The organism is Levilactobacillus enshiensis (assembly GCF_007115095.1).
Classification (GTDB): Bacteria; Bacillota; Bacilli; order Lactobacillales; family Lactobacillaceae; genus Levilactobacillus; species Levilactobacillus enshiensis.
This window is the reverse complement of record NZ_SULH01000002.1, coordinates 197,550-255,220: the sequence shown is the minus strand read 5'-3', so window position 1 is coordinate 255,220 and position 57,671 is coordinate 197,550. Positions and strand designations below refer to the sequence as shown.

Below are 57,671 nucleotides of genomic sequence, written 5' to 3'. Positions count from 1 at the left end.
TCACACTGAGGGTGGCTTCTGGAGTGGCAATTTGAAACTGGGTCTGACCTGATTTCTCAGCCAGGTAACGGCTGACGGTCCGGAGACCATTGCCACACATCTTGGCTTCGCTACCATCGGCGTTGATAACGCGCATGGCACCCAGACACGTTGGATTAGCTGACGGCGCGATTACAAGTAAACCATCGGCTCCTCCTAGAGGCCCCGTTTGCGGGTGGCAAAGCTGACGAGCAATCCAGGACAATTCAGTGGTGGTCAGTGGTTGCGTGAGTTGGGTTTGATCAAGTAGGAAAAATTGGTTCTCTGAGCCGTGAGCTTTAATCAGGGTCAACATGGGCTATACCTCGCTTTTTACAAAAAATGTGTCGTAGATGTGGCGGACGGCGGCGGGCGCATCCTTGCGTTGGGTGCCAATCATGATTGAAATGCGAGAGGCCCCTTGATTGATCATGTGAATCGCAATGTTATTTTGGGTGAGTGAGTCAATAATTTTCCCCATTGTATCAATCGTGTGGGCAATCCCTTCGCCAACGACCATGATAATGGCATAATCGTCGATCCACTCCAGGTAATCCGGGTGGAGAGTGGTACGAATATCGCGGCAAAGATGGTGAATAGTTGGTGGGTCTAATTTACGCTGGTCGAAAATAATGGTGAGGTCGTCGATTCCGGATGGCATATGTTCATAGGAGAGGCCGTATTTCTGAAAGATTTCAAGCAATTTGAGCGTGAAGCCGACCTCCTTATTCAGCAGGTAACGGTGGAGGTAGAGCGCCGAGAAACGGTCCGAACACGCGATGCCCGTGATGGGATTAGCCGGGTTAAAGAGAAATTGTTCCGGAACGATCAGGGTTCCCGGAGCGGTCGGATTGTTGGTATTTTTCACATTCACCGGGATCTGACCCTGAATAGCGGGGATGATGGCTTCGTCTTGGAAGACCGAAAAACCAGCATAGGAGAGTTCCCGCATTTCACGGTAAGACATCTTCGCAATCATGGCTGGATGGGACACAATGCGGGTGTCGACCGTGAAGATGGCGTCAACGTCGGTAAAGTTCTCGTAAAGGTCGGCTCGAAGCCCCCGACTGAGAATGGCACCGGTAATGTCTGACCCACCGCGGGCAAAGGTGGAAATATCGCCGGTCTGACTGTAACCAAAGAATCCGGGGAAAACGATGCGGACGTTTGCGGGAAGTTGCCAGCTCGCCAGATTGGCATAGGTGGCAGGCAGCACACTGGCATCATTAGGGGTCCCGCTGACGAGAAAGCCAACCGTCTGGGGATCCACAAATTTTGCGGGAATCCCTTGCTGATTCAAAATGGCGGTCAATAAAATAGCGTTTAACAATTCGCCCTGAGCTTTAAAGGCGGCCAGCAGGTAGTCCTGGTCCGTGAACGACTTGGTCGTGAGCGCACAGAGACGGTTGGTGAGGGCCGTCATAACGGCAGTGTTCAGTTCAAAGTAGTCGCTGATGGCTTGATAGCGGGTGAGAATTTGCATGACGATTTTATCCGTTTCATGATGGGCGATGACTTGTTGTGCGTATTGAATCAGTAGGTCCGTGACTTTAACGTCCGTGGGAGTTCGCTTTCCCGGTGCGGATGTGACGATCACACGGCGTTCCACATCCGCGTTGATAATTGAAACGGCCTTAGCTACTTGGACACCAGTGGCCAGGGAACTACCGCCAAACTTAATGACTTTCACAGGAATCACCTCGAAAATAGGTTTAGAAGCTACAGTTATTTTTAAGGGCAACTTTAACAGCTGTCAAAATTAAAGCAAGCGATGAAAGTTGGATTCAGTTCGTAAAGTTAGAAAACAGCGCGAATTCGCGACCGATGTCTTGACGCTCTAAGTGAATTGCTTTACCCTGATGTCAATATCTAAGAGGTTGCAACCAACAACAGTACGTCAGGGAGTCTCTGAGTGGACCATGAACTGGCGGAAAGGGGCGGTTGCCGAAGCACCAGTTGACTCAGCGGCTGGTAGTTGGGCCGTCGATCCAATAGATCACGGACTGTCGTAGCAAGATGTCTGCTACGGGGAGCTTACGACGAATTCGATTCGGACTGCGAAGTTCTAGAATCTCCTTGTTTGTAAGCAAAGAGATTCTTTTTTTATCCGTACGATGGGAAAAAACAAGCTTAGATTAAGCAAGCCTGCTAGAAAGCAGGTCTTGGTCAGACAGAAACGAAAGGAAAGGTGAGGCGAATGACGACCCAGGGATTACAAGCGAACGAGCAGGGCCACTTGGTTTTGGGTGGTGTTGACACCACATGGTTGACACGGGAATACGGAACCCCCTTAGTGGTCTATGATGTGACGACGATTCGACGCCAGATTCAGGAGTTTCGAACCGCTTTTGAACGGAGTGGGTTGCGGTATCAGATTAGCTATGCCAGTAAGGCTTTCGCAGCGATTGCCATGTATCAGGTCGTTGACGAAGAGGGCCTACACGCCGATGTCGTTTCTGGTGGTGAGCTCTATACCGCACTGCAGGCAGGCTTTCCGGTCCGTGACCTTAGTTTTCACGGCAACAACAAGTCACTAGCTGAGCTCGAAATGGCCGTTGAGAACCACGTTGGTGTGATCGTGCTCGATAATTTTCACGAGATCGACCTGTTGCAGCGGGTGCTACTGGCACAACAGACTAGTTGTGATGTCATGTTACGGTTGACGCCGGGAATCACCGCGCATACGCACCGCTACACGCAGACGGGACAGATCGATAGCAAGTTTGGTTTCGATGTGGCATCCGGTCAAGCCACCCGGGCGCTACAAAAAGTCTTGGCCATTCCCCAAATGAATATGATTGGAATTCACGCGCACATTGGGTCACAAATCTTTGGGGTGACTGGTTTTGAACTGTTAGTACGAAAGTTAATGGCGATTTCCGCCCAGTGGCGCGATCAATTGGGCGTTATACCTGACATTTTAAATCTGGGCGGTGGGTTTGGCATCGCCTATACAGCGACAGACAATCCGCTGAGTCCCGCCGATTTTGTCCAACAGATCACCTCAACACTACGGGAACTAGCGAATCAATATCAGTTGCCGTTACCGGAAGTGTGGATCGAACCGGGTCGGGCGATCGTCGGGCCGGCCGGTTACAACTTGTACACGGTAGGGTCGCGGAAGGACCTTCCCGATTTGACAGCTTATCTCAGCGTTGATGGGGGGATGGGTGACAATATCCGACCGGCCCTGTATCAGGCCCAATACAGCGCCGTTTTGGCGAATAAAATGAACGAACCGCTGCACGAGACGGTTCATTTAGCCGGTAAGTATTGTGAGTCGGGTGACATTTTAATCGATCAGCTGGGATTACCACGGAGTGAGCCAGGTGATCTGGTTGCCGTCTTGGATACGGGGGCCTACGGTTACAGCATGGCGTCCAACTACAACCGCAATCCCCGTCCCGCCATCGTCTTCGTTGAGGAGGGACGCACAAAGCTGGTGGTACGCCGAGAAACATATGCGGACCTCGTTCGATTGGATAGGCACTATGAGTGATTGAGGGGGAAAACGAACATGCAGAAAATGACAGCAACGGAAATCATTCAGTACATTGGTACCGCTAAGAAAGAAACCCCAGTCAAAGTCTACCTGCAGGGCACGCTGAAGCCAGCGGTCGTTCCAGCCGGCGTGAAATGCTTCGCCACACCCGGATTAACGATTCTGATTGGCGACTATCAGGCGATTGCACCGTTACTGGCCGATCGACCAGCGGCAACCTATGACCTGGAAATTAGCGCACGTCATTCAGCCGTCCCACTACTTGATACGAAAGATATTAATGCACGGATCGAACCGGGGGCTGTGATTCGAGATCAGGTTGAGATTGGGGATAATGCCATCATCATGATGGGAGCCATCATTAACATTGGGGCAGTTATTGGCGCCGGTACCATGATCGATATGGGGGCCGTCTTGGGTGGCAGAGCCACGGTAGGTCGCGATTCTCACATTGGTGCCAATGCTGTTTTGGCAGGGGTTATTGAGCCCGCTTCAGCCATGCCGGTGCGGATCGGCGACCGGGTCACAGTCGGTGCCAATGCAGTCGTCCTTGAGGGGGTTCAAGTCGGGAATGATGCGGTCGTTGGTGCGGGGGCCGTGGTGACGAAGGACGTGGCACCTGGAACTGTCGTGGCGGGTGTTCCGGCACGGATTGTCAAGGTCAAGGACCACCAGACCACAGCGAAGACGCATATTGAAGCGCAATTAAGGGAGTTGTGAGCCATGTTGACTGAAGCCCAATTGATTCAGATTCGGCGGCACTTACACCAGATTCCGGAGCTGGCTTTGCAGGAAACGGCCACCCACGCCTATTTACAACGGGTAATCGAGACACTGCCCCAGACCTATCTGACCGTGACAACGGCGTCCAACCTACCGACAGCGTTATTGGTTCGAGTCCAAGGGCGTCAGCCCCAACGAACGATTGGCTATCGAACCGATATCGACGCCTTACCGGTTACGGAGACAAATGACCTGCCTTTTAAATCGCAACATCCGGGGATAATGCACGCTTGCGGCCATGATATTCACATGACGGTGGCCTTGGGCCTGCTCAGTTATTTTGCTGAGCAACAGCCCCGCGACAACCTCGTCTTCTTTTTCCAGCCTGCGGAAGAAAGCGAGAGTGGTGGCAAATTGGCTTATGATCGGGGATTGCTGACGGGGGACTTTCACCCTGATGAGTTTTATGGGCTCCACGACAATCCGGATTTGCCGACAGGCACCATTGGTTGTCGATTAGGAACGCTTTTTGCTGGGACCAGTGAGGTCAACGTGACCATTCACGGGACGAGTGGGCATGCGGCGTTTCCACAGAAGGCCAATGATGCTATCGTGATTGCGGCCAGCCTGATTATGCAGCTCCAGACCATTGTGGCTCGTAATGTGGACCCAACCGCTTGTGGGGTGTTGACCATTGGTAAACTTACGGCGGGGACGATTCGTAATGTGATTGCTGGGGAGGCCCAGCTAGCGGGCACGATTCGCGGCCTGACGCAGGACATGATCAGCTTTATTCAGCGGCGAGTGCGGGAAATTGTCGCTGGCGTTGCTGTGACGTATCACGCGCAGATCGACGTGACGTTTAATCAGGGTGGTTATTATCCAGTTGAAAATAACGCGCCGTTGACGACTAATTTTATTCAATATATGCAAGCGACCCCAGACGTTGACTTCCAGACGACTCCGCCAGCAATGACGGGGGAGGACTTTGGCTACCTGTTATCCAAGATTCCGGGGACCATGTTTTGGTTAGGCGTTGCTAGCCCAGGTGGACTACACGCCGCTAATTTTCAGCCGAACGAAGCCGCGATTTTTCAAGGTGTGACCGCGATTCGTGGATTTTTATATAATCGTATGACCCAATAAAGGAGTGAGCAATGATGTTTACGAACGTTGATTTGATGACGGCGATTATTACGCCATTTACAAATGATGGCCGAGCCATTAACTATAAGGCACTTGAAAAATTGACCAACCATCTGCTGGACACTGGGACGAAAGGGTTTGTTATCGGTGGGACGACTGGCGAGACGCCCACATTGAGTGAGACGGAAAAATTGACGCTCTATCTGCGCTTTGCTCAAATTGTGGCTGGCCGAGTGCCAATCATTGCTGGGGCTGGGAGCAATAATACGGCCGGAACGATAGATTTTGTGCAAAAGCTGAGTCAGATCGATGGCATCGACATGGCGTTAGTCGTGGTGCCATACTACAACAAGCCAAATCAACGGGGCATGCAGGCTCATTTTAAGGCGGTCGCTGATGCGTCATCGCTTCCCATCATGATGTATAACATTCCTGGCCGTACCGGTGTCTTGATGACTAAGGAGACCATTGTGGCATTGGCACAGTACCCGAATATTGTGGGTGTGAAGCAGTGTCATACGATGGCTGACTTTGAATATATTGTGGAACACGTTCCCGATGACTTCGTGGTGTATACCGGAGAAGACGCTCAGACCCTGTTTGCGAAGGTCGTTGGGGGTAACGGTGTCATCTCCGTGGCTGCCCACATCTACGGTGCCGAGATCAGACGGATGCTTGATATGTTGGACAGGGGCGATTACCGGACTGCTGGGGCCTTGCAGCGGGAACTGACCCCTAAGATGGCCGCACTCTTCATGTACCCGTCACCATCACCGGTCAAGGCGCTACTCAATGATCTGGGGTACGATGTGGGGACGTGTCGCTTACCAGTGCTACCATTAAACGCTGCGGAAAAGGCAGCCTTGTATCATGCATTGGCACTAAAGGGGGCGATGGCGTGATTTCAGTTATCATTGCAGGATTCAATGGCGCAATGGGGCAAAAAGCAGTGCAACTGGTCACGACAACGCCGACTTTTCAGTTGGTAGGGGTCTTTAATCCCCACGTGACGAGTCGTCGCGCTACGGACTATGGCTTGGATGGTGCGGTCACTGTTTATAATGATTTTCAGCAGATTATGACGCCGGCTGATGTGTGGCTCGACTTCAGTACACCTAGTGGCGTTGCAAGGAATGCACAATTTGCAATTGCACGGGGGATGCGCCCAGTGATTGGAACCAGTGGGCTGACAGAAGGCCAGCAGCAAGCCCTACAGGAAGCGGCCAATGCGCGACAGTTAGGCGGCATCATCGCGCCTAACTTTGGGGTGACAGCGGTACTGATGATGAAATTTGCACAGCAGGCTGCTACCTATCTGCAGCGAGCTGAAATCATAGAGTATCACCATGAAGACAAACGCGATGCACCATCCGGAACGGCCCTGAATACGGCGCGGCTGATTCATGAGGCACAGCAGATCGATGAGCCACAGCCAGCGACAGAGCAAGATTCATTAGGCGCACGAGGGGGCGATTACCATGGTATTAAGATTCATGCCGTGCGGTTGCCAGGCTTCGTTGCCGATGAGGAGGTCATCTTCGGTGGTCCTGGTGAGACACTGACGATCAAGCAAAGTACGACCGATCGGCAGTCCTTTATGACGGGGGTGCGGTTAGCGATAACGGCGGTCATGCAGCGACAGGATCTGGTGATTGGATTGGAGAAAATTTTATAGGACAAAAAATTAAGGGGGGATTCAGTTGCCAGAATTAGATGCTAGGCTTAAAACAATCGTTAATCAAAAGATTCAGGCAATGGGGGCGTCTCAAATTCGTGCGTTTGCGCAAAAGTTTGACCAAATTCCGGGAATCATCAAATTAACCTTGGGTGAGCCGGACTTTAATGTCCCGGAACACGTCAAGGCTGCTGCCATTCGGAGTATTCAGGACAATCGGTCGCATTATACTGATCAGCGGGGAATTCTAGAACTGCGGCAAGCCATCAGTCACTATCTGCAGCAACGTTTTCAACTCACTTATGATGCCAACACGGAAATTGTGGCGACGGTGGGGGCTTCGGAAGCCATTTTTAGTGTATTGGGTAGTCTGATCAATCCCGGCGACAAGGTCTTGGTGGCAACGCCGACCTTTGCGCTGTACTGGCCGGTAATCTCAATCTTTGGTGGCATTCCGATTCAGGTCGATACGACGGCAGATGGTTTTCGATTGACGGGTAACCATCTCCAGAAAGTGCTCGACCGTGAAGGTGCAGCCACGGTTAAGGCGGTTATTCTGAACTTTCCAGGGAACCCAACGGGCGTGACCTATGACCGGGCACAGTTACAAGATGTGGCCGCTGTTGTGAAACGTCAGGGAATATACGTGATTACGGATGAAATATACGCGGAGCTGACGTACGATCAACCGCACGTGTCCATGGCCAAACTACTGCCAGAACAGACGATTCTGATCAATGGCTTATCCAAGTCACATGCCATGACGGGGTATCGCATTGGTTATTTTGCCGGACCAGCCGAATTGATTAAGACTGTCAGCAAGTTGCACGGCTTCGTGGTGACCTGTCCATCGAACCCAGCCCAGTATGCAGCGTTGGCAGCCTTGACCCATGGCTTGGATGATTCGCTACGGATGCGGCAGACGTACCAGCATCGCCGTGACTACGTGGTTCCTGAGCTCAATAGGTTAGGGTACGCAACAACGATGCCGAGTGGGGCCTTCTATGCGTTCGCCAAGATTCCACCGGAGTTTGGTCTGGATTCTGTGACATTTGCGACCAAGCTGGCGGAGGAGGCCCTGGTGGGGGTCACTCCCGGTAGTTGTTTTGGTGCCGGGGGCGAAGGTTATGTCCGATTGTCCTACGCGTCTTCTATGACGGATCTGAAGGAGGCCATGCGGCGACTGGCGGTCTTTACGGCGAACCTACGGGAACACGTTTTGAACTGAAAATTTGGGGGATGATGGGATGCAGGAAGGATTTACGATTGCTATTTTGGGGGCAACGGGGGCTGTGGGAACCCGGATGTTGGCTCAATTGGCCCAATCGACGATTCCAATCAAAGCGGTTAAACTGTTAGCCTCGCCCCGCTCTGCGGGAAAACAAGTCACGTTTAGGGGCCACGTCTTGACAGTTGCGGCAACGACAGCCGATGCATTTACGGATGTTGATCTGGTGTTGGCCTCCGCTGGAAGTGCGGTGTCGAAGCAATTTCTACCACTTGCGGTTGCACGGGGGGCGGTCTGTGTCGACAATACCAGTGCCTTTCGAATGGTACCGACCGTACCGTTGGTTGTTCCGGAAGTCAATGAAGAAGCGCTTCGCCAACATCATGGCCTCATTGCCAATCCGAACTGTTCAACGATTCAAATGATGGTAGCACTGAATCCGATTCGTCAGGCGGTGGGCTTGAAGCAAATCATCGTGTCAACCTATCAAGCGGCTTCTGGAGCGGGTCAGTCGGGGTTGAATGAATTTTATCAAGAGGCTAAAGACTATCTGGCTGAGCAACCAATGACAGCCACAATTTTCCCAACTAAGGGTGCACAGCAACACTACCCACTGGCCTTTAACCTGTTACCGCAGATTGATGTGCTAGAAGATGATCTGTATTCGCACGAAGAGTGGAAAATGATCCATGAGACCAAGAAAATCATGTTAGGTGCCATGAATGCCAGTGAGATTAAGGTTACGGCGACTTGTGTGCGCGTGCCAGTACCATTTAGTCATGGCGAATCAATTTGGATCGATACGGGTGATCCCAACGCGACCGTTAGTCAATTGCGACAGGCGTTAGCTGCAGCGCCAGGGGTGGTCCTACAAGATGAGCCACAGCAGCAACTTTACCCGCAACCTCTAAACGCGACGGGGACGCGAGCTACCTATGTGGGCCGGATTCGGCCCGATTTGGAGAATCCCGGTGCGTTCAATCTGTGGGTCGTCGCCGATAATTTGTTGAAAGGTGCCGCGTGGAATACCGTTCAAATTGCAGAATGTTTGGTGGCTGATGGGCTGGTACATGCACTGGCAGAGTAGATTGATTTGACGGCTATATGTATATAGCAATTAGTTAAATTCAATGTGTTTGGTCCTCTTTTTCGGAAAGTGGTTTACTTGCTGCTAAGAACTGCTCAGGATAAGCTTATTGATAAAACGATTGTTAGCCACAAACAGGAAGTTTTCCAATTCAAAAGTGATATTTGTATTATGCAAATTAAACGCTTGTTTAAGACGCAAATACCGATATTTATTAAACGGTACGTCATATCAGAGTTAGCAGAATAAAAAAGACACGGCCAAATCCAATTGCTGGACCTAGCCGTGTCTTTAAATTTATCGCCGTTCAATTGCCAGTAAAAACGGTGGCGTGTGAATTTGATTAATGAAGCCATAACGGAGAACTTGATACTCTTTTTGCGGAAGTCGCTGACAAAAGTCAATGACGGCATCGCGTTCGGTCGGTCCCCCAGGATGACCGGCATAGACGACCAAAATAAGGCGGCCGCCGCGCGGAAGATGGGGAAGCAATGTCTTAATCGCAGTTAAGGTCGTTTCTGGGCGCGTGATAATGGTTTTGTCACCGCCGGGCAGGTAACCGAGATTGAAAATAGCCGCTGTGACGCGTTCATTCGCTTCCAGAAAATCATCGACATTTTCATGACCAGTTGCGTGTAAATCGACTTGTGCACCCAATCCCGTCAAGGTGAGCTGTTGCTGCGTTTCGTCGAGTGCTGCTTGTTGGATGTCAAACCCAATGACGTGACCGGTCTTGCCAACCAAGTTTGCTAGAAAAATCGTGTCGTATCCCTGACCAACGGTGGCATCAACCACCGTATCACCGGGCGCCACACATTCTGTGAGTAGCGTATGACTATAAGTTAAAGCATTTGGTAAATTCATTTATAGTGCATCTCCATAACGGGTGAGAAACCATTGACTGATAGTTAAAAGAAAAAATCCTAGCGACCAGCCCGCAACCACGTCACTGGGGTAATGAACCCCCACGTAGACCCGGGAGAGGCCGATGCAGACAATCCAGAGACTGAGAACCAACGTGCCGACCCTGCGCCAGTTGTGATGTTGGCGCAGTGACCACCCTAAAAGAACAATTAGGGAACCCCACAGTAACATGGCAGTGATGGAATGACCACTGGGAAAGCCGTAGGAGCTGGCTGCGACTAGTCGATTAACAGTTGGCCGGGGGCGCTGAATGATGTTTTTGATAATCGTGTTGCCCAAGCCGGCCCAGAATAGCACGTTAAAGGCCAAGAAGAGTGCGCCACGGTAATGACGGGCGATGACTAGGACAGCAACGAGTAGGAGTGTTACCCAAGTCACGGGCTTGGGATTGCCAGACTTGGTCACCCAGATAATGCTCTGCATCAAGTCATGTGGCAGAGGGTGACGGACCCAACTGATAATCAGCCGGTCGAACGCCTTGATCCAGGGCTGCTGCAAAGCAACGCCGAATAAGTCAACAAGAAATAAGATGCCCGCGGCCCAAGTAAAGCGCCAACGGGTTTTAGAAATGGTCGTCAAAGGTTGACCTCCTATATGATTATAATAATTTTAGTATAGCACAGTGTTTTGACGGAGCCAGAATTGATTTTGAGAATTGATCTGGCAAAGGACCAAACCGTTTATCGCCAATTTAGGTCGTTAGGTGAATAGCTCGGGGAGCCAAGCTAACGTTTGATCTTGGGGCGACTAACGTGTTGTTATTGCTGACTAATTCGAGTATGCTTGAAAAAACAAGTTAAATAAATTAACTGTTTTCGAGAAATTAGAATGCCGTTATAGCAACGGATTTTTAGAGTGTTCCCCGTGTATACGAGGGTGATCCCCTTTTAAACGGCTTACACGAGCTTACAAGGCCGTGTTCCCCGTGTATACGAGGGTGATCCCAACATAGCCTAACTTCTCATAAGCCGCGATCGGTGTTCCCCGTGTATACGGGGGTGTTTCCTGAACGTAGTCTACTTTTAACAGTGAAGGGAGATAATTAAAGTGAAAAATGAAAAGTTGTTGAACCCATTATATATTGAGCAGTACGGGGTAACATATGCTAACCCTATGGACTATGTGGGGTTACGTGTTCTGTATGATCGAAAAGACACTACCGATAGCTTAACAATTGATTATGATAAAATGCTGCTGTTCGGTGATTATAACAAGTCATGGCAATTGCAATGGGCAACTCGGACACACTTTAAGCCATTTTATTTTAAAGAGTCACCGATGGTAACATATGACTTTGTACTGAAATTAATGTATATAGGCAGAGATAGGTATGGCGAGTCGATTGAGCGGGATAATGCAGTTACGGATTCAATCGTAGCAGTGGCTGCGACTACGCCAAATAGTGAGAAAAACTTCAAGCTTGAAAAGCCCAAAAGACGTTGGTTTGATGGTGGTAGTGGTCGGTATGATTATGTTGCGATGAGCACCGGTTTATGGTGGGGTGCGATGGTAGGCAGTGACTTTGATTTTTAAAAGGGAAGTGGGGGGTACCCTGTGTATATGGGAATGATTCGGTAACTGATGCCGTGTACCTTTTCACAACTAATAGTATTCTTCAAGAATACAGGGGGTGCCATTCGCCATAACTAGAGGTTCCACTTACAGGACAAGCCACACAATTGTGTAGCAGTGGTGACTAGTCGGAGTGGAACTTTTTGATGTGCCTAGTCGATGGACAGGCATAGCAGTTTGACTGAATTATTCGCTAAGAAAGCAGTGTGCCCCTTGCTTTTCCCGAGGGGGTTTGCTAAGATGAAAACAATCTGATTAGACAAAGACGTTGACGAGAAGTAGTAGTTCAACGGGGTATTCAGCAAGCGGATGGTCGCTGTGAATCCGTTATCCCGTGGGACGAACTTGTCTCTGAGTCTTCTCCGCTGCAAGGTGGGCGTTTGGCGACGTTATCAGCCGGAATGAGCCTCGGTACAAGACCGGGGAAATGTAGGTGGTACCGCGCTAACACGCCCTGCAGAAGTTGCTTTATGGACTTCTGGGGGCTTTTTTTATGGCTCGGCGTTGAAAATGAGAAAGGGAGCGAAAATTTTGGCATACAAACACCAAATTATTGAGCACAAGTGGCAACATTACTGGCGGGTCAACGAAACGTTTAAGACGGCTGACACCCAAAGTAAACCAAAGTATTACGTGATGGATATGTTCCCATATCCTTCAGGCCAAGGCCTGCATGTGGGACATCCCGAAGGTTACACGGCAACGGATATCATGGCTCGTTTGAAGCGGATGCAAGGCTTCAACGTCTTGCACCCAATGGGTTGGGACGCTTTTGGCCTGCCAGCTGAACAGTACGCTTTGAAGACGGGACACAACCCAAAGGACTTCACCGCGCACAACATCAAGAATTTCAAGCGTCAGATTCGCTCACTCGGTTTTTCTTACGATTGGAGTCGTGAAGTCAACACGACTGATGAATCCTTCTACAAGTGGACGCAATGGATCTTCGAACAAATGTACAAGAAGGGTCTTGCCTACGAAGACAAGATCATGGTCAACTGGGCGCCTGACTTTATGGGTGGGACTGTTGTGGCCAACGAAGAAGTCGTTGATGGTAAGACGGAACGGGGTGGCTATCCCGTTTACCGCGTGCCAATGCGCCAATGGGTACTGAAGATTACGGCATATGCTGACCGTCTGTTAGACGATTTGGATGACCTGGACTGGCCAGACAGTATCAAGGAAATGCAACGTAACTGGATCGGTCGTTCTGAAGGGGCTAGCGTCTTCTTCCCAATTGCGGGCCAAGAAGAGACCAAGGTCGAAGTCTACACCACGCGTCCCGACACCTTGTTTGGGGCCACCTACATGGTACTGGCACCGGAACATGCTCTGGTCGATCAAATTACGACACCGGAGCACGCTGCTGAAGTGAAGGCTTACAAGCAAGCTATCGACAGCAAGTCCGATCTCGAGCGGACCGACTTGAACAAGGATAAGACGGGGGTCTTCACTGGTGCTTACGGCATCAACCCATTGAACGGCAAGCAACTTCCAATCTGGATCGGTGACTACGTGCTTGCTTCTTATGGAACTGGGGCTATCATGGCCGTTCCAGCGCACGATGACCGCGATAATGAATTTGCACAGAAATTCAACCTGCCAATTGTTCAAGTGATTGCGGGCGACGACGATACGGATGTTCAAACAGCCGCATACACTGGCGATGGGAAACATATCAATTCTGACTTCCTAAACGGGATGAACAAGAAGGATGCCATTGCTGCAGCGATTAACTGGTTGGAAGAACATCAAGCAGGCCACAAGAAGGTCAACTTCCGGCTGCGTGACTGGATCTTCTCCCGTCAACGTTATTGGGGTGAACCAATTCCCGTGATCCATTGGGAAGATGGCGAAACCACATTGGTTCCAGAAGACCAGTTACCATTGAAGCTACCAGCTGCTAAACAACTCGAACCTTCTGGAACGGGTGAAAGTCCACTGGCAAACCTGGATGACTGGGTGAACGTTGTGGATGAGAACGGTCGTAAAGGGAAGCGAGAAACCAATACCATGCCACAATGGGCTGGGAGCTCATGGTACTTCCTACGTTACGTCGATCCACACAACGATCAAGCAATCGCTGATCCAGACAAGTTGAAGTACTGGATGCCAGTCGACTTGTACATTGGTGGGGCGGAGCATGCCGTCTTGCATCTGCTGTACGCTCGTTTCTGGCACAAGTTCCTCTATGATCTCGGCGTTGTGCCAACCAAGGAACCCTTCCAGAAGTTGGTCAACCAAGGGATGATCTTGGGAACTAACCACGAAAAGATGTCCAAGTCGAAGGGAAACGTGATCAATCCTGACGAAATCGTTGAGAAGTTCGGTGCCGACACACTGCGGTTGTACGAAATGTTCATGGGACCATTAGAGGCTTCCAAACCATGGAGTACGGAAGGCATCAACGGCTCTCGTCGCTGGTTGGATCGTGTTTGGCGTCTGCTGATCGACGATAACAATCATCTGCGTGACCGGGTCACAATGATCAACGATGGTGCATTGGATAAGATCTACAACCAAACCGTGAAGACGGTAAGTGAAGACCTTGAAGCCATGCGGTTCAACGTGGCAATTTCACAATTGATGGTCTTCGTCAACGAAGCCTACAAGGCGGATAGCTTGCCATTGATCTACATGGAAGGCTTCGTCAAGATGATTTCACCAATCGTGCCACATATTGCGGAAGAACTGTGGTCCTTGATGGGTCACGACGACACGATTGCTTATGCCAAATGGCCAACGTACGATGCCAAGCAATTGGTTGAAGATGTGGTTGAAATGGTCGTTCAGGTCAACGGTAAGGTTCGTGCCCATTTGAAAGTCGCTAAGGATGCGGCTAAAGATGACATTGAAGCACAAGCCTTGGCTGACGACACGGTTAAACTGCATACGGATGGTAAGACGGTCCGTAAGGTTATCGTGGTACCAGGCAAGCTGGTCAACATCGTTGCCAACTAAATTAAACTAAAAGAAGTGCCGGTAACTTTCCTAATAGGGAGCTACCGACACTTTTTAATTGGCAAGATTTAGAGCATGGGCGATAATTCAGGGCGATTTATGAACAGACGTGTCTGGGATTAAGAAAAATTAGGAAATTGCCAGCAAACTATAACTGGCAAAACACCTACCCACAACTAAAGGCGATGAGAGAAGGGATTATCGTGTGGCGTAAATTAGGCATTCTCAGCCGGTTTGAATTGCGGCAGACTTGGGATGACAAGATGGTTTTATTTTATACGTTGATTGCTCCCATGATTTTCTTTGTACTGACGGATCTTAGTTCAAATGGTCATCCATTTGGCGTTCATAATCTGGCTTCTCAACTAATTGGCTATTGGGTCTACATTGTTTTAGTGGGAATCTTGAATGGCTTTCAGTTTGCCTTGATTGGCATGCGTGAGTCAAATTTTCTAAAGATGTTTACGGTGATTGCGGGCGACAAACGATTGATTTTTTTCAGCAATCTGGTCGTACAGGTCCTATTTATCGAGATTGAAGTTTTCTTGTTTGATCTGGTCGTCTTGATCTTGAATTCGGCATCGCTCCCCTTACTCCCAATGATGGCAGGTGGATTACTGTTAAATGTGGTTCTAATTCCAATTATCGCGGGATTCACGAACTTTCTATTGATTCTGCCGTTGCGTGTTAACCTCGTGTCCTTGATGACCACGGGCTATATCTTCGTGGGGATGTTTCTAATCAGCCCAGGGCTGGGATTGGCCCCCTGGCTCAATGACGTGCTAACCGCCCTTAATCCCTGTTCATACATGATTCAGTTCTACGGTGTGGGCTTAGATATTTTAGGGCGGGTGACACTAGCACACGTTGGTTTATTGGCAGGGGTGGCGGCATTCTATTTGCTTGTTGGTTATTATCCAGTCCGTCACATGAAATTGCAGTCGAATACCAGTCGTTATTGATGGGTTGACTGGAGAATAGCCATTGCTGGCTAATGGTTAGCTTGAACCTTGGCACCAGTTAACAAAACTATCGACTATGAACGTTGCCTGTTAAGCGTGACACAAAATAGTTTCGAAACGGGGAGACCAGTCATGAAAATTCAAGATTTTTCGTATCAGCTACCAGATGACCGGGTACTGTTTGACCATTTGACGGCCGAGTTTGAACCGGGGAAAGTCAACATTTTGTTGGGGGTAAATGGCGTGGGAAAGACGACGTTGCTCGACTTTATCGCCGGTGTCAGTGAACGGGCGGACTTGCCCTTTGACGGTTTTCCCGAGATGGCACGAATCGCTTATCAGATGCAAGGGATACCATTTACGGGGTCGGCGAAGGTGGTGGACGCCATTCGAATGATGGTGAATTTAGACCGGCCGACCGCTAAGTTCGATGCCAGTCGATTACCAGAAAATTTAAAAGACATCGCTAACAGTCATTTCCGCGACCTTTCTGGGGGCCAGCGGCGATTAGTTATTTTAGAGGGCATCTGTCAGTTACAGCGCGACCTCTATTTATTCGATGAGCCGGAAAGTGGGCTAGACGTTAAGCTTGCCGTCCAAATGATGAGCCGGATTAAAACCTTAGCCGCTAAAGGAAAAACGGTGATCATGACGACCCACCAGTTTCGAAATCTTCCGGAAGACAATGTTCACTTACTCGTGTTGGCTGGAAAATGCATTGCTTTCACAGGTACCCCAGCTGAGCTAATGGCGGAGACCAACACACAGAGCTTAGAGGAGGCGTATCTGAAAACTGATTCTTAAGTATTTTTCGTCCCCAAGGGCCTGAGACATAACTCAAAAATCAGTTTTTTCAGAGGGATTGGCCATACGCGGCTATTTTCTTCTGAAAAAACTGATTTTATTTTTGGCCATTATCGTGTCGAAACGTGCGCCACCAGGCAGTTTGTTGCGCTTAACCCGAGCACAGAAATTATGCCAAGACCAGGCGTAACCTCTGTGCTCACGTTAATGCTCGCAAACTAGCCGCCTGATGTCCCACTACAATTTAGGATTAACGGCGCCGGTGCCGCACGAACGTAAAGAAGTGCAGGAGACTGGCTAAGAGGACGTAGAAGATAACCACGAAAGTTACGTACGTAAGCCAGAATTTGCCAGCCGCGAAGACACCGAACCACCAGGCCTGTAAGCCCATGGTGACGAGGGCCATGACAGCAATCATGGCGAATAACAATAAGTAACGTTTCAAGGTATTATCATCCTTTCGTGGTCGGTTAGCAATTTTCTTAGCCCAACGCCGACATTCTGCTAGTTTTTCCGGTCGGGGAGCGTGGGTGCCCCCCCAAGTTCCCGTGCCAACAAACTCACCGACTTTAATCAGTCCAGCACCAGTCAAGACACGGTCAATGGTCACAAAAGTTTGATCGGTGATACCGGTGAAGAAGTTTTCGGTCGAGCTGATAAAACAAGTCGTCATGCTCAGGTAGTGTTTGTCCTTATACCTGCCGGGTAACGTATCGGCCACGGAGTTCATTCGCACCAATCGAAATCGCATGCAGTCAAAGAACTGCTTCATTACGCCTGAGAGGCCACCCCAATATGTAGGTGCACAGATGATCCAAAAGTCACTGGCTGCCATTTTTTCCTCAATTTCATCCAGTGCTGGGCAGGGCTTTTCCTTCGTATCGGGATAAATGTTGTAATCCCGCAAAAAAACGGTTTCAACGGTGGCATCAGCAGGCAAATTATCGGTAACGGCCTGCAAATAGCCGGCCGAGATACCATTTCGTTCGTGACTCCCTAGTAACGCCAAATAACGCACAGCAATCGCCTCACAGTATTTAATCGTTAATAAGTTACGTGTAATAAGTATACAACATTTGGCAACCATCGCGATGATGAAGTCACTTAAATCGTGAAAAAGACAATTACTGCGTTGGGGGACTTTAAAGCGGTTACGGTGAGCGCTAGAATGATCACGAAGCTGGTTGCGCATTCAGCTGGCAGCGTGTAAATAGTCAAGTAAGCATGCCGGCCATTTTCATTGCAAATAAAAACCCTCACGGTGAGAGCCTGTGAGGGACGAATCATTAGAGAATTTCAGTGAGAATGGCGAAAAAGCGTTGGGAAATACCTTCCCCTTGGCCCGCCTTAGAGAATTTGTAGTTCAGTAGGTGACGGTCAATTTCGTGGAAGAAAACGTTGGCCATGGTTGAATAATCGCTATCGTTAGTTTGGTCGATGCGTTTAAAAGCCCGCCAAGTTGAATAAATCAACTGTGCGTCGGAAACGTCTGCCAGTTCTGGAAAATGTGCGCGGATGCTTTTGGTCATCTTAATGACTTGTTTGGCCCGCTCTGGGGACATTTCCATCTTCGGTGCCGTGGTTGCACCGGCTGTTGCTTGCGTCATATTGGCATTCCTCCTTGAATAAGTTCTGATTTCTTGCTACTTCCAGCATACCACTGTTGGTCCTATCCGGTAAGCAATGTCGGCTGGTTTCAGCGAATTCAGCGCGCTAGTAGCCAAAACTTTAACGAAACCTGATAATTTTTAAGAAAAAGCTATGGTATAATATTGGTTTGATTAGCTTACCGCCATGCGGGGGCTAGGTTAAATGAACGTTGAATTTTACAAATTGAAAGTAGGGTGTCAAATGGCGGCAAAGTCTGATAATTCTGGCAATCAAGCTGACGCACAAGAACAGATGGTAGCGGGCTCTGCGTGGATGACGGCGGGAAGTATTTTTTCGCGAATTCTGGGCGCAGTTTATATCATCCCCTGGAACATCTGGTTCGGCGCCTTTTATCTCCAAGGAAATGCGTTGTATGGTAAAGGGTACAACATCTACAGTTTCTTCTTGATTGCCGCAATTGCGGGGGTGCCCTCGGCGATTGCAAAACAAGTGGCGCACTACAATGCGTTGAATGAATATGGGATTAGTGTCCGCCTGTACAAGCGGGGCTTGGAAATTGCCATTATGACCGGAGTTGCGATTGCTGCACTGATGTACTTTGGCGCACCACTCTTTACCGGTGGGGATGACAACCTGATTCCGGTGCTCCACTCATTGGCGTGGGCTATTCTGATTATCCCCACGATGAGCCTGACCAGAGGGTATTTCCAGGGGTTCCAACAAATGGCGCCATCTGCTATCTCACAGTTTGTCGAACAACTTGTCCGGGTGCTGTACATGCTGTTGTCGGCCTTCGTGATCATGCGCGTTCTGAAGGGCAACTGGATCACCGCCGTGTCACAGTCGACTCTGGCTGCAGCAATGGGGGCCTTAGGTGGTCTGCTGGTCCTCGGTGTTTACTACTGGCGGCGTCGACGGCACTTCCGGTCGTTGGTTCGGAACAGTAACAATGAAATGGTCGTCCCTGCATCACAACTCTACCGGGAGATTATTGCCCAAGCCGTGCCATTCGTGGTTTTGGGAGCGGGGATTACAATTTTCCAATTGATCGACCAGTATACCTTCGCCCCCATTATGCATATGGCCGGCAATTATTCGGCGGCTTACCTAAATGACCTGTTCGCGTTGTTTGGGGTTAACGCCAACAAATTAATTATGATTACGATTTCCTTAGCGTCAGCCTTGGCCGTAACGGTGGTGCCGTTGCTGTCCGAAGCTTACACGCGGGGCGATAAAAAATCGATTTCTGATCAATTGTCAAATGCGTTTCTGATGTTTGAGTTTGTTATGATTCCGAGTGCACTGGGAATGTCTGCGGTGGCCCGCCCATTGAACCTGGTATTCTACGGGCGTTCACACGAGGCGTTGGCTGCATCGATTCTGGCATTCTCGTCGTATCTCTCAATCTTGTTAGGATTGTACACAGTGGCTTCAGCCCTCATGCAGGGAATCTCGCAAAATAAACGGGCCGTGCGTTACTTTATCGTGGGGACCATCGTTAAATTTATTGTGCAATGGCCACTGGTTTACTTTTTTGGGGCGTTTGGTCCTTTGCTGGCCACGGGTTGTGGTTTCTTAGTCACGTGTTATCTGATCATTCACTCGTTGGACGTCCAATTTGGCATCAACTACGCGCAGATCGCTAAGAAGACGAATGGAATTTTGCTGACATCGATTGGGACGTATATTCTAGCTAAGGCGGTTACCTTCTTGGGGAGCTTTAGTGGTAGCGAAGGTCGGGTCATGAATTTTCTGATTGTGGCCGTGGCAGCACTGATCGGTGGCTATTTCTACGTGTACGTGGTCTTGAAGAGCCGATTGGCAGATGCGATTATGGGTCCCCGAGTCGCAGGGTTACGGCGACGGTTGCGTATTCACTAGGAGGACGTTGCAATGAACATTGAACGGTACTTAACGGAAAATCGACAAGGAACGCCACTACAGATTTTGCGGTTACTGCGTCAGGGACGGGTGACGGTCAATGCTGACGTTGTCGACTCGCCACGGGCAACGGTCGCGGTCGCGGATAACGTCCGCGTTGATGGGATGACCGTGACGGGTCGCCAGCCACAGTATCTGGTCTTTAACAAACCGGTGGGATTTCAACTGAGTATGGACCCCACGACGCCGCACAGTGTGGGCAGCCTATTAAATGCCTTTGATCAGCAACACCAGTTAAAGGCATTGGCAGATTTACCCAAAGAAGCGGTGGGACTAGTCGTAGCAAGCGACGATGAACATTTTTTGACCGATGTGACGCTACAAAACTGGCCGAGCCGCTTTCAAGTTCAGGTTAGCGGGACCACTGCGCCGGTGCTAGCGCCTAATCAGGCCTTCCACGAGGTGAAAACACAGGTTGACCAGGTCCATCAACACGTGACGGTGACCTTGACGACAACTGATGGTGAAATGGCAGTAGCGGTTCTGGGAACCTTACCAGATGCATTGGGTCCCGTCGAACGGTTAACAATCGGTCCGTTAAGCTTGCCGGTAGATTTGCCGGTGGGGGCTTATCGCGGTCTATTGCCAACAGAAATTGATGAGCTGACGGGGCCATTAGATGATGACGATCTAGCTAAAAGTGAAAATTGAAGATTCGGGTCTTAGCTGCTAATTGACGGTGGCAATGATCACTTAAAAAGCAGAAACTGTTCTCCAAAAGAGATTACGGTTTCTGCTTTTTGATGGCGTCGGGTAGCGTTGACTACGCGTTACCCTCGTGCTTTTTCATGAACTGCGGTAAAACGTCGATGATCTGGTGGGGGAGAACCACGTATTGGGTCTGCGCCAGTTCTTCAGCAATGGCACTGTGACTATAGACTGCAGCGAGTACGGCATTCGTTTGGTTGGTAAACTGAGCAACAAAACCACCGACCATGCCAGCTAAGGTGTCGCCCATACCACCAGTCGCTTGTGCAGGGGTTCCTAGCGGGTTTTCGTAAGCGGCAGTCGGTGTGTAAATTTGGGTACGATGAGACTTCAACACGACCGTCGCGTTCAATTGATTGACGATTGGTTGGTTCTTAACGGGTGTCTGTTCGGCGATGGGGATGCCACTGAGACGTTGCCATTCCATCTGGTGTGGCGTAAAGATTAGGTGGGCTTGAGGTAAGGCCACCTGATGTTGCGCCACTAAGGTGATGGCGGAACCGTCAATGACTAGCGTTTGCTCAGGTTGGATAACGCTGAAGACGTTTTTCAGGATGGTCAGAGATTGGGGACTAGTTCCGAGTCCCGGGCCAATAACAATGACGTCGGTGCCTTTGACCAGTTCCTGTGTCTGCGCCAAGTCATTAAAGTCCGCAAACATGGCTTCAGGCAACCGCGCGTGTAAGCTTCCCTGATTACTGGGGTCGGTGATGGTCGTGACCAGTCCAGCACCGGCGTAAACAGCCGCAGCACTGGCCATGAGAATGGCACCACCGAAGTTACGATTGCCACCAATCAGAGTAATGCGGCCGTACGTCCCCTTGTAACTTTCGGCGGGGCGTTGCCGAATGGTACGCGTTAAAATTTCTGTGGATAGAGTTTGCATGATGAAGGCCTCCTCGTTTCAGTTTTAGTATAGCATGTTCGTTCGTGAAATCGGCTTACATTCGGGCGCGGGTATGCTAAAATCAAAGGTAAGTATTCCTGGACGTTTGGTCCGAAAAAAATGAAGGAGGTCCAATCATGGCAATTGATTGGCAACAGCTAGCTGAAAAGTACCGGAAGGATTATATCGCAGACTTAACCACCCTGGTCGGTATCGACAGCTCTCGTGACGACTCTAAGGCCACAGATGACTACCCATTAGGCCCTGGCCCGGCCAAGGCACTGATCGCATTTTTAGGATTAGCCGAACGTGATGGGTTTAAGACGAAGAATTTAGACAATTTAGCAGGTTATGTCGAGTATGGTGAGGGCGATGAGACCCTGGCGATTCTAGGTCATGCGGACGTCATGCCAGCGGGTAAGGGGTGGCACACGGATCCCTTTACGTTGACCGCGAAGGATGGCAACTTGTATGGTCGGGGAACTTCCGATGACAAGGGCCCTGCCTTAGCCGCATACTATGGCCTGAAGATGCTGAAAGACCAGGGAATCATGCCTAAGATCAAGATTCGGTTCATCATTGGGACCGATGAGGAAAGTGATTGGACGGGGATGAACCACTACCTCGACTTAGAACCAGCACCTACCTTAGGCTTCTCCCCCGATGCTGAATTTCCACTGATCAACGGTGAAAAAGGGAATGTGACCTTCACGTCGACCTTTACCGGTACGAACGGCAATGGCTTGATCCTGCGCGAATTTGATGCCGGTTTGCGGGAAAACATGGTTCCACGGGATGCCGAAGCCACGGTCGAGAACGGTGACAATGCCCAATTGACCACCGATTTCGACAATTTCTTGGCGGCGGCCCCAATTACGGGTGACGTCACGACTGATGCCAATGGGGTGCATTTCCACGTCATTGGTAAGGCTGCTCACGGGATGGAACCTAAGAACGGGATCAATGCAGGGACGTACCTGGCAACCTTCTTAGCCACGCAAAACTTTGGTGGCGACGCGGCAGACTTCTTGGGCCTGCTCGCAAGCAAGTTACACGATGATTCCCGGGCAAATAAGTTAGGCCTTGCCTACACCGATGACGTCATGGGCGATTTGACCATGAACGTCGGTATCATGACCTTCACGGCCGATAAGGGTGGCTTGATCAACACCAACTTCCGTTACCCAACTGGAACGGGGGCTGCGGATATTCAGGCTGGCTTGGCAAAGGCGACAGCTGAGATGAACGTCACGTTGAAACAAGGTCGCGAAATGGTTCCCCACTACGTTGATCCAGCGGATCCAATCGTTGCAACATTAATGGATGTTTACCGGCAACAGACCGGTGACACGGCTGCCCAACCAGAAGTTGTTGGGGGTGGCACTTACGGTCGCTTGATGAAACGTGGGGTTGCATTTGGGGCCTTATTCCCCGGCACGCAAGACACGATGCATCAGGCCGATGAATTCCAACCCGAAGCTGACCTACTAAAGGCAATGGCCATTTATGGTCAGGCAATCTTTGAGTTGACCAAATAGGGTCGTGAGAATGACCGGCAAAGGAGTGGTAGAGATGACCGAGGGGTACAAACGGATTTTAGTGGGTGTTGATGGTTCCCGCCAAGCACGCCGCGCAGTGGAAAAAGCCATTGCAGTTGCGGTGCGGAATCAAGCTGAATTAATCATTGTGACCATTATGAGCGGCGGCGACTATGTTGGTTTGGGTAACAATACCGAGGTTGGTTTTGGCTACGTTGACCAACAAGTCATGGACGAAGCACGTCAACGTCTCGAACAGATTGTTGATAAATACCGCAAGAAGGCTCAAGATGCCGGTGTTAAAGAAGTTGTGACCGCCGTTTACTACGGGCATGCCAAGGTTGACCTGGCACGGACATTACCGAAGGAGTATCAGGCAGATTTAGTTATGCTGGGTGCTACGGGGGTCAATGTGGTCGAGCGGATGTTGATGGGCTCCACGGCGAGCTATGTGGTCGCCAATGCTATCTGTGACGTCATCGTGGTCCGGACGGATATCAACAATCAGGCAACGAGTTTGAAGCACCTGCCGATGGACTAGGTCCCAGAGCAATCAGGTTGGTACACGTGTCGACCATGAATGCTTGTTGCAAAATAAGTGATTGGCATATCATTAAAAAAACGGTTTTTTCAGAACTTTCAAAAGTTTCTGAAAAAGTCGTTTTATTTTGCCATGATGGTACCGCAACGTAGACCGGTGAGAATGCAGATTGAGGTCACATGATGACGAGCAAGAATCGCTGTTGCGCTAGTAAATCGCTGATGATTCCGTTCGGTCAAGCGGCGTGTGCATGGTCGATTGCTAGTAGCGACGTGTTGCAGACTTGGCGAGGGTATCGAAGCGGTTGTAGAATTGATCCTTGTCGACTTGAGTAACGAGCGTAACGGGACGGCCATTAGGCGTAATGAACGTGCGACCGGCACCGTGCCCCGTTGTTAGCACGTCACTGTGAACGACCGTGGCGTCAACGATTTCAGGATAACGGCTGGTCAGCGTGGTCAGCACGTCCCACAAATAGTAGGTGGAGTCAGCTTCAAACGCCATGACTAATGAGTAACCGTAGCCAATCAGTTCCATGGCAGGGTAGCGGCGGAGTTCGGCCCAATGTTGACGCAGGTCGGCCGTTAGTGGGATCTGATCGGTACTTTCCAAGCCAACCATTTGAATGTCGATATCGGTGTCCCAGACCGTTTTAACGGCCTCTGGGTCCCAAAAAGCGTTCCATTCCATGGTGCCATCTTGGTCGGGTTCACTGACGTTACCTTGGTTATTCATCGTTCCACCCATCCAGTAGAGCTTGTCGATCTTGGCCGTGATGGTGGGATCGATTGCCAATGCACGAGCCAGATCAGTCAGGGGACCAGTCATGACCAGTGTTGTTTTACCAGGGGTTTGTTGGAGCTTCTCAATCATATCTAGGTGGGCAGGCTTTGTGGCCGCAGGTGTTGAGATGAACCCGCGTTCGTTGAGCACCGGAAAATTGTCAAACGAGTAGGCCGAAAGTCGCCAATTTTGTGGAAATTGATGAACGGGTCGTGAGTTCGACGTTGCGACGGCCAACGATTGGTGCGGTTGACCAAAGAGATCAATTATTTTTCGCGAGGCCGAGGCAGCGGGCTCCACGTAAGAATCAGCGCCGACCACGCCGACACCAGTTAAATTGATATCGGGCATCTGCAGAAGGAGTAACAGGGAAACGAGGTCATCAACGTTACCATCATGATTGAAATAGACATTTTGCAAGCCAAAACACTCCTTATATGATTACAAATTCTCAAAAGTATAGCATATAAGTTCGTGATTTAACAGCGTAATTGTTGATTAGTTTATTTATAAGCGATGGTAAAACGTAAAACCCGAAATATAAACCGATTTACCTTTTTGCTATGAAAGGATATCTAAGATCAATTTAGTTTGTTGGGTGACCTGTTTTACTTAGAAACTAAAGGCAACAAAAAAGAGCCAACAACGTAATGGTTAGCTCCCAAATGGATTTTAAATTAATGTTTAAAGCCGATGAATGTCGAGGACACTTCCGGTTTTGGCGTCGGCAATAAACTGGTACTGAACCAATTGATTGTCCTCGTAACGGGTGATCCCCCCATAATAGGCTTCCGTTTTCACCGCAAATTTCTGGAACGGTACGGCATGTTTCTCAATCCACGCACCTTCAATCGGGGATTCTTGTCGGAATTGCCGCTTGACTTGATCCAAAATATTGTCGGGATCCAAACGAGAAAAGCCACCGAAAAGTCGCGTGATGAAAATGCCCATCAGGCCTCCGAGCACACCGGTGAGACTTAATTGATACAATTGTCCATTTTTAGCAGTCATGCTACCGCCTCCTTAAGCAGGTTAATGTTGGGCACTACTCCCATCACTTCTGCCACCAGTATAACAATGATTGCCGCGAAGTTCCCGTAAAAAGACAAAAATCGTGTAAATTCCTTTTGGCATGCTATAATAGTTCTTGTGTAACTTTCAAAACTAAAATAAGGGAGTGCTTATTCATGGAACAATTACCCAAGATGTCTGCCGCTGAATTAAAGGACGTTGTCAAAGACGGCAAGACCATGTTATTCTTCTCCGCGACCTGGTGCCCAGACTGCGCGTTCATTAAGCCAGCAATGCCAGCAATCGAAGCGGAATATCCTGACTTTAAGTTCATCGCTGTTGATCGTGACGAAAATATCGATTTAGCTGTTGAACTTAACGTATTTGGCATTCCTAGTTTCATCGCTTACGCCGATGGTGAAGAGATTGGCCGGTTGGTGAACAAAGATCGTAAGACTAAAGCAGAGGTAGAAGAATTTATTAATTCTTTGGCAACCAACGCCGACTAAACCCGTTGGAAAGGATTCAGACATGTTAATTGCTAGTTACAATCCCCAAGAATTAGGGGACACTTTAATTGTTGTCGTGGCGCAAGATTCCGCTGAACAAGCGCACACGGTGCGGGATAATATTGCCCGTATTTATGATTCAGCTACGGAAAAGACGCTGGGGTACAACTTCTTGGCGATTTCCGAAATTTTACCAGATATCAGTGGCTTGGGGCAGGTTCACCTGTCAGCTGACGATGTGGCCGCTTTAAATGCTGCCTTGGAAAAGGCTGGTTTTGCCGGTGAATTGGTTGCTGAAACACGTTCACGCTTCGTTGTGGGCTACGTGAAGACCGCCGATCCCCATCCTGATTCCGACCACCTCTTGGTCACGGAGACCGTCGTGGATAATGACGAATCGTTACAGATCGTCAGTGGTTCACCTAACATGCAGGCTGACATCAAGGTCGTTGTGGCCAAGGTGGGGGCGATGATGCCCAATGGTCTGATTATCTGGCCAGGTGAATTACGGGGCGTTGCCAGCAATGGGATGATTTGTTCCGGTCGTGAGCTGGGCTTAGCAAATGCACCGCAAAAGCCGGGTGCATTGATCTTGCCCGATGACTATGAAGTGGGCGAACCGTTTGATTTTGAACGGGGCCAAACTATTTTTAAAGCTTAAGAAACATTACAAAGCGGGACAGACCTTGTCGTCTACCCGCTTTTTTGTGTACAATGGTGTAGACTAACTCTGTTGCGTCTATGCTTTGGCAATGAAGACTGAGCAAAGCCAACTGACCGTCTAGCTGAACTGAGATTGATATGCGCAACAAGGCTGGGTAATAGTGTCAGTGGACGCAAGGTTATCTGCGCCAATGCTAGGAGATATGCGGGTGTTGGCGTAATTTAAATTAAAAAAATGATTTTTAAAAATTCAGGGAATGAGTATAGCGGCCGTTTTGGGCGGCCTCTCCTCCCGTAGCAAAAAAGTGGTAAGGCGTGTACTTATCAAGGAGGAAGCAACATGGAACATTATGATGGACCGGCCTTTTACCGGAAATTTCCAGTAGAACCAACCCCTGAACAATTGGAAGACACGACGAATGAACGTGCCCAGCGACAAGTGAAGGAACGTAAAGCCCGTAATGACCGTATTCGTTTGCGTGAAGAACGACAGAAGCAGCCGCTGACCTCTGAAAAAGAGCGGACGGTTATGCCGACTTCAACGGCACAAACACAAGCGACATCGGAAAAGCCAACGACCAGTACGGGGAATTATCGGCCATTTCAGGTCACTGAGATCCCTAAGCAACTCCACTGGACACGACCAACCTTGGAATCACGTCGCCGTTATCAGCGACTGATTGCCAGTTTACATAAGAGCGACGCCAGCTTCTTTTTGTTTGGGCGGGCAGAGGATGCGACACGCCCCACGACAACGCTTAATGATGCCGTTCAAAAAACTACAATACCGACTGTTGACTCGAAAAAAACAGTTGTGAAACATGACTTGCAACCGGCAACCTCCGTTAGTTTAACGGTAACAGCTTCCCATGAGGCCAAGGTCCCCGTGTCATTAGCTGATACCAGCGTCACACCGCCGGTTGCGACTGTGGCCACGCTAACTGCCGCTGACCCTACCGTTGCTGATGACGCAACGTCGGAAGCAGCGCCAACGGAGATCTTCTATCCGACAGCATCAAGCGTGTCAGCTGAACCGGCCGCTGAGCTTGAAGATAAGACGGCTGCGGATAAGCCTGAATCAGAGGCTGAGTCGACACCAGAACCCACTGCAAAAGCAACTTCTGTGTCAGAGTCAGATACAGATTTGACTTCAGTAGCAGAAGTAACCGCTGAGCGAACAACAAGTAAAGCTTCTGAAAACTTGGCAGCGAGGACCACAGAATTATCAGCGACTGATGCTAAAACGACTGCGGCGCCCGCCAAGCCAGTTGCCGAGACAACGTATCTACCGGTAGGCTCGGCTGGGGATTCTGCCAGTCAACGGCCATCCACGGTACCTGTTAGTGAAACGGCTCCGCACGATGAGCAGCCTAAGCATCCGACCGACACAGCAGTTGATGGTGCTGACCACCCCGCCGAAGTGGCTAAGCTTTTAGCGCGCGCCGATGCTGACGCGCCTAGTGAAGCCACCTCTGACTCAGAGGCAGAAACGGTTGCTGATCATGACGTGACCGATGCCGAAGAGGGGAGTGAACCGGCAGCCACAAATGGCGATATGACCACCTCTGAGGCGACATCATCGGTCGTGAATAATCATGCGAAAAACGTGGCACCGGCGAAGCCAAAAGCTAAACCAAGTCGCGGCTTAGGGCATTCACTGGGTGACATTATGCAAGAGGAGGGCAATGACCAACGTAATTTAGCACTCTTTGATCGGCCAACGCCGGCAACAGTAGAATCAGAGAACGAAGAACCGACCGACCGGGGTTATCATTTCCCAGACTTAAGCTTATTGCCGAACCCCGTCGTACCTGATGAAGAGGCCTTAGACGAATGGATCGAACACCAAGCAGAAGTTTTAGATGCCACGTTAAGTGCCTTCCACGTCGATGCGCATGTGACCGACTGGACGGTCGGCCCGACGGTGACACAGTTCCAAATCAGCTTAGCGCTTGGAGTTAAGGTCAATAAGATCACGAACCTCAATGATGACCTGAAGCTCGCCTTGGCAGCGAAGGATATCCGAATCGAAGCGCCAATTCCTGGGAAGACAACGGTCGGTATTGAAATTCCGAACCTGAAGTCCCGACCAGTAATGCTGTCAGAAATTCTGAATTCGGCAGCCTTTAAGAAGAGTGAGTCCCCATTGACCGTGGCATTAGGGGTCGACCTATTTGGGAAACCGCAAGTAACAGATCTACGTAAGATGCCCCATGGCCTGATTGCTGGGGCCACCGGCTCTGGGAAGAGTGTGTTCATCAACTCCTTACTTCTGTCGATTCTATATAAGGCCACACCCAAGCAGGTCAAGTTGCTGTTGATTGATCCGAAGGCCGTTGAAATGGCACCTTATGATGCGTTGCCACACCTATTGTCACCAGTGATTTCCGACCCGAAGGCCGCTGCGGCAGCTTTGAAATGGGTCGTGACCGAAATGGACGAACGCTACGAGAAATTAGCGGCAGCCGGTGTTCGGAACATTGAGCAATTCAATGACCGCGCCGATGCCAACGATGAACCTGCGTTGAAGATGCCGTACATCGTGATTATTATTGACGAATTGGCGGACTTAATGATGATGGCGGCAAGTGAAGTTCAGGATTACATTGTTCGAATCACGCAAAAGGCTCGAGCAGCTGGGATTCATTTACTAGTTGCCACGCAACGGCCAAGTGTCGATATTGTGACCGGGACGATTAAGAATAATATTCCAACCCGAATCGCCTTCATGGTTTCCAGTCAGATTGACTCCCGAACTATCTTGGACACGGCAGGGGCCGAAAACCTACTTGGCCGTGGGGATATGCTATATTTGGGTAACGGGGCAAGTCAACCCATGCGACTACAAGGGGCCTTTGTTGAATCCGAAGTGGATGCCGTCACGGATTTTGTGCGGACACAGGGTCAGCCACATTATGCCTTTGAGCCCAAGGGTTTACTTCAACGGGAGACTGCTGAAGAAAATCAAGACGAGCTCTTACCGAAAGTTCTGGACTATATTGCCCAAGAAAAGTCGGTCTCCACGTCTAAACTCCAACGGGTCTTTTCAATCGGCTACAATCGCGCAGCCAATCTGATTGACGACTTGGAGCAGCACCACTACGTTTCGCCGCAACATGGTTCAAAACCACGTGAAGTTTATTTAACACCCGAAGACTTAGGCAAAAAGTTACCGGAACCTCATGACCAAAGTGCACCATTCTCATCTTAGCTTGAATAGTCCTCACGTGTCTTTAATCGCCCAGTTCTTTTATGGGGGTGGGGGATATGCTAAAATGAAAGTAGTGTCACTCAGTCGGTTGGGGGGACCAGTGGCCTTTGCCGAAGAGAGTAGAAAAGAGGATCATTTAATGGATAACGCAACGGTGTATCATTTTGTTGGAATTAAAGGATCAGGGATGAGTGCCCTCGCTCTGATTTTGCATGATAAGGGCTTTAAGGTTCAAGGTTCAGATATTACGCAGTACACGTTTACCCAACGTGGCTTGGAACAGGCTGGAATCGACGTCATGGCATTTGACGAAGCCAACATTCACGAGGGGTTAACGGTAATTGCCGGGAACTCCTTTACGGATGACCATCCTGAAATCAAGAAGGCCCGCGAGATGGGCTTACCAGTATACCGCTACCATGAATTCTTAGGACACTTGATCGAAGGCTACACGAGCATTGGGGTTGCTGGTGCACACGGGAAGACCAGCACGACTGGTTTACTGGCTCACGTCTTGAGCGGTGTTGCGCCAACGTCTTACTTGATTGGTGACGGCACTGGAAAGGGGACGCCAAACGCCCGCTTCTTCGTGTACGAGGCTGATGAATATCGGCGTCATTTCTTGGCAACGAAGCCAGACTACGCCATCATGACCAACATTGATTTTGATCACCCTGACTACTATACCGGCATCGATGATGTTTATAGCGCGTTTGAAACTTGGTCTAACCAGGTCAAAAAGGGTATTTTTGCTTGGGGTGATGACCCTGAGCTGCGGAAGCTTAAGACCGACGTGCCAGTCTATTACTACGGGACTAGTGACCGCGACGACTTCCAGGCCAAGAACATCAAACGTTCAACAACGGGGTCGACGTTTGACGTTTACCATGATGATGAATTCTTAGGTAACTTTGAGATTCACTTGTACGGTGAACATAACGTGCTGAACAGTCTGGCTGTTATTGCCGTGGCTTACTTTGAAAAGGTCGATATGGCCGAAATCAAACGTGAACTGGTCGACTTCAAGGGCGTTAAGCGTCGGTTTACGGAACGTAAGTTAGCCGACATGACCATCATTGATGACTATGCACACCATCCATCCGAAATCAAGGCAACGTTGGACGCTGCTCGGCAAAAATATCCAGACAAAGAAATCATTGCCGTCTTCCAGCCACATACGTTTAGCCGGACGATTGCGTTGATGGATGACTTTGCTAAGAGCTTGAACTTAGCGGACAAGGTCTTCTTGACCAACATCTTCAGTTCAGCTCGTGAAACGCAAGGTGCTGTCTCCAGCAAGGACTTGGCTGCTAAGATTGCTAAGGGTGGCGAGATTCTGACTGTTGATAACATGTCACCTCTGCTGGACTTCCACGATGCTGTGGTCGTCTTCATGGGTGCCGGCGATGTTCAGAAATACGAACGCGCTTACGAAGAATTATTGAGTCACTTATCATTAAAGAATAACTAATTAAAATAAAGGTCAGTAACCATAGCGGGAAGCCGTAATGGTCGCTGACCTTTTTGAGTGGTGACCTTCAGCTTGAAAGCTTAAATTCGGGTCTCATCCCAATGGATAAGTTATTCTCAGAGTCGTCTGAGAACACAATGTAAGCCGAGAGATTGGCCGATATGAGCTCAGGCGCACCGCTCCAGCCCATATTTGCCGGCCGGTAAGGCGACCCAACTACCATGTTACCTAGTTTGAGGTTCGATTCTTAGTTTTTGGTCGAAACGGGTGCTTTCACGACTGATTACTTGTGTTTATCGTCAGATTTGATAAAATATATTCAATAAACCTAGAAACTGGTCGTCAAAAGTGGCGGCTAAGTCGGGAATTGATTTGAAAAAAAGGAGCGTTTCAATGAACAACTTTGATCAGCAGCCCCGCGCAACAGTTAACACCGAGGTTGGCTTAAATGCCTTTCTAACCAAGATGTTTGGATGGATGGGCTTAGCAGTTTTAGTTTCCGCCGCTACTGCCTTCGTAATGGCAACGCAATTTAGTGGTGCCGTTCTGAGCCTGAGCCGTGGTGGTTTGTTGGTACCAATCATCGTTTGGTTTATCTTACCATTCGTGATTAGTGGTCAATCGATGAAACGTCCGACTGTCGCTTTCGTGGGCCTGATGGCGTACGCGGTGGTTACTGGGGTCGTCATTTCGACGTATACGCTGTATTACTCGAGCGCATCAATGACTGCCGCCTTTGTTTCCAGTGCTGCCATCTTTGTTAGCATGGCTGGCTTCGGACTCTTTACCAAGCGTGACCTGACAAAGGTTGGGACGCAAGCAACGGCCGCTTTAATCGGAATCATTGTTGCCGTACTCGTGAATGCCTTCCTGGTAAAGAGCGTGATGGTCTCCCTGATTTTCTCAGTGATCACGGTCATCATCTTTGCAGTTTTGACGGCTTGGGACACACAACGGATGCAAAAGATGTACCTGCAATATGGGGATCAAGTCTCCACGACTGGTTTGGCTGTCAACGGGGCCTTGCAACTGTACTTGGACTTCGTTAACTTATTCTTACAACTCTTACAAATTTTCGGTATTTTTGGTGGCGGACGCGACTAAAAGAATCGTTGAACGTCAGAAGTATTGGGCTTGAACCAATACTTCTTTTTTTATGGTTTCGAGTTTGACGATTTTTTTGGTAAAATAGAGACAGAACGTTTAGCGGTAGACTTAGATCTGCCGACTAGGCGAAGACGGATACATTTCAGATGAACTAAACTACTCGAGTACGGAAAACCAGGCTCGAAAGGAGCGTCACATGGCAGAGAAACGATTGTTATTGATTGATGGGAACAGTGTCACCTTCAAGGCCTTCTTCGCGTTGTACACGGCGTTAGGCAAATTCACCAACAGTGAAGGCCTGCACACGAACGCCATTTATGGGTTCAACACGATGCTGGAGACCATGCTGGACACAGTAAAGCCAACGCACGCTTTAGTCGCATTCGATGCCGGGAAGACGACTTTCCGGACAAAAATGTACGATGATTACAAGGGTGGTCGGGCGAAGACGGCGCCAGAACTGTCCGAACAATTTCCGTACGTGAAAGAGCTCTTAGCGGCTCGCGGGATTCAGACTTATGAATTACCCGACTACGAAGCCGACGATATTATCGGAACGTTAGCCAAACAAGCTGAAGACGCTGGCTTCACCACGACCATTGTGACCGGGGACCGCGACTTGACGCAATTGACTGACGATCACACGACGGTTTCCATTTCCAAAAAGGGTGTCAGTGACATCGAGCACTACACACCGGCTTACGTGAAAGAAAAAATGGGCGTTACCCCTGCTCAGATTATTGATATCAAAGGTCTTCAAGGCGATAATTCCGACAACTATCCTGGTGTGACCGGCGTGGGACCTAAGCGTGCCGTCGATCTGATCGGTAAGTATGGCAGCATTGAAAACCTGTACGACCATATTGACGAAATCACAGCCAAAAAACTTAAGGAACACTTGGTCGCCGACCACGAGCAGGCATTACTGTCGAAAAAGTTAGCCACCATTTTACGGGACGCACCGGTTGAAAAAAAGGTTGAAGACTTAGTCTACCAAGGGGACGACCAGGAAAAATTAGTCGAATTTTATCAACGGATGAACTTTAACCAATTTTTGAGCAAAATGAGCGTGGATGGCGCCGCCCCAACCGCAACCCCCGGGTTAAAGGACGTTCAGTTTACGGTACTTAAAGCTGATAACTTGAGCGACCTGCCCGCATTTACCGATGGCTGTGAATTCTACCTTGAAATGTTGGATGAAAATTATCATACGGCCCATCTCGATGGCTTTGTCATCGGCGACCAGGATCAATGGTGGGTCAGTCGTGATGTGACGCTCTTACAACAGGCGCCACTAAAAGCCTTACTGGAATCGACGGACATTAAGAAACAGGTCTTTGATGCGAAGCGGACTTACGTCGGGTTACGACGATTAGAGATCACGCTAGCCGGTGTCGACTGTGATCTCTTACTCTGCTCTTACTTACTGAACACCTATGACAACAGTAACGATCTCGGTCGGGTCGCTATGGAACACGGCTATCATCAAGTAGCAACTGATGAAGACATCTATGGTAAGGGCGCTAAAGCGGCAATCCCAGCTGATGATGTTGATTTCTTCTCCCACCTTGCTAGAAAGGCGCGGGCGATTGAAAACTTGCGACCACAGTTATTTAAGGGATTGGCCGAAAACGAACAGACACAGCTTTACCAGGACATTGAATTACCCATGGCCTTTGTTTTAGCTCGGATGGAAGTTGCCGGTATCACGGTTCAAGCCAGTGAACTAGAAGCCATGGGCAGTAAATTTACGGAACAGCTGGCCGAGATTGAACAGACGATTTACAACGAGGCTGGTGAAGAATTTAATATTGGGTCGCCGAAGCAGTTGGGACATATCCTCTTTGAAAAGATGGGTTTGCCCGCAATCAAGAAGACCAAGACCGGTTACTCGACGGCGGTCGGTGTGTTGGAAAAGTTAGCGGCTGAGGCGCCAATCGCGGAAAATATCTTGAAATATCGGAAAATCGCTAAGATTCAGTCGACTTACGTAGAGGGGCTGCTGAAGGTGATTCACCCTGATGATCACAAGGTCCACACCCGGTACCTGCAGACGCTGACGCAAACGGGGCGGCTGTCTTCTGTTGATCCTAACCTGCAAAATATTCCGGTTCGTAACGAAGAGGGCCGAGCAATTCGAAAGGCCTTTGTTCCGCGCCATCCCGGTTGGCAGATCTTCTCGTCTGACTACTCACAGATTGAACTGCGGGTCTTGGCCCACATGAGTCACGACGCCAATATGCAGGAGGCCTTCCGTGAAGGCGAAGACATCCATGCGGCAACGGCACGACGAATCTTTAAGATGGGTCCGGATGAGGCGGTCACACCAAATATTCGGCGTCAAGCTAAGGCGGTTAACTTTGGAATCGTGTACGGCATCAGTGACTTTGGCTTGTCACAAAATATTGGTATCAGTCGCAAGCAGGCCAAGAACTTTATTGACACCTACTTTGAAGAATATCCCGGCGTAAAAGCCTACACGGAGCGCATGGTTCAACAAGCTCATGAATTGGGCTATGTTGAGACGATTGCTCATCGCCGGCGGTACTTGCCAGACATCAATTCGCGAAACTTTAATCAACGCTCCTTTGCCGAACGAACGGCGATGAACACACCAATTCAAGGGAGTGCGGCTGATATTATTAAAATCGCAATGATTCGAATGGAAGATGCCATCAAGGACATGCAGGCGACCATGTTGCTGCAAGTCCACGATGAGTTGATTTTTGAAGCTCCAGCAGAAGAAATTGAAACGTTGGCCAAACTAGTGCCGAGTGTGATGGATTCTGCGATTGATCTAGAAATTCCGTTGAAGGTGGAAAGTCACTACGGACCTACCTGGTACGATGCCAAGTAGGGTAAAAGGAGAGACGGTTTATGCCAGAATTACCAGAAGTTGAAACGGTTCGGCGCGGGCTGAATCGGTTAGTAGCCGGTGCTGCCATTGATCACGTTGAGGTTTTTTATCCGAAGATGGTCACGCCAGACCGTGATGAGTTTACGGCCGAATTGATTGGTCGGCAGATTGAGCGGATCGATCGGCGGGGCAAGTACCTCCTTTTTCGGTTCAGTGGCGACTTGACGATGGTGTCTCACCTGCGAATGGAAGGCAAGTATGATGTCCAGCCCGAGGGGAGCCCCATTACCAAGCACACCCACGTGGTCTTTCATTTGAAAGACGACCGGGAACTGCGGTACACGGATACCCGTAAGTTTGGGCGTATGCGGCTAGTACCAACGGGGCAAGAGGCTGCGGCCATGCCATCGTTGGCTAAGATGGGGCCGGAACCAACCGAGGAAACATTGACGCTAGCTTACATGCAAACAATTTTTGGAAAATCGCATAAAGTGGTCAAACCTTTCTTACTTGACCAATCACGAATTGCGGGTCTGGGAAATATCTATGCCGATGAGGTGTTATGGCTGTCAAAGATCAATCCCCTAACGCCGGCTAACGAGCTGACCAAGGCCCAGCTGGCAACGTTACGTCAAAGCATCATTGAAGAGATGGCATTGGCGATTCAGGGCCATGGCACTACCGTTCATTCATTTTCTACAGCCTTCGGTGAGGCCGGTCAATTTCAGAATCATTTGCACGTCTACGGTCGCGAGGGAGAACCTTGTGAGCGTTGCGGGACCGAAATTGAAAAGATCAAGGTTGCCCAACGTGGTACGCATTTCTGCCCGAAGTGTCAGCCGTTACCGGCGTCAGCCTTGGAGGCGTTTGACCGTGACTGAAGTATGGGGATTAACGGGTGGCATTGCGACTGGTAAATCAACAGTGAGTGGTTGGCTGAAAGCAGCGGGATTGCCTGTGATCGATGCCGATGTGATCGCCCGAAAAGTGGTGGCACCAGGAACTTTAGGCCTGCAACAGATTGTGGCAACTTTTGGCAAATCGTATTTGGCAGCAGGTGAACTGAATCGTAAGCAGCTCGGTCAATTGGTCTTCCGTGAACCGGCGCAGTTGAAACGACTTGAGGCCATTACGACGCCGTTGATTCAAGCCGAAATTCAACGGCAACTAGCGGACTACCGGCAGAAGAAAGCGCCCGTTGTCATCGTTGATGCACCGACTTTCTTTGAGGTCGGTTACCTTGAGGCGTTGACTGATCATGTCATGGTGGTTGCAACGGATGTGGCCACACAAAAGCAGCGCTTGATGGCGCGTGACCAGCTTTCGGCGGCGGATGCCCAAGCGCGGATGGACCGCCAATGGCCAATCGAAAAAAAGGTCGCCCGCGCAACCGTTGTCATTGATAATGGGGGAACGATTGCCGAAACGCGGCAACAAGTGGTAAAATGGCTTGACACGAACAACTTAAAGCCATTTTGAGATGAGAACGATTAGTTGCATCTGGTGATGAGCATGATATTGGTAAGGCTACGCCAGTTTTTCAGTAGGTGTCATTACGGACTAGGGCGTGGGTGTCTGTTTTGAGGCCATCTGGCAGTCAGTGGCTTGGCGCCACCAACGGGCTGAATCCTGTCCATTGCGGTGTCGCTAATTAAATGAGTTTTGATGATGAGAGAAAACGGAATTAAATTTAACGAGGTGACCAAATATGCAGTGTCCACACTGTCATCATAACGGATCACGGGTCGTCGATAGTCGGCCCACCGACGACGGTCGGGTAATCCGTCGGCGCCGTGAGTGTGAGAGCTGCGGCTTTCGGTTCACGACATTTGAACGGGTCGAAGTGACACCGTTACTGGTAATTAAGAAGAATGGAACGCGGGAAGAATTTAACCGTGAAAAAATCTTGAAGGGCATTATTCGCTCGGCCGAAAAGCGACCGGTGGGGATGGACGTCATGACCGATATTGTCGATAGCGTTGAGAATAAGATTCGGGCGCTGGGGGTCAATGAAATTTCCAGTCAGTTGATTGGGGAGTACGTGATGGACAAACTGGTCGACGTTGACGAAATTGCTTATATTCGATTCGCCAGTGTTTATCGACAGTTCAAGGATACCGGCGTCTTCTTTAACGAACTGAAGGATATGCTCGATAAGGATAAAGAAAAGGCTAAAAAAGAATCAAATGGGCAAAGCGAGGCGAAGTAGGGTATGGAAGATTCCTGGCACCAATTGAAGCCCAAGACCGGCTTTACGGTTCGGGTAAACGGTCGCATCAGTGACCTGAGTTGGCAAACGTTGACCCAGCTCTACCAGCCCATTTTGGGACCGAGTGCCGCAGGGCTCTTCTCGGCCCTTTTTTGGCTCCCAAATCGGGGAACTTACCAACGTCACACCACGTTATTGGCGGCGTTGGGATTAGACCTGGAACACTTTTACGAGGCACGTATCCGGCTGGAGGCCACAGGACTATTGACGACCATGGTGACCACGCAAGATGATTTGACGGGGTTTGTTTACGAGTTGCACGCGCCATTGGCACCGACGGCATTCTTTAAAGACGATTTGCTCAGCGTTCAGTTATTGGGCGTCATTGGTGAAGAAATGTATCAGCAGCTCATTACGACGACTGTGCCCACATCGTCACCGATGGCTAACGAAAAAGACATTACGAAAAATTTTTTGGAGGTCTTTCACGTAGACGGCCAGGAGTTAAATACGTTGCCAACGGCCGTTACGGACGGTCGGCAACGACTGACGGAAGCGCCAACACATCCAGTTTTGTCAGCCGATGACGAGCCTGACTTTGATTTTAAATTGTTAGGAGAAATTCTAGAGCATTCGTTCATCGACACCCGTGCGGTTCAAGCGAATCGGCAACTGCTATTGACCGAGCACGTGACCTATGGTTTGGATGAAGTCACCATGGCCCGTTATGTGGGTGAGGCGACCGATTTGGCGACAAACAAGTTTGATGCGGAGGCTTTTAAGCGCATCGTTGCGCAACACTTTGGCCAACCACATCGAGTTGCGGCACCGGCAAAGTCGACGACAACACCCGTTGCGACCACGACGGGCACGCCGACATCTGCGGAACAAGCTTTGATCAAGGTTGCTACCGCGACGGCACCGGCAGTTTTTTTACAAGCTATTAAACAGAAAAATGGGGGCTTTGTGACGGACGGAGAACAGCGCATTGTCCGTGACTTGGTTAGCCGCCAACTGTTCCCAGAGGCGGTCTTAAACCTCATGATCTATCACGTTTTAGTTGATGAGGATAAACCCACGTTAAATAAAAATCTGTTGGATACGATTGCCAACGACTGGAGTAAGGCGAAGGTCAACACACCGCAGTTAGCGATTCAAAAGATTCGTGAGCGACAACGGGCGGCGAGTCAGCCGCGTAAGTCGCGGAACCGTCAGCCAACGGTGAAGGAGACGCTGCCGGACTGGGCTAAAAAGCCAGCAGCCGAAACCGCAACGGCAACAACTGCCAAGCTGTCTGCTGAACAACAGCAACGGCTACAAGAACGGATTGCGAAACTTAAAGAAAACCGTCAAGCGGGAAAGGAGGACTAACTCATGGAAGATCTCAGTAAAACCATGCAGCAACTGATGAATCAGCGCCATTTAAACGATAACTATCGCCAATTGATGGCCAAGGTCTATGCAGATCCGCAGGTCACCCAGTTCTATCACGACCATCAAGCAGAGCTGGCAGAAGACGTGATGACGCGCTCGGCAGCCAAACTCTATGAATTCGTGAGTGAACGGGAAAAATTAGCAAAGGGGGGGACGACCTTTGCGACAGGGTATGAGCCGCAGTTGATTGTGTCCAATCACCTCATCGATGTTGCGTACGTGCCCACGGTTGAAACGCAAGAAAAACAGGCCCAACAAGCACTTCGTCAGCGGGTCAAATCGATTGCCATGCCGAAAAATATCCGGGATGCCAGTCTGACTGATTTTGACCAAGATGCCGATCGGGCGGAAGCTTTGATGGCGGTCTTAGATTTTAAAGATGCCTACGAAGCCAGTCCGAAACGTCGCCATCAGGCCTTGTACCTGGCTGGAAGCTTTGGCGTTGGGAAAACCTACCTATTGGCCGCACTGGCCAATGAGTTGGCAACGGATGGCTTCTCCAGCACATTAGTTCACTTTCCAAGTTTTGCGGTCGAAATGAAAAATTCAATTGCCCAAAACGGTGTGGCTGATAAGCTAGATGCCTTGAAGAAGGCACCAGTCTTAATGATTGATGACATTGGGGCAGATGCCATGTCCGCTTGGGTGCGTGACGATATTCTGGGTGTCATTTTGGAATACCGGATGCAAGAGGAATTGCCAACGTTCTTTAGCTCCAATTTCTCCATGCAGCAATTGGAAACGGAACACCTGCGAATCTCAACGCGGGGGGATGATGAACCGCTGAAGGCCCAACGACTGATGCAACGAATTCGGTTCTTAGCTCGCGAAATCACCATGGTCGGTGTCAACCGGCGGCCGCAATAGTAACTTGCCAACCGGTTATTTTCCAGCAATAATCTGGAATAAATTGCCAGCCAATGCTTGACAACGTTCACTGGCAAGTGTTTAATAGTGAGTGAAACCAAGAAGAGCTATGACGAAAGACATGGTGTTTGCGGGATCGTTCACAGGAAGAGTTGGCCTAGCTTGGAAGCCGACTTAGCGACCGCAAGCATTACCGCTTTCCGCAGCTGTCGAAAGGAAATTTTCGGCCGGTTCGTTCCGTTATCGACGATTAGAGTTCACGGGAGTAGTCTCGTGAAAAATATCGGGTGGAACCACGTTATTGACGTCCCCAGTGCCTATTTAGTTAGGTGCTGGGGACTTTTTGCGTCGATGGCCATCCAAAAATCAATGAGGGAGATCATCATTATGGCAGATATTTCAATCAAATTCCCTGATGGTAAGGCCAAAGCCTTTCCAGAAGGGTCAACGCCTGAAGACGTTGCCAAGTCTATTTCCATCAGTTTAGCAAAGAAGGCCGTTGCCGCTAAGTTAGACGGCAAGCTGGTCGACTACCTGACCCCACTCGCTGGTGACGGTGCTATTGAAATCATCACGAAAGACAGCGACGAAGGCTTGAGCGTTCTGCGGAACACGACTGCCGCATTGCTCCGAATTGCCTTGAAGAAGGAATTCCCAGCTATTCGTTTGGGTGAAGTTAGTGCTGATGAAGACGGGTTCTTCGTGGATACTGACAAGGATGACCAACAGGTTAGCGTTGATGAATTGGACGCTTTGGCCGTAATCGTTGAAAAGTTGATCGGCGACAAGTTGCCTATCGAACGGATCTCAGTATCAAAGGCTGATGCTTTGGCCGCTGCCAAGGATGACCCTTATACGACTGAATTGATCAATGCTGTTGCTGGCGACGCCGTTCCCTTCTTGAAGATTGGTGACCACCAAATCTTGAGTGACGGTGCGCAATTGGCCAACACGGGTGACGTTAAGAAGTTCAAGTTACTCTCCGTTGCTGGGGCATACTGGCAAGGCAAGTCTTCAAACCCAATGCTCCAACGGATCTACGGGACGGCCTTCTACAAGCAAGCCGACCTAGATGCTGACTTAGTGAAGCGCCAAGAAGCCCACGACCGTGACCACCGTGTCATTGGGAACCAACTGGACTTGTTCTTCGTTGATCCTAAAGTCGGTGCCGGCTTACCTTACTGGATGCCAAATGGGGCCACGATTCGTCGGACCATCGAACGTTACATCATCGACAAAGAAGTTGCTAACGGTTACCAACACGTTTACACGCCAGTGTTAGCTAACCTGGATCTGTACAAGCAATCCGGTCACTGGGCCCACTACCGTGAAGACATGTTCCCACCAATGGATATGGGTGATGGCGAACAACTTGAATTACGGCCAATGAACTGCCCAAGCCACATTCAAATTTACAACCACCACATCCGTTCTTACCGTGAGTTGCCATTACGAATCGCTGAATTAGGAATGATGCACCGTTACGAAAAGTCCGGTGCCCTGAGTGGGTTACAACGGGTTCGTGAAATGACCTTGAACGATGGTCACACGTTCGTTGCACCAGAACAGATCCAAGATGAATTCAAGAGCATCCTGGACTTGATGGTTAAGGTTTACAAGGACTTTGACATCAAGGACTACACGTTCCGTCTGAGCTACCGTGACCCTAAGAACACGGAAAAGTACTTCGATGACGACGAAATGTGGAATAACGCACAAAAGATGTTGAAGGGTGCCATGGATGACCTTGGCTTACCTTACGTTGAAGCCGAAGGGGAAGCTGCCTTCTACGGTCCTAAGCTGGACGTGCAAACGAAGACGGCCCTTGGGAACGAAGAAACGCTCTCAACTATCCAATTGGACTTCATGTTGCCAGAACGCTTCGACTTACACTATGTCGGTGCCGATGGTGAAGAACACCGTCCAGTGATGATTCACCGTGGGTTGGTTTCAACGATGGAACGGTTCACCGCTTACCTGACTGAAATTTACAAGGGTGCCTTCCCAACTTGGTTAGCACCTAAGCAAGTGACGATCATTCCTGTTTCTGAAGAGAAGCATGGTGCCTACGCTGACAAGTTAGCTGCTGAATTAAAGGCTGCTGACGTGCGGGTCAACGTCGACAAGCGTGGTGAAAAGATGGGTTACCTGATTCGGGACGCCCAAACACACAAGATTCCATACACGTTGGTTGTTGGTGAAGACGAAATGGCTAATGGTACGGTCTCTGTACGGAAGTATGGGGAAGACAACAGTGAATCCATGAGCAGTGATGCCTTCGTCAAGGAAATCTTAAGTGACATCGCTTCATACAGTCGCGAAGAAAACTAGATTGAACTTAATCTCAAAAACACTTGCTGTTCTTGAGACTAATTAAATAGTAGAAAACGAGGTCGCCAACCTAGGCGGCCTCGTTTTCTTTAGCTAGAGTGTCAGGTCGAGAAGTGGTAACGTAGTTAATAGAGTTGCCCGCAGAGACTGGTGTTAGGGAAGCAGATCAGTGACGGTCGTCTTGGAAGTAATAACCTTAACGTATCGGCGTAACTTGTGATGTTAGAAAGAAGATGGTAAAAATGTCACAGCCAAAAACAAATGTGCTCGCCGTGACGATAGCAATTTACGTGGCAACGTTCGTGAGCGCCATTGAAGGGACCATCGTGTCGACAGCCTTGCCCACGATTGTCGGGAATCTACATGGTGTGGCGTTGATGAACTGGGTATTTTCAATCTATTTACTGGCCACGGCGATGGTGACACCGATTTATGGCAAGCTTGCAGATGTGCTTGGCCGTAAGCCAATCATGCAGTTTGGCCTGGGCGTGTTTATCGTGGGATCGGCGATGAGTGGTTTAGCCACTAGCATGCCAGTCCTAATTTTCTGGCGTGCGATTCAAGGTATCGGGGCGGGGGCATTGCTTCCCGTTTCGATGACGATTATTGCCGATATCTATTCGATTGAAAAACGCGCGAAGATTTTGGGAATTACTAACTCTGCCTGGGGCATTGCTGCGGTGTTGGCCCCCTTATTGGGTGGCATCATCATTGACAAGCTCAGCTGGCATTGGATTTTCTTCATCAACGTTCCGATTGGGTTAATTACCATGATATTATTTCAATTATACTTACATGAACCCAAGCGGCAGCGAGAAGAGAGCATCGACTACTTAGGCAGTTTTTGGTTAATGGTGTGTCTACTCAGCTTAATGTTGAGTTTTCAAGAGTTGAGTAACCAGTCCATTGTCTGGGCTGCAGTTATGGGGAGCCTGGTCATCAGTATGGTCAGCCTGATTTTATTCGTTCGGCGGGAAAAGCGAGCGGTCGACCCGATTATTTCGCTAGAACTCTTTAAAAATCGACCGTTTATCGTACAAAATGTGATTGCGGCACTGATTAATGGGTATCTCATGGCGTTGACCGTTTACGTGCCGACTTGGGGTCAGGGAATTCACGGTGTTTCCGCTTCTGAGGCTGGCTTAGCTTTGACGCCCAACTCGCTGATGTGGGTCGTGGGCGCCTTTGCAACGAGTTACTTTTTAGCGCGGTGGACGCCCCGCCGGATCTTATACTTTAGCCTCACCTTCATTTTGGTGGCCGGCTTGGCCCTGGCTTTACTGCCGATCCAGGCGTCGTTTGGCTGGTTCTTTGTGATCACCGCCATCAATGGGTTTGGATTCGGAATCGCCATGACAACGACGACATTGACTTCGCAGCGTTTGGTCTCAGCTGAAAATGTTGGGGTGGCGACCTCATTCAATACGTTAGGGCGGACGATTGGCCAAACGTTGATGGTCTCCATTTTTGGGATTATCCTGAATACGGGGATGCAGCAGGGAATTACACATTCCGCTGGGACGAACATGGCTATGATGAACCGGTTGATTAATCCACAGACGGCGAGTGGGTTGCCAGAAAAATTGTTGCCAACTCTCCGACAGATTCTGTATAATGGGTTACATTGGGTTTACGTCATCGGATTTGGAATCATCGTCTTGACCTTTGTCATCAACCGACTGGATCATAGCAATCAGGTTTTAGGCAGTGGCGCGACCGATGATTAAAGTAAGTTGACGATGAGTCCAGCTAGTTTCTGAAAAACTCTGAAACACTCGTTGACATGAAACGGGTTAGCTGGTATGATGGTTAAGTTGAGAAATTAAGCAGAGGCTTCCGCTTCTCGCCTTATGACGTTGGTTATTGGGCTGGATATGCACGTTATCTAATCTTTTAGATTGGATTTTGGTGCGGGAGCCGTTTGATTTTCATCAAAGGTTCCCGCATTTTTTTGTGAGTGAGATTTCTGCAGTTCTCGAGATTATTTTGGAGGTGGATTACCATAGCAAACGACACGATTGTCAACGAGGGGATTCGCGCACGCGAAGTTCGATTGATTGCTGGTGACGGTGAACAATTGGGCATTAAGTCTAAGCAAGAAGCTTTGCAGATTGCTGAAGACAGTAACCTCGATTTAGTTTTGGTTGCACCGAAAGCTAAGCCACCAGTAGCCCGCATCATGGACTACGGGAAATACCGCTTTGAGTTGCAAAAGAAGCAACGCGAAGCTCGTAAAAAGCAAAAAGTGATCAGTGTCAAAGAAGTACGGCTCAGCCCAACGATTGATACCAACGACTTTAACACCAAGCTCAAGAACGCTAAGAAGTTTTTGGCCAAGGGTGAAAAAGTTCGGGTCTCAATTCGGTTTAAGGGTCGGGCAATTACGCATAAGGACATTGGTCGTGAGGTGCTCAACCGAATGGCTCAGGAAACTTCTGACGTCGCTACTGTTGAACAACGACCAAAGATGGATGGTCGCAGCATGTTCCTCATGTTGTCACCCATCGCTGAGAATAAGTGATTGATTGGGTAGCCTAGCTACCGATTTAAGGAGGATATTTCGTATTATGCCAAAGATGAAGACTAACCGCGCCGCAGCTAAGCGTTTCAAAGTAACTGCCAAGGGCGGTATCAAGAGTGCCAACGCATACACGTCTCACCGTTTCCACGGTAAGACCAAGAAGCAACGCCGGAACCTTCGTGGTACCCGGATGATGAACGAAACGACCATCAAGACTTACCGCTCACTTTTACAAAAGTAAGCCGGTCACTAATTTTTCGGGTCGACGAAATGTCGACATAATGTTTGAATTGATTTAGGAGGAAAAGATTATGCCACGAGTTAAAGGCGGTACTGTTACACGCGCACGTCGCAAGAAGGTTTTAAAGTTAGCTAAGGGTTACCGTGGTTCTAAGCACCGTTTATTTAAGGTAGCTAAGGACCAAGTCATGAAGGGCCGTCAATACGCCTTCCGTGACCGTAAAGCTACGAAGCGTAACTTCCGTAAGCTTTGGATTGCCCGGATCAACGCAGCAGCCCGGATGAACGGTCTGAGCTACAGCAAGTTGATGCACGGCTTGAAGTTAGCCAACATCGACGTTAACCGGAAGATGTTAGCCGACTTAGCAGTTAACGATGCTAGTGCTTTCACTGCTTTAGCTGACCAAGCTAAAGAAGCATTGGCTGCTTAATTTCAGTTAATGAAAAGGGGACTTCGCGTATGCGAGGTCTTTTTTATTAGCTAACCACTGGCACCCCCCGCATGGAATCCCTGGCAACCGTAGTGCGGTATAATCAATCTGAACTGTAAAGTTAGGGAATCTCAGCCGTTGATGGTGGTAAAATTGACTGGGATTGCGTATAATAAAAAGCTAGACATGCCATTATTGGCAAATGGACGAAGGGGGGCAGTCACCCGCATGGTTTCTCAATTTAAACCCACGTGGATGGTTACGAACATATACGATTTGACACCACAGCAACTACGTGAAAATGGGGTTCGAGCAGTTTTGACGGACCTAGATAATACGTTGATTGCGTGGAATAACCCAGACGGGACACCTGAGTTACGTCACTGGTTGACGCTACTTGAACTCGCCGGGATTCGTGTGATTGTTGTGTCGAATAATAGCCGCGCACGAGTTGATCGGGCGGTCGCACCGTTTAACCTCCCGTACATTCATCGGGCACTAAAACCGTTATCGTGGGGATTGAGACGTGCTTTGCGGCGGTGGCACCTGCGCCGTGATGAGGTCATCATGGTGGGCGATCAATTACTGACGGACGTGTGGTCTGCCCATCACACGGGTATTCGTAGCGTATTGGTCAAACCAATTTTAAAATCTGATGCGTGGATTACCAAGGGCAATCGCGTGTTGGAAAAAGTTGTAATGTGGCGGTTACGCCACAATTATCCAGAATTAACTTGGCAGGAGGATCTTAATGAACGAAAAACACACTGAATCCGTTCTAGTTGACGGTGAGCCGCTCCATTGCATTGGCTGTGGCGCGGAGATTCAAACGACGGACAAGACGGCACCGGGGTACACGCCGCAGTCGGCATTAGATAAGGGCATGGAGAACCAAGAAGTGTATTGCCAACGGTGCTTTAGATTACGGCATTACAATGAAATTGTTCCCGTGGGACTGACTGACGATGATTTCTTACATTTATTGACGCAGATTCAGGATGCTAATGCACTGATTGTGTACGTTGTGGACATCTTTGATTTCAACGGAAGTGTGATTCCAGGACTTCACCGGTTTGTGGGTAATAACCCAATCTTACTGGTGGGGAACAAAGAAGACCTCTTACCGCGTTCTTTGAAGCGCAGCAAGTTACAAGACTGGTTACGGCAACGGGCTAACGAGCAAGGATTGCGGCCAATTGACGTAACGTTGCTAAGTGCTAAGACCAACCAATCCGTCGATCAGTTACTACAAATGATCAACAAGTACCGTGGCGACCGTGACGTTTACGTTGTCGGTGTTACCAACGTGGGTAAGTCTACCTTGATCAATCAGATCATCCGGCAAAACACAGGGGTCAAAGACTTAATTACCACATCACGGTTCCCAGGAACAACACTGGATAAAATTGAATTACCACTGGATGACGATCACGTGTTGGTCGACACACCAGGGATCATTCAAAACGAACAGATGGCTCACTTCCTAGATGGAAAGGACCTGAAGCTTGTGACGCCGCAAAAGCAGATCAAGCCTAAAGTTTACCAATTGGAGAGCCAACAAACCCTCTTCTTAGGCGGTATTGCACGGTTTGACTATACGAATGGGCCTAAGAGTGGGTTCACGGCATACTTCGAAAACAACTTGTACATTCACCGAACGAAGCTAGAAAACGCCGATGACTTTTACGACCGGCAATTAGGGCAGCTACTCACACCACCACACGCTGACGACAAGGATGATTTCCCACCTTTAGTCGCACATGAATTCAAGACCACTGAGAAGAGTGACTTAGTCTTTGAAGGACTGGGCTGGATCAGTCTGCCTGCCGGGGTCAATGTGACCGGTTGGGCCCCCGCCGGTGTTGGTGTTTTACTACGACGAGCAATGATTTAATAATGGAGGAATAAAACTTGTTACGAGGCAAACAAAAACGGTATTTACGCGCACATGCACACGCCATGCACCCACTTTTTTCCGTGGGAAAGAATGGGTTAACGCAGGCTTGGTTGGATCAATTGACCGGGGCGTTAGAGAATCGCGAACTAATTAAGATCAATCTCCAACAGAGTGCGGACGTTTCCGTTGACGAAACCAAGGCATTTATCGAAGACAACACTGACATTCAGGTCGTCCAAACGATCGGTCGGGTACTGGTTTTGTACCGGGTCGCAACGGATGAAGAGAATCAAAAGATTTCAGCAGTCGTTGAAAATATGTAGGGAGGTTTGACTGGCGTGGTCAAAATTTTAGAACGAACGAGTACGCAGGTCGCTACAGAGATGGCGGCTACGGCGAAGAAACGTCGCATCGGTATTCTAGGGGGAACGTTTAATCCGCCCCATTTAGGACACTTGGTGATTGCGGATCAAGTGGCGACACAGCTTGGTTTAGATCGCGTTTTATTTATGCCTGACGCTGAGCCACCGCACGTTGACCGGAAGATAACGATTCCGGCCAAGGATCGCGTGGCGATGGTGAAGGCGGCCATTGCGGACAATCCGCGCTTTGATTTGGAGTTAACGGAAGTTGCACGTGGTGGTCGGAGTTACTCTTACGACACCATGCGACAATTGACACAGGCTCATCCAGAGAATCAGTATTACTTTATTATCGGTGGGGACATGGTGGCCTATTTGCCAAAATGGTACCGCATTGATGAGTTAGTGAAGTTGGTACAATTCGTGGGTGTCTGTCGCCAAGGGTTTACGCGTGAATCGCCGTATCCTGTGCTGTGGGTCGACGTTCCCCAAATCGGAATCAGCTCGACGATGGTTAGAGATCAGGTGCGTCGCGGCCAATCCGTGCGTTACCTGGTGCCGACCATGGTCGACCTCTATATAAAGGAGCATCTGTTATATCGTGACTGAACGAACGTATACAGAAAATATTTTTGCTGGCACGCGCCAGGAGTTGTTGGATCGTATCGAGCAACACTTGCGACCGAAGCGGTTTGCTCACGTCCAGCGGGTGGAACAGACAGCCGTGAAGTTGGCGCAGGCTAACGACGTCGATCAGGAAAAGGCCAGTATTGCTGGTCTGACGCACGACTACGCTAAGCAGCGTCCGGACGAAGATTTTATTGCGGCCATTAAGCAGTACCATTTGGACCCAGAGCTGTTAAATTATGGCAATGCCATTTGGCACGGGGTCGTCGGTGCGGAACTGGTTAAACATGAATTGGGCATTTACGACGAAGACATCTTGAATGCAATTCGGCATCATACGACGGGGGCGGTGTACATGTCACCCCTCGAGCAGATCGTGTACATGGCCGATTTTATTGAACCCGGTCGTGACTTTCCTGGTGTAGACGAGGCCCGCAAAATTACGGCTCAGGACCTGGGAGCCGGGGTGGCGTTTCAAACCAAACACACGTTAGCTTACCTGATCGAAAATAACCAAAAGGTTTATCCCAAAACTATTGATACCTACAATGCGTGGGTACCGCGTTATCCCAACGTTTGAGAGGAGTACTTGCATGGAAAGCAAAGAAATTTTAGAAATCGCAGTTAAAGCCGCTGAAAGCAAGCGAGCAGAAGAAATGACCGCTTTAGATATGACTAAGGTGAGTTTAATGGCTGATTACTTCCTGATTATGGAGGCTAATTCTAACCGTCAAGTTCAAGCTATTGCGGACGAGATTACCGATCAAATGAGTGCCAATGATGTTGCAATTCGCGACGTTGAAGGTAAAAATGAAGCCACCTGGATCTTAATCGATCTTGGCGACGTGGTCGTTCACGTGTTCCAAAAGGACCAACGGAGCCACTACAACTTAGAGAAGTTGTGGTCTGACGCTCCAGAAGTTGATCTTGGTCAATGGGTTGAAGCATGATCTATCAATCCTTTGCTGAGCTTTACGACGAACTATTCGATCCAGCCATGTACGATCAATGGCTGGATTTTGTCGCCGCTAGGGTCGCCCCAACCAGCGGTCCACTCCTTGATCTTGCATGTGGGAGTGGTCGCCTAGGCGTCCTATTAGCCAAGGCAGGCTACGACGTGAGTGGCTTGGACCTTTCTGAGGACATGCTCGCACTAGCAGCGAAGCACGCCGAAGAAGACCAGGTGAGCATGCCGTTAGTTGCTGGCAACATGTTGGATCTGAGTGGACTAGAGAGCACGTACCAAACGGTAACTTGCTTTGCGGATTCATTCTGTTATTTGACTGATCTCGACGAAGTGACCCAGGCCTTTACCCAGGTTCGAGATCACCTAAACGTGGGCGGCAAGTTCTTGTTTGACGTCATCACGCCGCACCAAACGGATGATGTTTATCCTGGTTACATGTACAACTACGTCGATGATACCCGGGCCTTTGTCTGGACCAGTTATGGAATTGAAGACGAAGAACACGCGGCGGAACATGATTTGGCCTTCTTCACGTTGAACGAAGAGACCGGCGAATACCGTAAAGTAACGGAACTCCACCACGAGCGGACGTACCCGCTAGCCGACTATCAGGCTGCTTTGAAGCAGGCTGGACTGACGGTGAACCGGGTCAGCGCTGACTTTGGCAATAGTGACGTTACGGCTGATACGACTCGCTGGTTCTTCGAGGTAACACGGGAGGCATAGCATGACGTTACGGGCAGTGGGAATCATTGCGGAGTATAATCCATTTCACAATGGGCATCGCTATCAGGTTGAACAGGCCCGCGCGCAAACGGGAGCCAATGTGGTCGTTGCGGCCATGAGTGGCAACTGGGTCCAACGTGGTGAGCCAGCGTTGATGGATAAATGGCAACGTACCCAGGCAGCTTTAGCCGGGGGGGTTGATTTGGTCGTGGAACTGCCCGGTGCGGCGGCTCTGCAGCCAGCTCATTTATTTGCTGCTGGCGGTGTGAGCCTCTTAGCGGCGCTTCAGTGCCAATGGTTAGCATTTGGGACCGAACACCCTGACATGGATTACGAGCAGCTGATGACCCATTTACCGACTGATCCGGCGACGTTTAAACGCTTTGATCAGACGTATGCCTCACTTTTTCAAGGATACCTGCGGGAGCAAACGGGGATTACCCTGAATGCAGCCAATGATATTCTGGGCTTCTTCTACGCCTTGGCGAATCGCCGGCAAGGGGATCCGCTGACGCTGGTACCGTTGCCCAGAAAAGGTAGTCAGCACAATGATGCCACGATTAAAACGGCATCGGCTTTCGCAAGTGCGACTGCGGTGCGTTCTGCGGCCTTAAAGGGTAATTGGTCGGCCGTTGTGCCGGTTGTCCCGGCAACGACCTTAGACCTGCTGCAGATGGCGCAATTGACGAGCTGGGAAGATTTCTGGCCATTGTTGCGCTATCAGTTGGTTAGTGGTGATGTGGTTGACTTACGGCAAATGTACCAAATCACCGAGGGTGTTGAGTATCGCTTGAAAAAAGCGGCGTTAACGAGCGAGAGCTTTGCAGCGTTTATGCATGCCGTCAAGACGAAGCGTTATACTTATACGCGCTTACAACGTCAGTCGGCCTACTTGTTGGTCCAGGCCAAGCCAGCGGAGATGCAGCCGCAACCACAGTATCTACGTGTGTTGGGGTATTCAGCAGCGGGTCAGGCATATCTCCACCAGATTAAGAAACAAGTGCGCCTACCGCTGATCAGTCGAGCAGACCGGGATTGGCAAAAGGGTCCCGGCGAGTTTGACGATCGGTTGGGGGCACTACGGACCTTAATTACCGGTGAAGATCAGGATTATGGCCGAATCCCAGTGAAAAAAACGATTTCAGAGTGACTATCAAGGAAATTACCTTGACATCACATTTTTTGACAGGTATAATTTATCACGTTGCATTGGAGGGATTGCGATGAAATGGTCATTGACCGAGCTCCGCAAGAATCACCGGAATGATCCGCTAACGTTCGATGAAACGCTGGATTTAAAAGCGGACTTGATGGAACGCTATGGCGATGATGTTTTAGATTTAAGTCCCGTCCACGCTAAGGGAGTTGTTTCCGTCGTGGCAGGTGACGTTGTCGTTGATGCACAGGTAACCGCGGACTTAACGGTCCCGTCTAGCCGCTCACTCGAGCCGGTAGACTTACCCGTAGATTTCAAAATGACGGAATTTTATGTTTCTGACCCTGCCGCAACGCAACGGTACGAGAAGACCGACGTTGTGATGGTGGTTAAAGATGACCAGATCGATATTGAAAAGGCCATCGGGGATAACATTATTTTACAGATTCCGATGCACATTCTTTCAAAAGCTGAACAACAAGGTGCTGAGATGCCAACTGGTGATGACTGGGAAGTCGTTGCTGAGGCTGACCTTGCTAAGGTGGAGAAGGAAAATCAATCAGTTGATCCACGTCTTGCAAAGTTAAAAGATTTCTTCCCTGATCAGGATGATCAATAATCTTCTTTGTAAGCCTTAAAAATTTTTTCACTAGTGGATATAATTTATTTGAAGGAGGTGTTTTCTTTGGCTGTACCTAAGCGGAAAACGTCTAAGACGAAAAAGGCTATGCGTCGTGGTCACATTAAGTTAACGATGCCTAATTTAACTGCTTGCCCTAACTGTGGTGAATTACGTAAGTCACACATGGTTTGCCCAAGTTGTGGTTTCTACGATGGCCGTCAGGTCGTTGCGGTTAAGAACGCAAACAACTAATTCAATTTAGTTTAAAAGCTCCCATGAAGTCCGCGGCTTCTGGGGGCTTTTTTGTGTTGAAATTGATGTCGACTGAGAAGCGGACTGGACTGCCACGGTGAGGTGAGTTTTCGGGTAAAGTTAAAGGTTCACTTGAGGACTTTCCCTTTTTTCGCGTATAATGTAGCGTACGAAGATAAATTGAGGAGTGAGAACGTGGCAATCAAATTAATCGCGACTGACCTGAACGGGACGTTGTTGCACGGAGATCAGAGTTATAATCAGGCCTTGTTAAAGACCACGTTGTGTCACTTGGCGGCTAAGGGCATTACCTTGGTCTTGTCATCAGGAAATCAGTATGCCCACCTGCAACAGTTGTTTGCACCAGTCATGGCGGACAATTTAGCGGTCGTTGCGGAAAACGGGGCGTCCATTTATTTAAAGGGCCAACAGGTCTTCGATGGCAGCTTGACGCCAGAGCAAGTGCAACGTTTTGTGACGGTCGATTGGCAACGTGACTATCTGCGAGAATCTTACCTGATTTTGGTGGGCCAGCGGGGATCCTATACGCAGACCGGGGCACCGCAGGTCTTGATCGATGCGGCCAAGAAGTTTTATGATCATTTACAACTGGTTGATGATCTGAGCACCGTGACGGATCGAATCAAAAAGATTAGTGTGTCGACGACACCTGACCAGGCGCATCAATTGGTCACACAGATGAACGCGGATTTTGCTGGGGAGTTACGCGCCCATGACAGCGGTTATGGCGTGGCGGACGTGGTTGCCGGTAATGTGGGCAAGCTGCAGGCCGTTCAGTGGTTAGCGCAACGATTTGACGTGAGCGCCGCTGAAATCATGGCCTTTGGTGATGGCGCGAACGATGTGCCCTTACTTCAATTTGCTGGTGAGGGCTGGGCGATGTGTAATGCTAAGCCGGAAATTCAGGCCACAGCGACGCATGTCACGGCGATCGACAATGATCACGATGGTGTCTTGAAGACGATTACCGATCGACTTTTGTAAGGCGAATGCGTTAACTTACACATGATACTGTCTCGTTGCGGATAAGCTCGGTATACTGCTCGATAGTAAGGGCGGTGATAGGTGTGAAACGCGTGTTATTAGCGATGGTGGCGGCACTGGCGATCTTGGGTGATGGCTGGGAACTCATGGCTATGAGTGGTCAGACCAAGTCTGTAGCAGTTTCTGATTCACGACTGGTCGCACGGCCTGATTTACCACATCTGGCGCAGGCCACTCATTTTAAGGCTAGTGAGTCGGGACGACGACAGTTATTCAAATAAATTTAGATGTAGGACCGGGACATAATTAAGAATCGACTTTTTCAGAATTTTGTGTGCTCTGAAAAAGTCGATTTTATTTTGCAATTCTGGTGACGACGTACGGGACATCAGGCAGTTAGTTTTCAGACTTTTAAAATGAATTATAATTTTTCTCATGGTTAGCCAGCGCTGTAGTAACTTGGGTAATATTCTTAACTATCTTAGCTAGTTTGTAAGCGGTTCTTCACACTAACTTCACGATTGCTTTCTATACTTCAAGTCAAAATGAGGTGAGTGAAATGAAAAGAATAATTCAAGGCGGTTTAACCTTAATCATTACAATTGCCATGATCATTGATGGGTACCTTCTCTTCTTTAGAAATCGACATGTGACTGCTCAGAGCATGGTACAGACGGCGACCAGTACAGCGAGCTCCTCACAAAAAGTGGCGTCTAGTCCAAGTACTTCGGCGCATCAAAATTATCAAAATGGGTCCTATACGGGGAAGGCCACGGCCACACAATGGGGAGACGTTCAGGTGCAGGCCGTTATCAAAAATGGAAAGATTACAGCCGTTAACGTTCTCGAATACCCCAATGAGAATGGTCACGATAAGGAAATTAACGCGCAGGCGCTCCCAACGTATAAGGCAGAGGCTTTGAAAAAGCAGAGTGCTAAGATCCAGTTGGTATCCGGTGCTAGCGAAACCTACAAGGGATTTACGGGTTCCTTGCAGAATGCGTTAGACCAGGCGGAGGGCTAGCCAATGACAGAGACAAAAATGATAACGAAACAAGTCATTGCTATGGGAATGCCCTTTTCAGTGAAGGTTGTGATAGCGGCTGACCGGAGCTTTCAGATCATGCCCACCGTGCAAAAAGTGACGCAATATCTACAACACATCGACCAGGTGTTTTCACCATTTCGTGCCACTTCGTTGGTGTGTCAATTTCAGCGTGGGGAATTAGCTGCTACAGATTTCACGGCGGAATTCCAAGAAGTCTATGGCTTGGCAATTCGTGCGCAAACTGTGACGGAGGGGGCGTTTAATCCCTTTTTTAAGGGATTGTTTGATCCAACGGGACTGGTGAAGGGCTGGGCGATTCAAACGGCGTTTACCCGCTATTTACGGCCGCTGCTAACGAATGAGGCCTTGGTGGCCGCTGCGATTAACGGTGCTGGAGATCTACAGACGGGGGTGGCCGCTATGACATCGTTTCGGTGGCAGGTTGGTGTTGAAGACCCCGGCGATCGACGGCAAGTGCTGGCAGCTTTTCAGTTGGGAAATGGGGCGATGGCGACCTCTGGAACCAGTCAACATGGGGAACACATTGTTCGTCAGGATGCTACGCGAACCTTACAACAGGCCACGATTATTGCACGGAACCTGATAACTGCCGATATTTGGGCAACGGCGGCGATTGAGTTGGGACCAACAGCGTTTTATCGCATTACGGCCGGCCAGCTACAGAGCGTTTTGGTTGATCAAACTGATCAAGTCATGGGGGAGGCGGGGCAATCATGCTAAAACGTCTACCGTATGTCCAAGGCATCGTGTGGTTAGTGGTGCTATTTGTTGTGCCGTTGCCGTTGATTCAAGCATTGGCACTAGGTTTGCCGGCGGCCTACGCTGGTGAAGCCCTAGCAATTCAGTGGGGGTCGATTGCTTACGTCTGGTTTTTAGCGGCGATTTATTTGAGTACGCGGCCAAAATGGTTGGACCGGTTGATTGGCCTCCCCAGTGTTTACGTTATCCACGGTGTACTCAGTCTGTTTGCAATCGGGTTAGCCTATCTGCATAAGATGGGGACGCAGTCGTTTGGTCTGATCAAACAGACGGGAGACTGGGCCTTCGATCTCTTTGTCGGCCTCATGCTCTACTCGCTGGTATTTATGGGGGGGTGGCTGACGAACCGGAGTCGCCGGTTACGACAGGCTAAGCATCTGCTGGAGCCAATCTTTCACCACGAAATCTCCGTGTGGCTCCACCGGTTAAACCTAGTCGCGGTATTCCTCGTCTTCATTCACGTGCAGCTGATCAGCTACGTCACGGCAATATCTGCATATATCTGGCTGTTCAACGGGTATACAGCAGTGGTGATGGGGGTGTATTTGTGGCAAAAGTACCGGCAAGTTTGGCGATTACCTCGAGCACAACTAATTGCGACGCGGCAGCTAACAAGTAATTTCAGTGAACTGACCTTTCAGTTGCGGCACCCGCAGCAATTAAAGGTGGCAGCCGGCGATTACGTCTTTTTAAAATTTCCAGAGATTTCTGGGTTACGGGAGTTACATCCGTTTTCTGTGGTCAATGCCGTCGCTGGTGACGGCGTGATAGTGTTCGCGATTCGTGGGGATGGTGACTTTACCCGACAAATTCAAACGGTGAGAGTGGGCAGTCAGGCACGTTTACTGGGGAGCTATGGACGATTTACGACGCTGTTGCGAGAACGGCCCTACGACCGATTAGTTTTGATTGGTGGCGGCAGTGGTGTCGTTCCGTTGCTGGCAATTATTGCTGCCAAGCCAACGGTTAAAATCGATCTGTATTACACGGCGCACACAGCGACACAGTTGATCTACACCAAGGAATTACAGCAGCAAGCGCGTCTACACCCCAACTTGTTCTTACACATCCAGACGGGACGATTTGACGTGCAACAAACAGTAGCGGGATTCAAGGCAACCGCAACAGTGTATTTAATTTCAGGACCAGGAGCCATGGGGCGAACGTGGCAACGTGCACTGGCACAACATGGTATTGCGGCTAAAGATGTGTACTACGAAGAATTCAATTGGTAATCTTAACTAAAGATTGAAAGTTTTAAAACATTAGGCATGCCGGTCCTGATCACAAAAACTAGGCAACATAGTAGTCCGGTCATCCGAGCCCGTAGCTGCTGACCTGTCGGCTGAGACTGTCTCCTCAGACGACAAAGTGGCTAACTCTAAAGCGGACCAAAGAATGCCAGGTAACAACCGTGCCTTGATAAAAACTTTCAGGCGGAATCCCTGACAGTTATCGTGTTCCAAATTAGATTCATTTAACGGCGTGAATGTTTGTCACTACTGGGATGGAATCTGAGTGTCAGTTTTCAATTTTAGCAGCCCTAATATAAACGTTGTTATATTAGGCTGTGAAACACATTAGAGAACTCATTAACGGGTGTTGAAAAGTTAAAAAAGAGTAGCGTTTGGTTTGAAACTTGAGTTTGAATGGTAATTTTCCCATGTATCAACTAAACTGGCAATAGACTGGATAGAGGAGAAAAAACTACCATGCGAAAACGTTGGGGTCTGTTGTTGGTCATGTTGGGGAGCTTGGTATGGGTTGGTATTTGGGGCAATGGAATTCAGACGTTAAAGACATCATCAGTCAATGTGGCAAAGGCAGCAGGGATTCATTTACCGCTGGTTGGTCGACGCGAGAGTGCTCACGCCACACCAATTGAATCAATCGTGCAGCCGCGGTCATTACAGCGGACGTACTATTATCATTTCGCAAAAAACGTTGATCCGGATTTCAAACCACTATTTGACAAGGCGATAGCAGTCTATAACGAGACCGGCATCGTTAATCTCGTGGCGGGAACCCCGACAACTTTTCAAAATGGACTGACCTTCTTTATTTATGAAAAGGAAATGCCACGGGCCAATTTTCTGGAGTTGGGTGAGGGAGGACCGGCAATTAAGCATGGTTTGAGCTACCGGACGCCTTCCTTAAATTTAGCACAAGCCGGCTTAAATGTGACTTATCCAGCTGGTCAAGAGACTTCGGTGGCGATTCATGAGATTGGCCATGCGCTAGGCTTAGATCACAGCCAAGACCGGACGTCGGTCATGTATCCAATCGACCAAGGTCACACAAAATTATCGCCGGGTGACATTAAGGCGTTGAAATTGATTTACACTGGGCAGATGTCGTAGCCGATTTCAACCAATAGCCGTAAACTAAAGGCTGAAAGATAAAATTCAGGTTTCATCTCAGTATGGGGAAGTAGTCGCACCGTTAAATGAGCCTAAATTTGGCGCACTCCGGCTGCCAGGGATTCCGCCTGCTGTGGGGACGCTTCAGCCTGGAAGAACACCAGTCTTCTCACTCGATTTGAAGCCACGAAGAACACGCGTCTCCAAAGTCGCCCGTGCTGTAAGCTGGATTCAAAAAAAACAGCTAACACCACTTTCACGGCTGGGGCCATCCCTGGCCTCCGCCGACGCTGACGGTTTTTATCACGGCAACGGCTGTAGACCACAGCTACCTGGCATTTTTGGATTCAATTGATAACGACCGTTACGGTTATTCTCAGAGTTGTCTGAGCGCACA

General features: G+C 49.4%; 56 protein-coding genes, 1 riboswitch and 1 other annotated feature (1 of these 58 only partly in view). Of the genes, 47 read left to right on the top strand and 9 right to left on the bottom strand.

The genetic code is table 11. The features are described from left to right. Both dapF and FAY32_RS03795 read right to left on the bottom strand, forming a co-directional pair. Positions 1-334, bottom strand: the 5' end (the start) of a protein-coding gene (gene dapF / locus FAY32_RS03800) for a diaminopimelate epimerase (protein WP_143462124.1). It extends 656 nt beyond the left edge of the window; only the first 334 of its 990 coding nucleotides appear in the window; it begins with the start codon at positions 332-334; the stop codon falls past the left edge of the window. A 3-nt stretch (positions 335-337) separates the two neighbouring features. Continuing rightward, on the bottom strand, positions 338-1,708 hold the full coding sequence (locus tag FAY32_RS03795) for an aspartate kinase (RefSeq protein ID WP_143462123.1): 1,371 nt from the start codon (positions 1,706-1,708) through the stop codon (positions 338-340). Between the two features lie 173 nt (positions 1,709-1,881). After that, positions 1,882-2,062, top strand: a riboswitch (Lysine riboswitch). Between the two features lie 153 nt (positions 2,063-2,215). Here FAY32_RS03795 and lysA point away from each other — a divergent pair. From lysA to FAY32_RS03760, 7 genes are read left to right on the top strand one after another with little or no spacing between them, the layout of a single operon-like run. Beyond that, on the top strand, positions 2,216-3,517 hold the full coding sequence (gene lysA, locus FAY32_RS03790) for a diaminopimelate decarboxylase (protein ID WP_143462122.1): 1,302 nt from the start codon (positions 2,216-2,218) through the stop codon (positions 3,515-3,517). A gap of 18 nt (positions 3,518-3,535) precedes the next feature. Further along, on the top strand, positions 3,536-4,240 hold the full coding sequence (dapD, locus tag FAY32_RS03785) for a 2,3,4,5-tetrahydropyridine-2,6-dicarboxylate N-acetyltransferase (protein ID WP_143462121.1): 705 nt from the start codon (positions 3,536-3,538) through the stop codon (positions 4,238-4,240). A gap of 6 nt (positions 4,241-4,246) precedes the next feature. Then, positions 4,247-5,389 (top strand): N-acetyldiaminopimelate deacetylase, encoded by a 1,143-nt coding sequence (locus FAY32_RS03780; protein ID WP_143462141.1) that lies wholly within the window; start codon positions 4,247-4,249, stop codon positions 5,387-5,389. Between the two features lie 14 nt (positions 5,390-5,403). After that, a complete protein-coding gene (gene dapA / locus FAY32_RS03775) occupies positions 5,404-6,291 on the top strand; it encodes a 4-hydroxy-tetrahydrodipicolinate synthase (RefSeq protein WP_143462140.1) in 888 nt (295 codons plus the stop codon). After that, positions 6,288-7,064: a 4-hydroxy-tetrahydrodipicolinate reductase gene (dapB, locus tag FAY32_RS03770; RefSeq protein WP_143462120.1), complete on the top strand. Its 777-nt coding sequence runs from the start codon at positions 6,288-6,290 to the stop codon at positions 7,062-7,064. The genes dapA and dapB overlap by 4 nt, the downstream gene beginning before the upstream one ends. A gap of 25 nt (positions 7,065-7,089) precedes the next feature. Then, positions 7,090-8,292, top strand: a complete 1,203-nt coding sequence (locus FAY32_RS03765; protein WP_143462119.1) for an aminotransferase class I/II-fold pyridoxal phosphate-dependent enzyme — start codon at positions 7,090-7,092, stop codon at positions 8,290-8,292. A 19-nt stretch (positions 8,293-8,311) separates the two neighbouring features. After that, positions 8,312-9,379, top strand: coding sequence for an aspartate-semialdehyde dehydrogenase (locus tag FAY32_RS03760; RefSeq protein WP_143462118.1), 1,068 nt, complete (start codon positions 8,312-8,314; stop codon positions 9,377-9,379). 297 nt (positions 9,380-9,676) lie between these two features. Here FAY32_RS03760 and FAY32_RS03755 read toward each other — a convergent pair whose 3' ends face one another. Together FAY32_RS03755 and FAY32_RS03750 are read right to left on the bottom strand one after the other, a co-directional pair. Next, positions 9,677-10,243, bottom strand: a complete 567-nt coding sequence (locus FAY32_RS03755; protein ID WP_143462117.1) for a class I SAM-dependent methyltransferase — start codon at positions 10,241-10,243, stop codon at positions 9,677-9,679. Continuing rightward, the gene (locus tag FAY32_RS03750; protein ID WP_143462116.1) at positions 10,244-10,882 is read right to left on the bottom strand and encodes a phosphatase PAP2 family protein; all 639 of its coding nucleotides are present in this window, start codon (positions 10,880-10,882) and stop codon (positions 10,244-10,246) included. It abuts the gene before it with no gap. A gap of 468 nt (positions 10,883-11,350) precedes the next feature. On the opposite strand from FAY32_RS03750, the gene FAY32_RS03745 reads away from it, so the two are divergent. From FAY32_RS03745 to FAY32_RS03730, 4 genes are all read left to right on the top strand, one after another. Continuing rightward, complete coding sequence (locus tag FAY32_RS03745) at positions 11,351-11,836, top strand: hypothetical protein (RefSeq protein ID WP_143462115.1); 486 nt, start codon at positions 11,351-11,353, stop codon at positions 11,834-11,836. Positions 11,837-12,406: 570 nt separating this feature from the next. Next, on the top strand, positions 12,407-14,836 hold the full coding sequence (leuS, locus tag FAY32_RS03740; RefSeq protein ID WP_143462114.1) for a leucine--tRNA ligase: 2,430 nt from the start codon (positions 12,407-12,409) through the stop codon (positions 14,834-14,836). Positions 14,837-15,039: 203 nt separating this feature from the next. Further along, a complete protein-coding gene (locus FAY32_RS03735; protein ID WP_143462113.1) occupies positions 15,040-15,798 on the top strand; it encodes a hypothetical protein in 759 nt (252 codons plus the stop codon). 132 nt (positions 15,799-15,930) lie between these two features. Further along, positions 15,931-16,602 carry an ATP-binding cassette domain-containing protein gene (locus FAY32_RS03730; RefSeq protein WP_143462112.1) on the top strand — a complete coding sequence of 224 codons (672 nt, stop codon included), beginning with the start codon at positions 15,931-15,933 and terminating at the stop codon, positions 16,600-16,602. Positions 16,603-16,852: 250 nt separating this feature from the next. Here FAY32_RS03730 and FAY32_RS03725 read toward each other — a convergent pair whose 3' ends face one another. Both FAY32_RS03725 and FAY32_RS03720 read right to left on the bottom strand, forming a co-directional pair. After that, the gene (locus FAY32_RS03725) at positions 16,853-17,620 is read right to left on the bottom strand and encodes a flavodoxin family protein (RefSeq protein WP_143462111.1); all 768 of its coding nucleotides are present in this window, start codon (positions 17,618-17,620) and stop codon (positions 16,853-16,855) included. 268 nt (positions 17,621-17,888) lie between these two features. Then, positions 17,889-18,209 carry a hypothetical protein gene (locus FAY32_RS03720; protein WP_143462110.1) on the bottom strand — a complete coding sequence of 107 codons (321 nt, stop codon included), beginning with the start codon at positions 18,207-18,209 and terminating at the stop codon, positions 17,889-17,891. 244 nt (positions 18,210-18,453) lie between these two features. On the opposite strand from FAY32_RS03720, the gene FAY32_RS03715 reads away from it, so the two are divergent. Together FAY32_RS03715 and FAY32_RS03710 are read left to right on the top strand one after the other, a co-directional pair. Beyond that, complete coding sequence (locus FAY32_RS03715; RefSeq protein ID WP_143462109.1) at positions 18,454-20,094, top strand: putative polysaccharide biosynthesis protein; 1,641 nt, start codon at positions 18,454-18,456, stop codon at positions 20,092-20,094. Positions 20,095-20,106: 12 nt separating this feature from the next. Then, the gene (locus FAY32_RS03710) at positions 20,107-20,805 is read left to right on the top strand and encodes a pseudouridine synthase domain-containing protein (RefSeq protein WP_143462108.1); all 699 of its coding nucleotides are present in this window, start codon (positions 20,107-20,109) and stop codon (positions 20,803-20,805) included. 112 nt (positions 20,806-20,917) lie between these two features. Here the strand turns inward: FAY32_RS03710 and FAY32_RS03705 are convergent, their stop codons facing one another. Further along, positions 20,918-21,748 (bottom strand): NAD(P)H-hydrate dehydratase, encoded by an 831-nt coding sequence (locus tag FAY32_RS03705; protein WP_143462107.1) that lies wholly within the window; start codon positions 21,746-21,748, stop codon positions 20,918-20,920. 137 nt (positions 21,749-21,885) lie between these two features. Here FAY32_RS03705 and pepV point away from each other — a divergent pair, with 137 nt between their 5' ends. Together pepV and FAY32_RS03695 are read left to right on the top strand one after the other, a co-directional pair. Next, entirely contained in the window at positions 21,886-23,286 is a 1,401-nt protein-coding gene (gene pepV / locus FAY32_RS03700; RefSeq protein WP_143462106.1) for a dipeptidase PepV, read from the top strand. A 34-nt stretch (positions 23,287-23,320) separates the two neighbouring features. After that, positions 23,321-23,827: a universal stress protein gene (locus tag FAY32_RS03695; protein ID WP_143462105.1), complete on the top strand. Its 507-nt coding sequence runs from the start codon at positions 23,321-23,323 to the stop codon at positions 23,825-23,827. 261 nt (positions 23,828-24,088) lie between these two features. On the opposite strand, the gene FAY32_RS03690 is transcribed toward FAY32_RS03695, so the two are convergent. Beyond that, the gene (locus FAY32_RS03690) at positions 24,089-25,030 is read right to left on the bottom strand and encodes a nucleoside hydrolase (protein WP_143462104.1); all 942 of its coding nucleotides are present in this window, start codon (positions 25,028-25,030) and stop codon (positions 24,089-24,091) included. A 264-nt stretch (positions 25,031-25,294) separates the two neighbouring features. Further along, positions 25,295-25,621 carry a PepSY domain-containing protein gene (locus tag FAY32_RS03685; RefSeq protein WP_143462103.1) on the bottom strand — a complete coding sequence of 109 codons (327 nt, stop codon included), beginning with the start codon at positions 25,619-25,621 and terminating at the stop codon, positions 25,295-25,297. A 176-nt stretch (positions 25,622-25,797) separates the two neighbouring features. On the opposite strand from FAY32_RS03685, the gene FAY32_RS03680 reads away from it, so the two are divergent. The 32 genes from FAY32_RS03680 (at position 25,798) to FAY32_RS03525 (ending at position 57,274) form a co-directional block, all read left to right on the top strand. Next, positions 25,798-26,130: a thioredoxin family protein gene (locus FAY32_RS03680; protein ID WP_048731952.1), complete on the top strand. Its 333-nt coding sequence runs from the start codon at positions 25,798-25,800 to the stop codon at positions 26,128-26,130. Between the two features lie 22 nt (positions 26,131-26,152). Beyond that, the gene (gene ytpR, locus FAY32_RS03675; protein WP_143462102.1) at positions 26,153-26,791 is read left to right on the top strand and encodes a YtpR family tRNA-binding protein; all 639 of its coding nucleotides are present in this window, start codon (positions 26,153-26,155) and stop codon (positions 26,789-26,791) included. 342 nt (positions 26,792-27,133) lie between these two features. Continuing rightward, positions 27,134-30,004, top strand: coding sequence for a DNA translocase FtsK (locus FAY32_RS03670; protein WP_143462101.1), 2,871 nt, complete (start codon positions 27,134-27,136; stop codon positions 30,002-30,004). Between the two features lie 139 nt (positions 30,005-30,143). Then, positions 30,144-31,475, top strand: coding sequence for a UDP-N-acetylmuramate--L-alanine ligase (gene murC, locus FAY32_RS03665; RefSeq protein WP_143462139.1), 1,332 nt, complete (start codon positions 30,144-30,146; stop codon positions 31,473-31,475). Positions 31,476-31,868: 393 nt separating this feature from the next. Continuing rightward, positions 31,869-32,579, top strand: coding sequence for a Bax inhibitor-1/YccA family protein (locus tag FAY32_RS03660; protein ID WP_143462100.1), 711 nt, complete (start codon positions 31,869-31,871; stop codon positions 32,577-32,579). A 199-nt stretch (positions 32,580-32,778) separates the two neighbouring features. Beyond that, a complete protein-coding gene (gene polA, locus FAY32_RS03655; RefSeq protein ID WP_143462099.1) occupies positions 32,779-35,439 on the top strand; it encodes a DNA polymerase I in 2,661 nt (886 codons plus the stop codon). Between the two features lie 20 nt (positions 35,440-35,459). Continuing rightward, positions 35,460-36,320, top strand: coding sequence for a bifunctional DNA-formamidopyrimidine glycosylase/DNA-(apurinic or apyrimidinic site) lyase (gene mutM / locus FAY32_RS03650; protein WP_143462098.1), 861 nt, complete (start codon positions 35,460-35,462; stop codon positions 36,318-36,320). Beyond that, positions 36,313-36,918 (top strand): dephospho-CoA kinase, encoded by a 606-nt coding sequence (coaE, locus tag FAY32_RS03645; protein ID WP_143462097.1) that lies wholly within the window; start codon positions 36,313-36,315, stop codon positions 36,916-36,918. The genes mutM and coaE overlap by 8 nt, the downstream gene beginning before the upstream one ends. 229 nt (positions 36,919-37,147) lie before the next feature. Then, positions 37,148-37,648, top strand: a complete 501-nt coding sequence (gene nrdR / locus FAY32_RS03640) for a transcriptional regulator NrdR (RefSeq protein ID WP_048731935.1) — start codon at positions 37,148-37,150, stop codon at positions 37,646-37,648. A gap of 3 nt (positions 37,649-37,651) precedes the next feature. After that, positions 37,652-39,019, top strand: a complete 1,368-nt coding sequence (locus FAY32_RS03635; protein ID WP_143462096.1) for a replication initiation and membrane attachment family protein — start codon at positions 37,652-37,654, stop codon at positions 39,017-39,019. 3 nt (positions 39,020-39,022) lie between these two features. Beyond that, on the top strand, positions 39,023-39,949 hold the full coding sequence (dnaI, locus tag FAY32_RS03630) for a primosomal protein DnaI (protein ID WP_143462095.1): 927 nt from the start codon (positions 39,023-39,025) through the stop codon (positions 39,947-39,949). Positions 39,950-40,336: 387 nt separating this feature from the next. Then, entirely contained in the window at positions 40,337-42,280 is a 1,944-nt protein-coding gene (gene thrS, locus FAY32_RS03625) for a threonine--tRNA ligase (protein WP_143462094.1), read from the top strand. Between the two features lie 242 nt (positions 42,281-42,522). Next, positions 42,523-44,007 (top strand): MDR family MFS transporter, encoded by a 1,485-nt coding sequence (locus FAY32_RS03620; RefSeq protein WP_143462093.1) that lies wholly within the window; start codon positions 42,523-42,525, stop codon positions 44,005-44,007. A 91-nt stretch (positions 44,008-44,098) separates the two neighbouring features. Then, positions 44,099-44,239: a sequence feature (ribosomal protein L20 leader region), on the top strand. 37 nt (positions 44,240-44,276) lie between these two features. Further along, positions 44,277-44,801, top strand: a complete 525-nt coding sequence (gene infC / locus FAY32_RS03615) for a translation initiation factor IF-3 (RefSeq protein ID WP_225428278.1) — start codon at positions 44,277-44,279, stop codon at positions 44,799-44,801. 46 nt (positions 44,802-44,847) lie between these two features. Further along, positions 44,848-45,042: a 50S ribosomal protein L35 gene (gene rpmI, locus FAY32_RS03610; protein ID WP_045806761.1), complete on the top strand. Its 195-nt coding sequence runs from the start codon at positions 44,848-44,850 to the stop codon at positions 45,040-45,042. Positions 45,043-45,112: 70 nt separating this feature from the next. Beyond that, positions 45,113-45,472, top strand: a complete 360-nt coding sequence (rplT, locus tag FAY32_RS03605) for a 50S ribosomal protein L20 (RefSeq protein WP_048731924.1) — start codon at positions 45,113-45,115, stop codon at positions 45,470-45,472. A 228-nt stretch (positions 45,473-45,700) separates the two neighbouring features. Continuing rightward, a complete protein-coding gene (locus tag FAY32_RS03600; protein ID WP_143462092.1) occupies positions 45,701-46,243 on the top strand; it encodes a YqeG family HAD IIIA-type phosphatase in 543 nt (180 codons plus the stop codon). Continuing rightward, positions 46,224-47,366 carry a ribosome biogenesis GTPase YqeH gene (gene yqeH, locus FAY32_RS03595; protein ID WP_143462091.1) on the top strand — a complete coding sequence of 381 codons (1,143 nt, stop codon included), beginning with the start codon at positions 46,224-46,226 and terminating at the stop codon, positions 47,364-47,366. Before FAY32_RS03600 ends, yqeH begins: the two co-directional genes overlap by 20 nt. A gap of 17 nt (positions 47,367-47,383) precedes the next feature. Beyond that, the gene (locus FAY32_RS03590; RefSeq protein WP_143462090.1) at positions 47,384-47,692 is read left to right on the top strand and encodes a YhbY family RNA-binding protein; all 309 of its coding nucleotides are present in this window, start codon (positions 47,384-47,386) and stop codon (positions 47,690-47,692) included. 15 nt (positions 47,693-47,707) lie between these two features. Next, positions 47,708-48,340, top strand: a complete 633-nt coding sequence (locus FAY32_RS03585; protein WP_143462089.1) for a nicotinate-nucleotide adenylyltransferase — start codon at positions 47,708-47,710, stop codon at positions 48,338-48,340. Beyond that, complete coding sequence (gene yqeK / locus FAY32_RS03580) at positions 48,333-48,938, top strand: bis(5'-nucleosyl)-tetraphosphatase (symmetrical) YqeK (RefSeq protein WP_143462088.1); 606 nt, start codon at positions 48,333-48,335, stop codon at positions 48,936-48,938. The genes FAY32_RS03585 and yqeK overlap by 8 nt, the downstream gene beginning before the upstream one ends. 13 nt (positions 48,939-48,951) lie before the next feature. Then, entirely contained in the window at positions 48,952-49,308 is a 357-nt protein-coding gene (rsfS, locus tag FAY32_RS03575) for a ribosome silencing factor (RefSeq protein WP_143462087.1), read from the top strand. Then, on the top strand, positions 49,305-50,051 hold the full coding sequence (locus tag FAY32_RS03570) for a class I SAM-dependent DNA methyltransferase (RefSeq protein WP_143462086.1): 747 nt from the start codon (positions 49,305-49,307) through the stop codon (positions 50,049-50,051). Before rsfS ends, FAY32_RS03570 begins: the two co-directional genes overlap by 4 nt. 1 nt (position 50,052) lies before the next feature. After that, positions 50,053-51,201 (top strand): nucleotidyltransferase, encoded by a 1,149-nt coding sequence (locus FAY32_RS03565; protein ID WP_143462085.1) that lies wholly within the window; start codon positions 50,053-50,055, stop codon positions 51,199-51,201. A gap of 73 nt (positions 51,202-51,274) precedes the next feature. After that, positions 51,275-51,826 (top strand): DUF177 domain-containing protein, encoded by a 552-nt coding sequence (locus FAY32_RS03560; protein ID WP_143462084.1) that lies wholly within the window; start codon positions 51,275-51,277, stop codon positions 51,824-51,826. 66 nt (positions 51,827-51,892) lie between these two features. Continuing rightward, entirely contained in the window at positions 51,893-52,081 is a 189-nt protein-coding gene (gene rpmF / locus FAY32_RS03555; protein ID WP_048731903.1) for a 50S ribosomal protein L32, read from the top strand. Between the two features lie 195 nt (positions 52,082-52,276). Next, positions 52,277-53,086 carry a Cof-type HAD-IIB family hydrolase gene (locus tag FAY32_RS03550; protein WP_143462083.1) on the top strand — a complete coding sequence of 270 codons (810 nt, stop codon included), beginning with the start codon at positions 52,277-52,279 and terminating at the stop codon, positions 53,084-53,086. Positions 53,087-53,169: 83 nt separating this feature from the next. Further along, the gene (locus tag FAY32_RS03545; protein WP_158727531.1) at positions 53,170-53,367 is read left to right on the top strand and encodes a hypothetical protein; all 198 of its coding nucleotides are present in this window, start codon (positions 53,170-53,172) and stop codon (positions 53,365-53,367) included. Positions 53,368-53,645: 278 nt separating this feature from the next. Next, complete coding sequence (locus tag FAY32_RS03540) at positions 53,646-54,110, top strand: FMN-binding protein (protein ID WP_143462081.1); 465 nt, start codon at positions 53,646-53,648, stop codon at positions 54,108-54,110. Positions 54,111-54,113: 3 nt separating this feature from the next. Continuing rightward, positions 54,114-54,875: an FAD:protein FMN transferase gene (locus tag FAY32_RS03535; RefSeq protein ID WP_143462080.1), complete on the top strand. Its 762-nt coding sequence runs from the start codon at positions 54,114-54,116 to the stop codon at positions 54,873-54,875. Beyond that, positions 54,869-56,149 carry an FAD-binding oxidoreductase gene (locus tag FAY32_RS03530; RefSeq protein WP_143462079.1) on the top strand — a complete coding sequence of 427 codons (1,281 nt, stop codon included), beginning with the start codon at positions 54,869-54,871 and terminating at the stop codon, positions 56,147-56,149. Before FAY32_RS03535 ends, FAY32_RS03530 begins: the two co-directional genes overlap by 7 nt. A gap of 477 nt (positions 56,150-56,626) precedes the next feature. Beyond that, positions 56,627-57,274 carry a matrixin family metalloprotease gene (locus FAY32_RS03525; protein WP_143462078.1) on the top strand — a complete coding sequence of 216 codons (648 nt, stop codon included), beginning with the start codon at positions 56,627-56,629 and terminating at the stop codon, positions 57,272-57,274. The last annotated feature ends 397 nt before the right edge of the window (positions 57,275-57,671 follow it).

Coding starts and splice junctions, on each gene's coding strand:
- FAY32_RS03620 (WP_143462093.1), top strand. CDS start 42,523: ATGTCACAGCCAAAAACAAATGTGCTCGCCGTGACGATAGCAATTTAC.
- rsfS (WP_143462087.1), top strand. CDS start 48,952: ATGGAAAGCAAAGAAATTTTAGAAATCGCAGTTAAAGCCGCTGAAAGC.
- FAY32_RS03730 (WP_143462112.1), top strand. CDS start 15,931: ATGAAAATTCAAGATTTTTCGTATCAGCTACCAGATGACCGGGTACTG.
- FAY32_RS03680 (WP_048731952.1), top strand. CDS start 25,798: ATGGAACAATTACCCAAGATGTCTGCCGCTGAATTAAAGGACGTTGTC.
- dapD (WP_143462121.1), top strand. CDS start 3,536: ATGCAGAAAATGACAGCAACGGAAATCATTCAGTACATTGGTACCGCT.
- rpmI (WP_045806761.1), top strand. CDS start 44,848: ATGCCAAAGATGAAGACTAACCGCGCCGCAGCTAAGCGTTTCAAAGTA.
- pepV (WP_143462106.1), top strand. CDS start 21,886: ATGGCAATTGATTGGCAACAGCTAGCTGAAAAGTACCGGAAGGATTAT.
- FAY32_RS03695 (WP_143462105.1), top strand. CDS start 23,321: ATGACCGAGGGGTACAAACGGATTTTAGTGGGTGTTGATGGTTCCCGC.
- FAY32_RS03715 (WP_143462109.1), top strand. CDS start 18,454: ATGGCGGCAAAGTCTGATAATTCTGGCAATCAAGCTGACGCACAAGAA.
- FAY32_RS03525 (WP_143462078.1), top strand. CDS start 56,627: ATGCGAAAACGTTGGGGTCTGTTGTTGGTCATGTTGGGGAGCTTGGTA.
- mutM (WP_143462098.1), top strand. CDS start 35,460: ATGCCAGAATTACCAGAAGTTGAAACGGTTCGGCGCGGGCTGAATCGG.
- FAY32_RS03600 (WP_143462092.1), top strand. CDS start 45,701: ATGGTTTCTCAATTTAAACCCACGTGGATGGTTACGAACATATACGAT.
- nrdR (WP_048731935.1), top strand. CDS start 37,148: ATGCAGTGTCCACACTGTCATCATAACGGATCACGGGTCGTCGATAGT.
- FAY32_RS03710 (WP_143462108.1), top strand. CDS start 20,107: ATGAACATTGAACGGTACTTAACGGAAAATCGACAAGGAACGCCACTA.
- lysA (WP_143462122.1), top strand. CDS start 2,216: ATGACGACCCAGGGATTACAAGCGAACGAGCAGGGCCACTTGGTTTTG.
- FAY32_RS03760 (WP_143462118.1), top strand. CDS start 8,312: ATGCAGGAAGGATTTACGATTGCTATTTTGGGGGCAACGGGGGCTGTG.
- FAY32_RS03685 (WP_143462103.1), bottom strand. CDS start 25,621: ATGACTGCTAAAAATGGACAATTGTATCAATTAAGTCTCACCGGTGTG.
- FAY32_RS03660 (WP_143462100.1), top strand. CDS start 31,869: ATGAACAACTTTGATCAGCAGCCCCGCGCAACAGTTAACACCGAGGTT.
- FAY32_RS03535 (WP_143462080.1), top strand. CDS start 54,114: ATGACAGAGACAAAAATGATAACGAAACAAGTCATTGCTATGGGAATG.
- FAY32_RS03720 (WP_143462110.1), bottom strand. CDS start 18,209: ATGACGCAAGCAACAGCCGGTGCAACCACGGCACCGAAGATGGAAATG.
- polA (WP_143462099.1), top strand. CDS start 32,779: ATGGCAGAGAAACGATTGTTATTGATTGATGGGAACAGTGTCACCTTC.
- thrS (WP_143462094.1), top strand. CDS start 40,337: ATGGCAGATATTTCAATCAAATTCCCTGATGGTAAGGCCAAAGCCTTT.
- FAY32_RS03560 (WP_143462084.1), top strand. CDS start 51,275: ATGAAATGGTCATTGACCGAGCTCCGCAAGAATCACCGGAATGATCCG.
- yqeH (WP_143462091.1), top strand. CDS start 46,224: ATGAACGAAAAACACACTGAATCCGTTCTAGTTGACGGTGAGCCGCTC.
- FAY32_RS03570 (WP_143462086.1), top strand. CDS start 49,305: ATGATCTATCAATCCTTTGCTGAGCTTTACGACGAACTATTCGATCCA.
- FAY32_RS03540 (WP_143462081.1), top strand. CDS start 53,646: ATGAAAAGAATAATTCAAGGCGGTTTAACCTTAATCATTACAATTGCC.
- FAY32_RS03565 (WP_143462085.1), top strand. CDS start 50,053: ATGACGTTACGGGCAGTGGGAATCATTGCGGAGTATAATCCATTTCAC.
- dnaI (WP_143462095.1), top strand. CDS start 39,023: ATGGAAGATCTCAGTAAAACCATGCAGCAACTGATGAATCAGCGCCAT.
- FAY32_RS03530 (WP_143462079.1), top strand. CDS start 54,869: ATGCTAAAACGTCTACCGTATGTCCAAGGCATCGTGTGGTTAGTGGTG.
- FAY32_RS03755 (WP_143462117.1), bottom strand. CDS start 10,243: ATGAATTTACCAAATGCTTTAACTTATAGTCATACGCTACTCACAGAA.
- dapA (WP_143462140.1), top strand. CDS start 5,404: ATGTTTACGAACGTTGATTTGATGACGGCGATTATTACGCCATTTACA.
- FAY32_RS03670 (WP_143462101.1), top strand. CDS start 27,134: ATGGAACATTATGATGGACCGGCCTTTTACCGGAAATTTCCAGTAGAA.
- murC (WP_143462139.1), top strand. CDS start 30,144: ATGGATAACGCAACGGTGTATCATTTTGTTGGAATTAAAGGATCAGGG.
- FAY32_RS03705 (WP_143462107.1), bottom strand. CDS start 21,748: ATGCAAACTCTATCCACAGAAATTTTAACGCGTACCATTCGGCAACGC.
- FAY32_RS03635 (WP_143462096.1), top strand. CDS start 37,652: ATGGAAGATTCCTGGCACCAATTGAAGCCCAAGACCGGCTTTACGGTT.
- rplT (WP_048731924.1), top strand. CDS start 45,113: ATGCCACGAGTTAAAGGCGGTACTGTTACACGCGCACGTCGCAAGAAG.
- ytpR (WP_143462102.1), top strand. CDS start 26,153: ATGTTAATTGCTAGTTACAATCCCCAAGAATTAGGGGACACTTTAATT.